Origin of the sequence: Nostoc sp. (assembly GCF_036919555.1) — a bacterium.
GTDB lineage: Bacteria > Cyanobacteriota > Cyanobacteriia > Cyanobacteriales > Nostocaceae > Nostoc.
Genome location: NZ_JBALCS010000006.1, coordinates 115344 through 173014, shown reverse-complemented (window position 1 = coordinate 173014; position 57671 = coordinate 115344). Strand labels below are relative to the sequence as shown.

Below are 57671 nucleotides of genomic sequence, written 5' to 3'. Positions count from 1 at the left end.
CTCTCAAAAATACTTCCAAGGGATAATGAGCGAATCTGCAAATGATCTGCTGTTCATCTCAAACAAAATAGCCTGTTCAGCAACAGCAAGCTATCCTAAGTTATAAGAATAATTAGGAGTATTTGTACTTAATGAGAATCTATCGAGGTGTAAGAGACTCTTGACTCGATGACAAAAAAGTGCAAAATATCAGGAAAAGTAAATGCGGGAGGGATATGGAAAAAAGTCCAAGGATCGGCAGCCGACCTTCGGAAATTCGGGTGAGATTAATTTGAATCCCCCAATCCCATAGGGGAGTTCTCACTTCTGTAATGCCCTGTTAATTTGGGAAATACATTTAGACACCGCTATTTTGCTTAACTACATCCAACCAAGCCAGACTTTTCAGAATTACAAGGTCAGTAAGGATCAATGTCGAAGTCTTATTTTGATACAGATAATAACGGACACAAGCCTTTTGAGTTACCGGGGGCAAGACCACACTACAACCCCGATCGCCCCGGACAGGTAGAGCATATTTTTCTCGATCTCAGCTTGGATATCCCTAAGCAAAGCTATCAGGGCAGTTGTAGCATTCGCCTCTTGCCAATCCGTAATGGCATTGACCGTTTGACTTTGGATGCTGTCAACCTGAATATCGAGTCTGTGCAGGTGGACGAAGTGCCACAAAATTTTGACTACGACGGGGAACAGCTTTCTATCCAACTTTCTGAGGCGACCCAGATTGGTAAACGCTTGCTGATTGCGATCGCCTACTCGGTGACAAAACCGCAACGCGGTATTTATTTTATTCAACCAGACAAGCACTACCCAAACAAGCCCACCCAAGTTTGGACTCAGGGCGAAGACGAAGACTCTCGCTTTTGGTTCCCCTGCTTTGACTATCCAGGACAACTGTCTACTTCGGAAATTCGCGTGCGTGTTCCTAACCCTCTGGTGGCGATTTCCAACGGCGAATTGATCGACACTACAGAAGATAGTGATTACAAAATCTACCATTGGTCACAGCAACAAGTTCATCCTACATACTTGATGACTTTGGCAGTAGGTGATTTTGCTGAAATTCGGGACGAGTGGCAGGGGAAACCTGTTACCTACTACGTAGAAAAGGGACGGGAGGAAGATGCTAAACGCAGCATGGGCAAAACTCCCCGGATGATCGAATTTTTGAGCCAAAAGTATGGCTATCCCTATGCTTTCCCGAAATACGCTCAGGTTTGTGTCGATGACTTCATCTTTGGGGGGATGGAAAACACCTCCACAACCCTGTTAACAGATAGATGCTTGCTGGATGAACGCGCCGCTTTAGATAACCGCAATACTGAAAGTTTAGTCGTCCACGAACTCGCGCACCAGTGGTTTGGTGATTTGGTGGTGATTAAGCATTGGTCTCATGCTTGGATTAAGGAAGGGATGGCTTCCTATTCTGAGGTGATGTGGACAGAACAGGAATATAGTCCAGAAGAAGCAGCTTACTATCGTTTATTGCAAGCTAGTCGTTACTTCAGTGAAGATAGCAGCCGCTACCGCCGCCCAATGGTAACACATATTTACCGGGAAGCTATTGAACTTTACGATCGCCACATCTACGAAAAAGGGTCTTGTGTTTATCACATGATTCGAGGCCAATTGGGAGATGAATTGTTTTGGCAAGCAATTCAAACATTTATTCAAGATAATGCCCACAAAACCGTAGAAACAGTAGACTTACTCAGGGCGATTGAAAAGACTACCGGACGTAATCTTTTGTTCCTCTTTGACCAATACGTTTATCGTGGTGGTCATCCCGATTTTAAACTGGCTTACTCTTGGGATGGGGATGCTAATTTGGCAAAAATTACGGTAACTCAAACCCAAGCTGTTGAAGATAGAAATGGCAGTAAGGATTTGTTTGATCTAAAAATACCTATTGGTTTTGGCTATACCCAACAGGAAGAAGTGAAAAGTGAAGAGTTAGGAGTGAGGAGTGAGGAGTTAGGAGTTAAAAATAATTCTCAAATCATAAATTCTAATTCACAACTAAAAACTTTTTTAGTGAGGGTGAATGAACGTGAACAAAGCTTCTACTTTCCCCTAGAAAATAAGCCCAAATTTATCAGTTTTGATGTAGGGAATAATTACCTGAAAACAGTAACTTTAGAGTATCCAATACCGGAGTTAAAAGCACAGTTAGAATTTGATCCCGACCCGATTTCGCGTATCTATGCAGCAACAGCTTTGGCGAAAAAAGGCGGGTTAGAAGCTACCATTGCACTATCTGCGGCGCTCAAAAATGACCCATTCTGGGGTGTGCGTGTGGAAGTGGCAAAACAACTAGCCCAAATTAATTTAGACCAAACCTTTGATGGCTTAGTTCTTGGGTTAAAAGATAAAAATGCTTACGTGCGACGATCTGTAGTGGAAGCGCTTGGCCAAATCAAAACTGCTGAAAGCTATAAAGTTGTCAAAGGGCTGTTGCAAAAGGGCGATCCCAGCTACTATGTGGAAGCAACAGCCTCTCGTGCGATCGGGGCGATGTCTGCGACGGGCTTCGCCTACGCATCTACAAACTTAGAAGAAAAACCCAAGGAAGACAAGGTATTAAAGCTGCTAAAATCCGTTTTAGAAAAAAAGGCGGGTTGGAATGAAGTTGTACGCAGTGGTGCGATCGCTGGTTTAGCTGAATTTAAAACCTCGGAAGCTGCTTTAAATCTGCTAATCGAATACACCAAACTTGGTGTACCACAACCTCTACGTTTAGCCACAATTCGCGCTTTAGGAAAGATTTCTGTAGGTCAAAGTCCGGTTAATTTGGAACGTATTTTAGAAAAATTAACAGAACTAGCCAAAGAAACCTTCTTTTTAACGCAAGTGGCGGTAGCAGCAGCGTTAGGACAAATGGAAATACCTAGAGCAGTCGGGGTTTTGCGATCGCTAGCTGAACAAACAGCCGATGGGCGTGTACGTCGCTATGCTGAAGAAGAAATTTCCAAAGTGCAAAAGAATATTGGTTCAGAAAAAACTTTGCGTCAATTGCGTGAAGATTTCGACCAACTCAAACAACAAAACCAGGAATTGAGAAGCCGTTTAGAAAACTTGGAGGCTAAATCTAAATAGCACTACATAATAATTAAAAGTAGCTAATTGGTAATTGGTAATTGTGGCAAAACCACTACCACTTACCAAATTTATAGCAGTAGCTGAAAGCCCGGTTTATTAAGGGTATGCCTAACTAATCAAATGCAGCGGAGGTTGCAATCTGCTAGCGCTGTTTTATCAACCTCATTATGGACGAGTGTTTTAGAAGACCATCATCGCAGAACTATTTAGGCAAAGCTAAAGTAAGCGTTCAGGGGGTGTAAAGAAGACGAAAAACACCCCCCAAAATCAAGGAATAAAATTAAGCAGCTTTCAATAACTCAGAATCATCAAAACAAGCAGTAACTTCTGGAAGCAAAGAAGGCGCAGTTTTATGACCACGAGCAGCAATAACAGTCTGAGTCATAAACTCCAAAACATTACGCTTTTGGGACTTGAGGGTTGTTACCACAGTGAGCATCCGAGCCACAAAACGACTACCACCTTGAGTTTGAGAACCAAATACTAGTACGTCGCCAAATAACAGCAGGACGAATAGCCCTTTCCGCAGCATTATTAGTCGGCTCAACACCTGGAGTAGTGACAAACGTAATTGACCACCACTTTAGCGCCTTCCTGCACTATAGGACTAGTATTTGATTTCTGAAAAGATACGTAGGGTGTGTTAGCGACAGCGTAACGCACCATCATCAACGGTTTGGTGCGTTACGAACTGCGTTCTAACACACCCTACAATACCTAATTTTGTTCAAAAATCAAATATGATTCCTATAGTTTCATCGCGATCGCTTTGCCGATCCCACGGCTCGATCCAGTGATGATCGCGACTTTTCCTTCCAGCTTTTTCATGAGTAACTCCTTTTTCCAGTAGTGAATCTTTAGTGGTAGAGAAGATAGTTTTCACTCGGCGGCTTGCGGCTGTGCGGCAAGTTCTTTGAAATAGTCCCGCAGTGTGCGTGGCTCGCGATCGAGAATGGCGCGCAGCGTGAGTGCGTTTCCAACTAACGCATGATGGTCATACCAGTCAAACATGATCTGCATCGGCGACGGTTGCTGCTCGACGTTTTGGGCAGGACTTGCAGGCGGGCTGGGTCGAACCGACTCGATCTTCCGCCCCAGCACTTCGCTCATGAGCGCAACGATCTCCTTACGGTTGAGATTGCCCTCAGCGCAAAGTTGATAGGTTCCATAAAGCAGGCGATCTTCGGTGAGCGCGATCGCGGCAACTTCGGCTACGTCGCGGTAGTCTACTCGGCTAAAGCGGGTCTCTTCTGACCAAGGTTCTCCGTAAGTGCCAGTCTTGAGTACTTCCGACCAACTCTGCGCTAGGTTCTGGAAGAACAGAGTCGGTTGCAGAATGACATACTCCATGTCGGATTCGATGATCGCCTCTTCCACAGGTGATTTAGCAATGTGGTTCTTGAGCACGCTGATCACAGGCTCGATCACAGACGAGAACACAAAGCGGCGCACACCAGCCTGTTTTGCCGCTTCCACCATACTTTTGCCGATTTCAGCTTCGTTAGGGATAAAGGCTGGCGCAATATAGAACACCGAGTCCACGCCTTTGAGTGCTGCATCGATGCTTGCCCGATCGGTTAGGTCGCCGATTGCCACCTCCGCAGCGCCGTTGTTTCGTACTTTGTCAGTCTGCTTGCGATCGCGGATCAGCCCCCGAACTTTCGCACCTCGTTTGGCAAGTTCGGGCACGACCAGACCTGCAAACGGACCAGCAGCACCAACCGCGAGAATCGTGGAATCTGTGTTTATGTTGGGTGTTGACACAAGGTTTACTCCTTTTTTCAGCTTGATCGTTGGCGGCAACAATGACTTCGGTTTCAAGCTACCGCTGATTTGAATAACGCTTCTCTCTATTAATCAGAAATGAGTGGCGTTTGGTGCAGATAGCGATCGCTACTCAGTTGTTGCAGCACAAAGCCTGCGGTATCAGCGCGAGAGATTTTACCTGCGGTCACATCGTTCAGATCAGTGAAGACGTGATAGTTCTCAGTCGCAGATCCGTTCGTGAGTTGAGCAGGCCGAACAATAATCCAATCTAAATTGCTCTTTTGAATTACCGCTTCCTGACGGTCTTTGTCTTTGTAAACTTCTTTGAGTACGTAGCTTGCATAGAGAAAAAGAAAAAGTAGTTAAAATTCAAAGCACTTGTGCAAAAAAGGCAAAGATGAGACTGCGACGATGGACAAGCTCAAAAGCCTGACGATTTTTATGCGCTCCGCTCAATGCGGCAGTTTTTCCGAGGCAGCCCGACAGTTGGGCATGGCTCCGTCTGCCGTGAGTCGGGCTGTATTGCGCTTATCCCTCTTCTGTCACTCTCCGAAAACTTTTGCCATTTCTGAATTCTAGAGCTTTTGTATATGAAGCGATCGCGCGATTATTTTCTAATAACAAATACAAGACCAATTTTTTTCTAATAGTATAGCTTGTATTGATTGCCTCATGAGGCTTCTAGCGATCGCCCTCCCGGAAAGTGACAGAAGAGGGTTATACGAAGTTGCGATAGATAGTATTATTTAGGGGAAGTAAAATCAGTGTGCAGTGATGCCTCGGACTCGGATTGAGATTATTCCTCACCTGGATTATGCAGAGTTAACAAGGGCGCTACCGTCGTTGTCGAGATCTAAAAGAACGCACTCGATGGTTAGTAATTCGCCTATTGAGCCGACCTGGTAATCCCATAAAAGTTGAGCAAGTAGCGGAAATTACAGGCTTAAGTGCTGACTGGGTGCGTAAAATTGCTCGTCGTTACAATGCTACTGGTGCAGAGGGAATTGTAGATGCACATCAAAAAAGTCCCGGAGGCAAACACAAAGCCTTAACAAAAGAACAACTTCAAGAACTTTTTGAAAAATTACAGTCACCCCCAAAAGATGGTGGATTGTGGAGTGGACCAAAAGTTGGAGAATTGATTCAACAACAGTTTGGCATTCGTATACATCGGGCAACGGCATGGCACTATCTCAAACGCTTAGGTTTTAGTTTACAAGCGCCCAGACCTTTACATGAGCGCAGCGCCACCCCAGAACAAAGGGCATTTTTTAAAGCTCAACTGAAGTTTTTCGTCCAATTAATGCGTTGGTTATGCCCTCATAAGCATCTAGAAGTCTGGGCACAGTCCGAGGCGCGTTTAGGACTTAAACCAGTGGTGCGTCGAACTTGGGCGCTCATTGGTAAACGTCCAACTGCTGATCATTATCCGCGCTACAAGTGGTTATACACCTACGGTTTTGTCCATCCTAAAACTGGCAATAGCTGTTTATTCATTTTGCCCCGGGTAAATACAACTGTGATGCAAATTGCACTTGACGCATTTGCAACGCAAGTCAATTCTCAAGGTGACAAGCTAATTATTTTACTTGTAGACCAAGCCGGTTGGCATACAACTCGTCATCTCACTGTCCCAAAAGACATCATTATGTACTCTATTCCTCCATACACCCCTCAACTTAACCCAACTGAGTGTCTCTGGCCATTACTTAGAGAACGATTAGCCAATAAAGTATTTGATACCCTCGATTCTTTAGAAACCGTCTTGATTGAACGGTGTCAGTGGTTGATGAACAATCCAAGCACTGTTAAAGGAGAAGTCGGATTTTCCTGGTTGTGTTCAATATAACAAAATGTAACAATACTATCTTTGGCAACTTCGTATTAGAAGATGAATTGGGGGTGCGCTTGCTCCAACGAACGACTCGCAGCTTAACGCTCACTGAAGCGGGCGATCGCTTCTATCAACGCGCTCAGCAAATTCTCAACGATTTGGAAGAAGCCGAACTCGAAGTCAAGCAATCGCAATCGATGCCGATTGGAACCTTGCGGCTGGATCTGAGCTCTACGTTTGGCAAACTGCATATCGCCCCGGCTCTGCTGCGATTTGCCGTACAATACCCTAAGCTAAACCTGAATGTTTCGTTTAACGATCGCTTGATCGATCTGATTGAGGAAGGCATTGATGCAACTGTGCGGATTGGGTTGAGCAGCGATAGCAGTTTAATCATGCACCACCTGGCAACTGCACACTACACTACTTGTGCCTCGCCGCAGTATCTTGTTCAGTATGGTACGCCAACAACGCCGACAGACCTATTGCAGCATCGCTGTGTCAACTTTATCTTTCCACAGACTGGGCGAGAACCTGAATGGAAGTTTGAGCAAGACGGCAAATTGATCGACTTTTCCGTTGACAGCTATCTGCGATTTAATAACTCAGAAGTCGTCCTAGAGGCGGTGATTCAAGGAGCGGGCGTAGTGCAATTGCCCAAATTTATTGCAGCGAAGGCGATCGCGCGGGGTGATCTCCAACCGATTCTTCAGTCCTATGCAACTCAAGCTGGATTACCGATCGCCGTTTTGTATCCGCAAAAACGCTATCTCTCGGCTAAAGTTCGCGTCTTTGTCGAGTTTATGCAAGAGTTGGCGATTGCATTAAACCACGCTGATATTGTCGATTAAACGCTTGAAGAACAATGCTGTATCACTTATCTACCAGGTAGAAGCAGCTACCTCCAGCCCTGAACAGTTGCAAGCTAAATGGGTGGCTAAGACAGTCTGAATTTTAAAATGATTAAATCCAAGACACTAATAGTACTACTGCTCCATGTAACTGTTAGTAAATTAAAGTTACTTAACTATGGCCGTTTATTCCAATTTGCATACATAGGTAAATATTTATATTTTTATAAACAATGGTTAAGAAAAGATAAAATCATCTGAAACTCAGATAAGTAGTTGTAGTTTTATAAAGTATAATTAAGAAAAAGATAAACAAATCTAGGCAGTAACATAGGCTAAAACCGCCTCGAACAGTACCCCCAAAGGATAAAGTTCTAGTTGTTTTAGATAAAAGACTACCGCTATCCTGAACTTTCAACTAACTTGTGGGTCAGGAGAAAACAATCATTGTAAAATTTTCAGTTGAAGAGGCAAAAAAAGGCGTGGGTCAGTATCAACCTGCTCAGCTACAACTCTATAATCCAGATGCGATCGCTCGCTACTATAGTTACCGTCCCTGGCTAGCCTGGGGGCGAGTTCTGAAAATTATCTCCTCTTTTGGCGGATTTATATTCAGGCTCAAGTGGGACGAATGGCAAGATCAAGTTGAGCAGAACAAGGGTAAACGAGCTATCCAGTTGCGAGAACTGCTCACCGGCCTGGGCCCGACATTTATTAAAGTTGGTCAAGCTCTCTCCACCAGACCAGACCTGATACGCAAAGATTTTTTAGAAGAACTGATCAAGTTACAAGACCAGTTACCACCCTTCGATAATGCGATCGCTTATAAAATTATCGAAACTGAACTAGACCGCCCAATTCATGAAAGTTTTAGCGAACTTTCACCTAACCCAGTAGCTGCTGCTAGCTTGGGTCAAGTATACCGGGGTCGTCTGGTCAGTGGCGAAGAAGTCGCAGTGAAAGTCCAACGCCCCAACTTACACCCGGTAATCACACGCGACCTATATCTGATGCGTTGGGGAGCAGGTTGGCTAGCTCCTTGGTTGCCTTTAAATCTTGGTAACAACCTAACTTTAATTGTGGACGAGTTTGGCACGAAGTTATTTGAGGAAATTGACTATATTAATGAAGGCCGCAACGCCGAAAAATTTGCTAGCAACTTCCGCAACGACCCGCAAGTAAAAGTTCCAGGGATTTACTGGCGTTACACCAATACCCACGTTTTAACCCTGGAATGGATTAATGGTTTCAAGCTGACAGATACTAAACGCATCCGCGAAGCAGGTTTAGACCCAGAGGCAATCATCGAAATTGGCGTTACTTCAGGATTGCAACAGCTTTTAGAATATGGTTTCTTCCATGCTGACCCCCATCCCGGCAATTTGTTTGCGATACCCGATGGTCGTATGGCTTACATTGACTTCGGCATGATGGATCAGTTGGAGGAAACCACCAAAGAAACGTTGGTGGATGCGCTAGTGCATTTAGTGAATAAAGACTACACCGACTTAGCCGAAGATTTTGTAAAATTGGGATTTCTGACTCCAGACACGGATATTTGCCCGATTATACCAGCATTAGAAGCGGTGCTAGGAAACGCTATAGGCAAAAACGTCGGTGATTTTAACTTTAAAACTATTACCGATGAGTTCTCGGAACTGATGTACGAATATCCTTTCCGAGTCCCGGCGAAGTTTGCTTTGATTATTCGTTCCCTGGTGACTCAGGAAGGTATTGCCCTTAGCCTCAACCCGAATTTCAAAATTGTCGAAGTCGGTTATCCCTATATAGCACAACGGTTGCTGACGGGGGAATCGCCGGAATTACGGCGGCGATTATTGAATGTGTTGTTTAAAAATGGTAAATTCCAATGGCAGCGATTAGAGAATTTAATTGCGATCGCTCGTACCGATAGCAACTTTGATGTATTGCCCACGGCCCAAATGGGGTTGCAATATTTAATGTCGCAAGAAGGGAAATTTCTGCGGCGACAGATGGTGCTTGCTCTCACCGAAGATGACCGCCTGCACACCGAAGATGTCCAACGCCTATGGAACCTGGTTAAAGATGACTTAAAACCGGATCGTTTATTTAATATAGCGATCGGCATTTTAACAGATTTATCCAGAGAAGGCGCAGCTGCTATCCTCCCAAAAGCTACATCACTTGGCTCTTTTGCTGGGAACCACTCAACAAATAAAAAGTAAAAAATCTTTAATATAAATCAGGAGTTTTCATGTACTATTTTCCTGTGCAACCGCCTTATTTTCTGTTACTTGTTGGCTTTCTAGCAGCATTAACTTCTGGTTTGGCATTATCTGGTACTTTGAAAGTAATTGTGCAGAAATGGCCAAGCGATGCCTACGGCAACCCCTCCGGTGTACGCACAGAAAATACTAAACCGCGTTCCTCACTGAAACAATTACTTGTGCCATTTATCGGCATAACTGGCGGTACTTCTCTATTTCTGTCTTCAGGCTTAGAGATATTTGGCTTTCCCTCCTCTTTAGCTTTAGGAGTCGGTCTACCAATTAGTCTGCTGACTTGTTTGTTAGTGTGGTTGCAGCTGGGAAGTATGATGACCTTTATAGAACGCGAAGGTATGCAATCTTTAGATTTAGATTCTTTTTCTTAGATTTAAAACAATACGGTTAAATTCTGATTAACTGAACTGTATTGATATCTAGGACACTTTACTAATATACAAATCAACCTAAATGCTCACCAGCGATGGTGAGCATTTGTACTTCTGGTATGAAGATTTGTCAAGGCTTTGTAGAGATGCCATTAATCACTTCTTCACATCTGTTAGGGCTTGGATGGGATTTAGTAATCGGATAAAAATAGGTATTATTACAGTAGTCAGTACCCGCATTATATATGTAAATATAGTGTTTGATTTAAATCGGAACAATCTGCATAATTTTGCTGTCTCTAAACGCATTTTTGATGTTAGTTTCAGTCAAATTTTATTTAAAAAATAAAACCTGCACCACATCCGAAAAGTGCTAAAAATTGTACATCTATTTTTTTTGAAACTAAGTTGCAATCTGCTGTATAAATCGGAGGGGCTAACGAAAAACCCTGTAATTAATACGGAGCAAGAGTTTTAAGCGGGTTTACCATAAAATTTTTCAGGAGTTTGAAGTGACAATTAAAATATTTAAAGTTCTACCAATGCAATATACTCCCTTTGTTTTAAAAGATGAATTAGAATTTCTTAAAAATCAAGGGATTGAAATGACAGAAGATATAGGTTTAGCCGACATCATATTAGCTTCTAATCTGCGTGTTCTCAGACCTTTAAGAATAGCTTATAGAAAAAAGAAAAAGTATCTCGTTTGGACAAGTGAACCTAGATTTGATGTTACATTCAAAAAAATAGATCGAGGATTTTTCTTAATGGGCAATGCCCACATCATGAACATTTATACAGGTGACATATTTATAAATAATTTCACTCTTCCATTTTTTGATGATTTTTATAGAGAATATTGGAAAGAATCCTTAAAGCCACTAGATAAATTTAATTTTACTGGATTAGACAATCGCAAAATTGTCATAGTTGCAGGATATAGAAATAATCAGAAAACTACAAGTCTAAAAAGAGCAGATAAGGAGTTGGATCTATTGTATATTAGAACCCAGATAGCATTGGCAGGATATCAGCTAGGAAAGGTAGATATTTATGGACCAGGCTGGCCTGATAATATATCCTTAGAAAGTTCAAGAAAAGGAGACTATATATCCAGAAAAGTTGAGATTTTAAAACCATATAACTTTAATCTATGCTTTGAAAATACAAACTTTAATTATTACTGCACAGAAAAAATTTGGGATAGTATTCGGTGCTATTGTCTGCCAATTTATTTTGGGCAGAGAAATAAAATATATGAAGATTTTCCGAAAAATAGTTTTATAGATTATAGTGAGTTTCCCAGTCCAAAGGATCTCTTTGATTACGTCGATGCTATGACTGAGCAAGAATTCCTCACTCGCATGAATCTATGTATTAAGACTTACAACACAGTTCATGAAAAGCTTAAATCTGTTAATAGATATGAAGAATTTCTTTTGAGTACTGTTCGTAGAATAAAAGAAATAATAGCATCTTAAAAAAATATTTAACAGATTAATTATTGCAATTCTAGTCAAGTAGCTATAGAGTTGAGTGGCGTTGTTGGGTGAATAGGGAAAAATGGTAAATTTTACTTATCCCCATTTAAACCCTGTCCATTTTGAAACCCGTAGTTTTTCAGCAGAATGCTACGATTCGGTCGTAGCTGGAGTTATGAGCTTTACCTAATCACAAAAAAAACTATGGTTTTCAAGGTAGACGCGGTTTAACACCTGCTTTGACTATTGAGCGGCTAGTAGTCTGTCAAGACAACTTTGCTGGGTAGCCCCTGTTCTTGATAAGCTACTGAAAAACCAGGGAGTAGCATGGTAAAAAAGTACATTGTGCACTTAAATGAGAATGAAGTTTCTCAGTTGCAAACACTAATTAAAAAAGGTAAGCACAAAGCAAGAACCATCACCCGCGCAAACATTCTTCTGATGGCTTCAGATGGAGAGACAGATAAAGCGAATAGCCAAGCGATGCCTACGGCAACCCCTCCGGTGTACGCACAGAAAATACTAAACCACGTTCCTCACTGAAACAATTACTTGTGCCATTTATCGGCATAACTGGCGGTACTTCTCTATTTCTGTCTTCAGGCTTAGAAATATTTGGGTTTCCCTCTTCTTTAGCTTTAGGAGTCGGTCTACCAATTAGTCTGCTGACTTGTTTGCTAGTTTGGTTGCAACTGGGAAGTATGATGACCTTTATAGAACGCGAAGGTATGCAATCTTTAGATTTAGATTCTTTTTCTTAGATATAGGATGCCTCACCAAATCACCGTAAATGATCACCGCTAGCAATGATGTTCTACTAAAAATGAGATCATTAGCTAGTGGTGAATACTTATTCTTTACTGAAACTTCATAACTTTAAGATTTAATTGCGTTAAAATTACGTACAAATACTGAAAGTTGCATCCGCAGCATCTCTGCTAAAGGGATAGCAACTATGACTCAAAATGTACTCGACTTTGTTTATAATTTTATTTACTTATAAGGAGTGTAAAAACCTATGACTCAAGACAAAAAAGGATTTTGTTTTTGTACTTTAGCATGTGGTAAAAACTATCGTGATCTTGCATTGTTATTAGCAAAAGATATCGAAAAATATTCGCCTAACACTTCTTTTATTATTTTAACTGATTGTCCTAGCGACTTTAGCCAACAGCCTAACGTTTTAGCATTTAAGCATAGACAACAAAGTATTAAGTTTTACCATGACAAAAGATTTGCAATAGCTAAGGGTTTATCTCTATTTAATTCATGCATATTCATTGATGCAGATATGCGAATATTAGCGCCAGTTCCACAATATCCGCAATGGATTTCAATGCCAGGAATAACGGCAAGGGGTTGTGAAAATATGCCTAAAAAGTATGCTAAGGTTCTAGCTGGCAATCTTGACGCCAAACTTTTGAAAGAGTTTAAAGTGGCTAAAAAGGCTGCTTCAAAGTTTAATCTAGAACTAGAAAATGAAGATATTAACTTTGTTTACGAATATTTATTTGCAGTTACAAAAGACTCTGGAAAGGAAATAGAATTTCTTAAACAGTGGGAAATTCTCGCATCTTATTGTGAGTTAAATGGACTGTATGACTCCGAAGGAAATGCAATAGGTTTAGCAGCTGCTAAAGCAGGTTTACCTGTTAGATGGAGTGCAATGGAGGGTATCTCTTTCTTTAAGAATAGAATCGAATTCGTCAGAATCAAAAAGGGAGAGTCGAAAATGGAGGACATGGCAATATACTTTGAGCAACAAGCAAAGCTAGAATACCCCAAACGCTTTATTGGGGAGAGAATTATACTTAAAATCAATAAAATTATTAAGTATTTATATAATTTACTGCGTTTAAGAATTAAAACTTTGAAAGACTTTAATTTTTATTACCGATAATTGGGCAATAGATCAGCTACAACTTAAACAACTTTTAATTCTCATTTTGCTTAATTATTTAGTAATTCTATATTTTAAATTACGATAATTGAGCTTAATATTGTTAATTTTTTGATTGAAAAAACTTGTAGTAGTCTTTTGCAGACGCATTAGAGGACTCTGACGCTTAAAGCTTTTGGGCCTTTGTTCTGGCGACTTTAAATACCTATAATGCAAAAACACATCTCGATATGGAATATTAACATCTTCACCAGCGCAAATTTGAGTAAAGTTTGATGAACTTATACTCATATAGTGTAGATATGTCAGCCGCCGTCCTTGGTCGTATAAAATATTATCTACCACATCAAATTTAGAAGCCCAATGGCAACCAGTTGCTGTATCATGATGGGCGTAATTGTAGTAAGAAATTCCACTACGTAAAACCAAATAGTTGAGAACTGTTTGATCTGAATCTGCCCATGCCAGCGCATCAGCTTCACCTGCTTCTAAGTTTTCTAGTAGATTGGCTAAATTAGCATCGTCAAAAACACCCTTTTTAGAAGCAAACCAACCAGAACAAAAAACGTGAGTACTGATATTTTCTATAGGAAAAATCTCTTTTAGCTTATCTTTTGACCAGTTGAAAATATAATTCAAATCGGATTTATATTGAAAGTCATTCGTAATCCAATCATATTCATCCAACTTTTGATAAACATCATCAAGTGGTTTCATCAACAGCGTATCTCCGTCAAAGAAGATAAACTTATCAAATGGCCCATCTAAACAGCAGAGTTTTCGATGCCTTTCTATGCGATAATTATCTGGCAAACCATATTCCTTCCACAGCTTTAAAGCTCTTGGGTGAGCTTTCCAGATACGAGAGCCAAAGTCCTCCCAGTAGGCTATGGAATCAGAATCTTCAAATAAAGTAACATTATCTCTAGATGCAATCTCTACCTTTACTTTGTCTAGCTGCTCATTATATGGAATTATACAAATAGGAATTTTTCTACCAGCATTAGCTTCTATACTATTGAGTAACGCGACTAGTTGGTCATAGACAACATCATTCGCTAAGATATAAATGCCATCGGTCATGGGGATACTCCTAATATTAAGTACGAGCAGCAACAAAGGGAAATAAACGGCGAGTCAGTTTGGGGATGAAAGCGAATTTACCCTGATGGAGATAGCGATAGTGTTCCCACAATTGCCAATAGGGACAACCACTTTTCATCCGTGTACCAGCCCAGTGGAGATATTTTAGTCGTTGTCCTCGGTCATAGAGGGCGTATTCTTGCTGTTGGAAATTTTGCGAACCAGCCCAACTACCAGGCCCTCCCCCAGGAATTTTGACGAGATTTCTACGTTTGGAAATTAGTTTGAGAACAAGATAATTCAGAATGGGTTGGTCTGTAACTCCTTCCGAAAAATCAAAATATTCTCGATGTGCTGCACACTCACGCAAAGCTTCATCCATTTGTTGTTCGGTAATAACTCCTTTTCTCGAAGCCCAAAAGCCACTGTTGAAAACATCTTGAAGTTGGGCATCTGAAAAAATTTGCTGCTCTTTCACAAATGGGGAAAAGATATTTCGTAGTTTATCATTAGCGTGATGGTAATCACAACAGAAGAAATCAACTTCTGAAAGTTTGTCTAAATTGTCGGCGATTTTTTCAAAAACGACAATATCAGTATCAATATAAATAAACTCATCTAAAGGGCCAAACCACGCTACCAGTTTACGCATTTTGTTAGGTAAAGCGAGGAAATCTCGATCAAAAATTTCACCGATGCGTTTGGTAAATTTATCAATCAGCTCCAAATCTGGGAAAATTTGGACTTTGTGTAAAGTAGCAAGCTGTTCGGTTACCTTCTGATAATTTTCATTAAAAGGTATGAGATAAATGGTTACTTCTGGGTCATAGTAACGAATGCTATTGAGTAAAGCGATCGCATTATCAATAACGCGGTCATTGGCAACTATATAAATGCCCTTACTCATAAATTATCCTTGGTTAATTAACTTAAGTTTTCGCAAAGCTCTTGTAAGTAAATTTGGTATTGGAGCGTCATTATAATTCTTAGGAGGATTTTTCAAGACTGGACGCTTCTCTGGTTCATGTAAGTAACGATAATAGAGAAATAAATCTCGATAGGGAAACTCAATATTTTCTCCAGCACAGACTGCTTGATTGATATTAGGAGCAATCCCAATGTAATGGAGATAAGTTAGTCGATTACCTTTATCATAAAGAAGATGTTCTCGTTCCTCGAAATGCTTAGATGTCGCAGAACATCCTGTTGTTTCATTATCTGGCAGTTGGAGAGCAAAGTTATAAATAGAAAGATTAGACCTCATTACCATATAGTTAATCAGTGGTTGTTCACCAGCACCGCTATACAAAATTTCTGCTTCACCATTTTGTAAATGCGATATCAGCCAATCTCTTTGTTCTAAGTTAAATATTCCCCGTTTTGCGCCATAGAAGCCTGAGCAAAATATTTCTGAATCAATACGTTTTTGCTCAAAAAGTTCTAGTAATTTAGGACAATTAGTATTATATATTTTACTAACATCCTTAAATTGGAAATCGTAGACAACAAAATCATAACTATCTAGCTTTTCAAACACTGTGGCTAGTGAGTTCATCACCAAAGTGTCTGCATCTAAATAGATAAACTTATCGAATGGCCCATCAAAAGCGCAAAAACGACGGTGAGCGCCATACAAACGGAATTTACTGCGATTCAATCGTTCTGGTGCTGCTGTCAGCATAAATTTATCCCAGAGGTTGATTGATTCTTGATTATCGTAAAGAAATACATTAGGGCGTTTAGCTATTTCATCAGCAATTCGCTGTGTCTGATCATCGAAAGGATAGATACAAACAGGAGTTTCTGAACCCAAGATAAGATCAATACTGTTGAGCAAAGCCACCAGTTGATCGAAGACATAATCATTGCCAAGGGTACAAATACCATTCATAATTTATGAGTGTTGAGCAACAAAGTTTGACAACCAGTTAAGCAGGTTTAATTTGCGTAAAATGATTTGACGTGCTTCTGCGATCGCATCTTTAGCAGCATACCAAGCATCAGGTGTAGCTGTCACTTCTTGGATGTAAGCAATGCCTTTTTCATCTAAACTTGGCAATCTTAAAAAACTACCCGGTGGTAATAATTTATCAGCAGCTGATCCACCATAATAAATTGGCAGACACCAGGCCAGCAAAGAATCCCACAATTTTTCACTCACATACCAACTATTTTCTGCATAGTTTTCAATTGCCAGATTGTAGTAGTATGGCGCCATTCCATGCCATTTGTGGCCAAGTTCTCCTTTTGTTGGCGACCATGCAGGTAAGTCTCGCCCATACAAATCAAACTTAGTATCGCTGGCTTGCAATGATTTCAAAAAGTCTAAGCGCTGGCGATGGTTAGCTGTTCGGTTAATTCCCGAAGTAATCCAACTACATGGAGCAATCTTTTGCGGTATTGGCATTTCATTTAAATCCTCAAATGATTTGGCATGATACCAAATAGCAGGCATATAATCGGGATTGGGCGCAAAGTCATCGGGGCCGGAAACATGGCCACAATACTTTTGAGCTTCCTGATAATTCCGCTTATTTATTTCTACAATCTCATTTAAGGGCGGTTCGCGGAGAAAATAAATAATCCGCTCTTTCGGTACACCAGATAATAGAGATTCTATATTTATTTCTGGTTCTTGTTGTCGTTTACGAACAATATCTAACCAAGATCGTTGTGAGGATGGTTGGGGAAAATCAAACTGATATAGCAACATAAAGTCTGGCTTTTCCGCTATTTTCAACATTTGGATGTTATCCCAAACACCAAAGGAGTGCGGGGTTTGTTGCCATAACCAATCTCTGGTTTTAGCAAGACCTGAATAGCTGCTAATCATGCCAACAGTTTTGATAGTCATAAATCGTATTTATTCGTAGTTAGTTTTCTATTAATTTTTGCACCGTTACCCCAGAATTGGCGGACGCTGATCTTCTTCTACATAGCTTAATATTTTGGTAATTCTATTCTCCCAAGAAAATTGTTGGGCAAAATCTATACTAGCTGCATAACCCTCTATTTTTCTGGGATAGGCTTCTAAAGTATGTTGAATAGATTGGGCAAGTTTATGCGGGTTATCTGGTGTACACCAACTGGCAATTAAAGGTGATGTCTTGAATTCCATTAAAGGTGGAATCTCAGTTGCAACTATAGGAGTGCCAGCAGCCATGTACTGAAAAAATTTAACTGGATTCGTGAAATCTGCTGATTTTCCAGCGCAGTGAGGATGAACCAAAATATCAGCTGCTTGAAACAAGCTGACTAATCGTTCCCGTGGAAGTATCCAGCCTAAGAATTTAACGTTTTCTACATTTTTATTTCTAGCTAGTTGTTGGTATGCTTCTACTTGTGCTTCTGTACCTCCTGTGATGACAAACTGAATTTCTGGCAATTCTTTAGCAGAATCAATTAAGAGATCAACTCCTTTGAAAGGATACAAAGCGCCTGAATAGATAACTAAATATTTATGTCCATTTCTGAGCAATTCTTGACGCCATGTTTCGGCTTCTTGTGGCTGTCTGACTGAAAATGATTGATTGAATCCGTTATGTAGCCAAACGACTTTTTCCGGTGGCATTCCATATTCTATTAGACTTTGGCGGATGGGTTCCGATTGAGTTATGGCTATTTTAAAATAGGGACTGTGGACAATTTCCGGCTCAAATTTTTGATCTTGAAAGTAGTGACGTTCATAGATAGTAGGAATTTTATTTTGGACTGCGGCTTTGACAAAGTTCCAATCCCGCGTGTGGACAACTTTAGCATTAGGGCGGATATGAATCGGTAAATAATATTTGGTTACTACTGTACTGGAGTTAGTAAATTTACCACCTATTTTATCAATAGGCCAAGGCATTGGCAATGGGGCAATTTTGAGCTTTTCTTGAACATCGTAAAATTCTATAAATTCTCTGCCGGGTCTTTTCGGTTGATCAGGATAAATTAACGATAGTAGATTAACAGAATGTTTTTTATCTGGATAGATTAAAACTGAGGAATAGCCTAAGTTAGCTGCTGCATTGGCACAAAGAACATCATGAATTTCGTGTGCTGTGTCCGGTTGGAGTGATGGCTCTCCGGTGTAAAAAATATATTGATTTTTTTTTGAATAATTTATCATTGTTTTGGATGAGAGGTTTTTCAAGATTGTGGTAAAAATACTTTTGTTAATTGATTGTATTAACTAAAATTAAACTCTATTCTCAAAAAGCTTTAATGTATCTAGTAGGTAAATAGCAGAGTGATAAGACTCTACAATTAATCGATTTTGTTTTTGGGGTTCAGATTCTAATTTATCGACTAGCAAGTGTAGAGAAATAAGGAGGGGATAGAGACGTGCGTGAAACTCATTCGAGATATAACTAAAGTTTTGATACTGGTTATTTCCATTTTGATTTTGGTCTATATCTGACGAAAACTGCTGGTTAATTTTCAGGTTAACCACATCGCCGAAGACATCAATGGCGTTGAGAACTTTTAAGGCTGAATTGTATGATTCTTCAATTAATTCCTGCCGCTCTTCGGAATTGTCTACCAGATCATCAACTAATAGTCCGAGGAAACCAATCATTGAGTTAAGCCTTGTCCGTAGTTCGTGAGAAATTTGGTTAAAGCTGAGATTAGTTCTGGTGGAAATTTCCGGCTGATCAGTAAATTGCATTGAGTAGAGGCGTGAGTAGTAACTACCTTTTTGTAAAAGTTCTTCATGGGTGCCGATTTCTACTACACTTCCTTGGTCTAAGACGGCGATTTGATCGGCTTTTTGGACTGTGGAAAGGCGGTGAGCGATTACTAGGGTGGTGCGATCGCGACTTAGGTTATCAAGTGCAGCTTGTACTAAGCGTTCGGAAACGGTATCTAAAGCGCTGGTAGCTTCATCTAAAATCAGAATTTCGGGATTTTGCAGCAGGGCGCGAGCGATCGCTAATCTTTGCCTTTGTCCACCAGATAACATCACGCCGCGATCGCCAACCTGCGTATCAAATCCTTGGGGTAATTTGCTAATAAACTCATAGGCGTTTGCTCGCTTTGCGGCTGTGAGAATTTCATCATCACTAGCCTCTGGTCGTCCATAAGCAATATTGTTCCGCACCGAATCATTAAAGAGAAACGTATCTTGACTGACAATTCCCATCGCCTTCCGCACCGATTTCAAATCGAAATCTCGCAAATCTATTCCGTCTAGGGTAATACAGCCAGATGTGGGGTCATAAAATCTCGGTAAGAGGTCTGCCATTGTTGATTTACCAGCACCAGAACTACCCACCAAAGCCAGAGTAGTACCGCGTGGTAAATATAAATCTACGTCTTGAAGTACTATATTTTGATGATTAGGGTAGGAAAAACACAGATGCTTAAAATGCACTCCCTCTCTTAATTTCTCATAAGGAATCATCCCGCTGCTCATGAACGGCTTGTTATCTTGTCGTAAAAAATCAGCGACAATATCCACGCTAGAAGCAGTATTAGCAAAGCTACTCCGAAGAGTATTTAACTGAGAAATAAAGGGTAGCAGTCGCAATAGCAACAATAAATATGTAATCAAAACGGCTGAGACTGAACTAATCTGGTCGGCAAATAAGCTGCGACCCAAAAAGACAATCACTATTAAGGCTATAATGCCCGTCACCTCGCTAACTGGTGTAATAGCCTCAGAATTTACCTGGGACTGAAAATCTGCTTTTTCTCGGTCACGAATTAGCTTTTCAATCCGTTTATATTCTCTGTCTTCATTTCCCGTTGCCTTTACTAGGCGAATTCCATTTAGCATTTCTAACACAGAAATCGAATAGGCTTTAGACATTTCCGAAAACTGGGTACCAAAATCTCTTGAGCGGTAAATTGCATACTGATTTACGAACGTCACCAAAGTTAGCAACATTGTAGTAGCAATGGTCAACTGCCAAGAAATTGATAGTAACAAAGCCACAAAAACTAAAATCGTAATTGCCAGTATGATTAACTTAATGACACTGCCTATAGCACTAGCAGCACGAGCAATTTCTCCCCCAAGGCTGTTGATTAAATCACCAACTTTCATTTTGCTGTAATAATCTATGTCAATATCTAGTAATAACTTCAATCCTGCTTCTCGCATATCTGATGTCAATGTCCGCGTTAAAGAACTCGACACCAAACTACCGATATAGCCAGCTAAATTCTTTAAAACAATTGTAAATATAATTGAGCCAGCCATCACCGCTAGGCGGTAACTTTCGGGAACCTTATCAAAGGGAGACACAATAGCTTTAATAATTGGCGGCGCACCTGTTAAATCCACAGGTTGACCCACTATTTGAAGAATTACTGGCACAATCAGTGTCGTACCCACACCGTTAAATAAAGCGCTAGAAAATCCGAACAAGATTGTAAAAAATATCCTAGCTGGATAAGGTTTAGCAAATTTTACTAGTAGTTTGTTGTTAGACATTGGGGATTTAGATTATAAATTTATAATTTGATCGCGACAATAAAAAATCTTATCCATACAACTTCTATCAATCCAGTGTTACGATATTTTCAATTGAGTTAAATCTAGATTAATCATAGATTTATAACCATGCACTATCCTCACAAACGCGAAATTAACTCAGATAAGGTAGATGCCATAGCTTCTAAGCTGTACTTTTCTAAACATCTTTCTCTAGCTTTTCTACCTCGCTCTTTTGCTTGTTCTACATCGGCAAATATCAGTTGAATTTGTGCAGCAATTTGTTGGGGACAACTAGGATCAACTAAATAACCAGTTTCTGCTAAAATTTCGGGAATATCTCCCACTCGTGTGGATAACACAGGTTTAGCCATTGCCATGCCATCTGTTAACTTCAGAGGGAATTGGGCACGAGCAATTACGCTATCTCGCTGGGGAACAACTACAACATGAGCAGCTGCTACAACCTCAGGCATAACCTCTACAGGACATTTTGGCAACTTGATAATCCAGCGTCCCCATTTTTGAATCAGTTGCTGATCATAATCATCATAAGGATTGCCTCCGACAATTACCAATTTTAAATCTTGCTGATTCAACTGATCTAACGCTATTAAGACATCTTCAACTCCCTTGTGAGGTCTTGGCGCACCAGGAAACATGAGAACTCGATACTTTGTCAAACCATAACGCTCTCTGCTGACTTCTGGGTTATATTTCTCAGGGTCAAACATGGCGGTATCTTTGCCATTAGGCAAATAGACACCCCCAAAGCGGTCTTGAAGAAACTGAGTATCTATCGTAATTCCATTGGCACGAGATACTAAACTTTCCATCCACTGGAGATAAAGTGGATGATCGGGAAATCTTAATGCACCATTTTTTTTTAAAATGTCCCTGGCAAATTGCTTAAGACTGGGGCGATACTTCCATTCAAAACCTCCATGCCAGCTAAGTTCCCAGTCATCCATATCTAAAAGCAAAGGACGAGGACTAGCTAATTTATGCAGTAGAGAGACACCAAAACTTGTCGGTTTAGGTTTGACTGCATAAATAATGTCGCCATCTAGTTTTTGCCAAAGTTTTTTAGCTGAAGTAAAAAACTCAGGATAGTTTTTACCATCAATAGCAACTACTGATATCCCTACTGGAGGAATAGCATATAATTCTTTACCAAATAAAAATCCGACAATCTCAACTTGATAGTCGATTTTTTTTAGAACTTGAGCTAGTAAAAACGCTCTAACTGAGCCTCCTCCAGACAAGTCACTCACAACTAACGAAACTTTTCCTTTCATATATTAGTTGCTTTACTCAGTATTGGCATAAGTGCTTTTTGGTTTTTTGAACAAGTTGATGAACTGGGAAAAAATCGAGATGATTTTTTGCGATCGCGGACCCCGGTATCTTTCATATAATACAAAGCTGGGAATAATTAGCCGAGCTTGATAAATTAGCTTGAGTAAATAGCTATGATTAACTTTGATTTTTTTATTTAATAAGTACAAAGGAGGGTAAAATATTTTAATTAGCCGATCAAAATTATCTTGCTCTTTTTCTCTAATTGCTTCTTTAAGCAAAAAATCTATCCCTACTTGGCATAAAGGGATTAAATCATGATGCTTATTGCACACTGTCTCATATAACAAAATGTAATAAGCTTTCATATAAGACCAGTTATTAGTTCTATTAGACTGATGTTTTGTATAATATGCTCCGATCATCGGTGTGTAGACAAAATTAACATTAGCAATTAAAAGGTCTATTGTAAAATCTCTATCTTGCAGAGCTTTTAGGCGCTCATCAAATATTTTTTTTTCCTGCACATCTCTACTCATCAATAGACATTGTTGAAGTAAGGGAAATGGAGAATCAGCTAGGAAATCAGGGATGAGTAATCGCTCAATCAATTGTTCTCTTGATAAAGAACCAACTATATTTTCCTCCCTGTTGATAATTTGCTGTTCTCTGTCTATAAATACCCGTTCATAATCTGTATAAAAAACAGTATTCTCTTGAGCATACAAGGAACTTAAATGATCTAATTGAAATTGAATTTTATCTTCATGAATCCAATCATCTCCATCTAGAAACTGAATCCACTTACCTTGTGCCTGTTTAAAGCCAAAATTCCGACTTGAGGATACTCCGCCATTTTCTTTATAGAAGTAGCTAACTCTTGAATCTAGACTGATCAATTGTTGAGCAACTTCTTGTGTATTATCAGTAGAGCCATCATCTACCATAATACATTCAATGTCAGTAAATGTTTGCAATAGTACGCTTTTAACTGAGCGTTCTAAGTAGCTAGCTTGATTAAAACAGGTAACAACGATTGAAACAAGTGGAGTCATTGATTAAACACTCTTCTTGTTGAAAAGGTATAGTTCAAAATTCACGCCCAAGAAAATTAAGTATTGGGAAATGAAGTAAGTACAACGTTATGTAAAATCGTGGCGAATTGAGGGTTGAAATTTAAACGTATAGGCGCTTCGCCTTCCCGTAGGATAGGGGTGCAGAAGCACGCAAAGAATTCGCTACGAATTAATGAAATGTTGTACTAAGTTGGTATTTTGATTGAGATGTTGGCACGCTGCAAGTAATATTTGAGGAGTGCTATATAGATGCGATCCATTGATGGCAATGTATACTTTTTCTCAGATTCACCATCATGTGAACCCCAGACTACTGGGAAAGGATTTGGTTCCCAGACAATCAGGTTTTTCTGTTCGTCATAGCTGTAATCAAAAGCCATAAAATCAAAACCTAATGCTTTGCGTGCCTGCTGCAAAAGATGATGATTGCGGTCTTCTCCACTGAAATAAGCAATCTCCTCTGCTATTATTGACTCATTAATTACGCGATTATCGTTGTCGCGTACTTCCCAAGATTTGGAAACCATTAAAGGTCCAGGGATACCTTCATCTCCCATAGCGAAGTAGCGATACTTACGATACAAACCATCTTCTTCCCTAACATCCAGAAATTCTACTGCAATGGGGGCAAGCATCTTTTCAAAAGGGATGTTTTCCAAGTCATCCAGATTTTGGACAAAAAAGATTTGGCAGCCATGCACCCAGTCTTCACGGATAAAGAAGGGAGTTGACAATCCTCCTTGTGTCTTTTTGAAAGCTTCTAAATCAGTAATCGGCACTGTTTTGGCGGTGCGAATGCCCTCTACGCTACCAATTCGCTGTGCTGCCAGTGATTTAATTGAATTTGAGAGGTTATCAATGGAATTAATAATAGGAATGTTGCGTTTTTTACATTCTGCTTCTATTGGCTGGGCATATTGATAAATATGCGGAAATCTTTCTTTGAGGGGATCTTGTAGCCAAGGTATAAATAGTGCATAGCGATCCCAGTCTTTTATCTCACAAGGGAGATAATGGAGTTCAAATAGATGTGCTGCCTCAGGTACATTTTGACTGACCCAATAAAGAAAGTAGTCATTGTATGTAGACTGGTGATCTGCCTGTCGCACAACAAGGATGCGCTTGGGATATCGGACGTTATTCACGGCGTCCCGAATTGCTGAAATTACCTGTTGCCGAAATTCTTTGTACATAGAAGGTTTGTGACGTTAATATAGTCCTGGATGAAATTTTGATCAGATGTGAGATATTCGGCGCTAAAAATCTTAGTTGATTTTTGTTGACAAAACTTGATCAGTGTTATTACTCAGTAATTAAGGTTTTATAGAGGAGGAAATGGTTTTAATATAGGCTATCTCTTACTTTTTAAGTTTTTTAGGGTAACGATGAATCAGCCTTTAATTTGCCATCAATTATGGTTAGGACTTACGCATCAAGTACGAAATGTAGGGGCAATTTATCAATTGCCCCTACGGTAAATCAAGGCTTTCACTACCTTTTTGCGTAAGTCCTGATGGTAAAGAGTATATTTTTAGTTAACCCTAGATATCAAGTTTCAATAAAAGCCTAAATAAAGTTAACGCCATATTAGCTAGTTCGTCTACCGAAATTTCACATATAAATGATATTTTTTGATACTAAATATCTACTCATAAGAGAGGCAAAGGTATAGCGGTTCTCAGTTCAGTGAGGTACAAGAACCCCACCCCTAACCCCCTGGCTACGGTGTACACATAAGTCTTTGGTGACGCAATTTACGGTTAAGTCTTATAGCCACTAAGATACCTCACCCTGGTTTTACTACTTAAAACCTGTCCCTCTCCTTATTAAGGAGAGGGATTAAAGATAGGACAGGGTGAGGTTTTGGGTAATCGGATAACTTGTGTGTACACCGTAGGCTTTTCGAGAGGAGGCTATGATGTACTTCATGTGATTAGGAAACGCTATAATGCAGGTAATCCGTCTTGAGGCACTCTCAGACAACTATATATTTTTGCTGTACGATGCAGGGCAGAGTATTGCTGCTGTTGTCGATCCAGCCGAGGCTCAACCAGTATTAGAGAAACTAGCAGAATTAAAAGCTGAGTTAGTAGCAATTTTTAACACGCACCACCATCAAGATCATATAGGTGGTAATAAGCAGTTAATCACAGAATTCCCGCAAGTGATAGTTTACGGGGGAACCGAGGATCGTGGTAGAATTACCGGACAACAAGTGTTTTTGCAAGAAGGCGATCGCGTCCAGTTTGCAGAACGCATAGCTGAAGTTATCTTCGTTCCCGGACATACCCGCGCTCACATCGTTTATTACTTTCCCCCCGAAAAAGTTGGTGAGACAGGCGATTTATTTTGCGGCGATACCTTATTTTCTGGCGGTTGCGGTCGCTTGTTTGAAGGAACACCGACCCAGATGGTTGATTCTTTAAGCAAATTGCGATCGCTACCCGATGATACACGCGTCTGGTGCGCCCACGAATACACCTTAAAAAATCTGCAATTTGCCCTAACTGTGGATAGTGACAACACCGACTTACAAAGGCGCTTCAATGAAGTTAAGGCTTACCGTAGTCGAGGAGAAGCTACCATACCCTCACTGCTGGGAGTTGAGAAGCGCACCAATCCCTTTTTACGTTGGGATCAGCCATCATTACAATTAACTGTTAAGAGTGGCGATGCAGTGCAAACCTTTACGCGGATACGGGAAATGAGAAATAACTTTTAGGCATTGGGGATTGGGGATTGGGGATTGGGCATAGGGCATAGGGCATGGGGCATGGAGCATAGGACAAAACAGTTTCTCTTTTCCGAGTTAAGAGTTCTGAGTAAAGAAGTGAGATTCCCCACTCAGCACTCCCCGCATTCCTTCAATTTTCTAGCGCTAATAGTTGCGATCGCACCCTTCCTTTCGCTACGATCTATAAGCTTTAGGGTATAGGCAAAGAAGTTTGGAATACAGCAGTGACATTGTGAGCTATCCTAGCCAAACCCAAATTAATCAGAATTTACAGGAAAAACGATGGCGAAACGTGTACAGTTAGTTTTAAATCAGGATATCAGCAAGTTGGGGAAATCTGGCGACTTAGTGGAAGTAGCTCCTGGCTATGCTCGTAATTATCTGATTCCCCAGAAATTGGCAACCAATGCCACTCCTGGGATTCTTAAGCAAGTAGAACGCCGTCGTGAGCAAGAGCGTCAACGGCAATTAGAACTCAGACAACAAGCTCTTGAGCAAAAAGAATCTTTAGAAAAAGTTGGCAGCTTGACAATTGCCAAGCCAGTTGGTGAAAACGAAGCAATTTTCGGTACTATCACCACCCAAGATGTTGCAGATGCAATTAAGGCAGCCACCGGACAAGAAGTGGATCGGCGTGGCATTACCATCCCTGATATTAACCACCTTGGTACTTATCAAGCCGAAATTAAGCTGCATTCTGAAGTAGTGGCGCAAGTAGATTTTCAAGTAGTCGCTAGCTAACTCAGGAGGGGGACGCGGGGGACGCGGGGGTGAATAATAATTCCTAACTCTGCCAATTTTAGATTTAGAATTTTGGATTTTGGTGAAGCAGCACGGTCTTGGGGGTTTCCCCCATGAGTGACTGCACCAAGCCGAAGGGATTGAAGGAAAAATCTAAAATCTAAAATCTAAAATCTAAAATTGAATAACTCCCATACTCCCGACTAGCTTTCATCTCAAAACTAAAATCATTTATGGCTGAAGAACTGAGTTTTAAAGGCGATGGCAGCGATCGCCTCCCACCACAAAATATTGAGGCGGAAGAAGCGATTTTGGGTGGTATCTTACTAGATCCAGAAGCCATTAGTCGAGTTAGCGATCGCCTGCTTCCAGAAGCTTTTTACATTAGCGCTCACAAAGATATTTATCAAGCATCTGTGAGGCTCCATGCTCAAGGTAAAGCCACAGACTTGCTCTCAGTTACAAGTTGGCTGACTGACCATGAGATGCTTGCCCGCATTGGTGGCAGAAATAAGTTAGCAACACTAGTAGACCGCACAGTGTCAGCCGTGAACATCGACGCCTTAGCAGGGTTAGTCATGGACAAATACCTGCGGCGGCGCTTAATTAAAGCTGGCAATGAAATTGTACATCTTGGTTACGAGACAGAAACCGAATTACCAATTGTTTTAGATCAGGCAGAACAAAAAGTATTCGCCGTTACTCAAGAGCGTCCGCAATCGGGTTTAGTTCACATTTCTGATACTCTAATTAATAATTTCCAGGATATTGAAGATCGAAATCAAGGCATCGCCTTACCTGGGATTCCCTGCGGATTTTACGATTTAGATGCCATGACCAGCGGCTTTCAGCGTTCTGATTTGATTATTGTCGCTGGCAGACCATCAATGGGGAAATGCCTCAGCTTTGATTCAGAAATAGTTTTGGCAGATGGACAGATTATAAAAATTGAAGAATTATATAACCAACGTCATGGCTCATTATTGACGTTAAACAAAGACTGGAAATTTACCTTTACTCAACCCTGTGCATTTGTAGATGATGGTATCAAACCAGTTTTTCGGGTAACAACTCGCTTAGGTAGGTCTATTGAAACTACAATCACCCACCCATATTTGACTATTAAAGGCTGGCAAAAATTAGAAAATCTGACAGTTGGTGATCAGATTGCTGTTCCGCGAAAAATAAATGTATTTGGCACAGAAACCATCCGTGAGTGCGAAGTAAAGCTATTAGCTTATTTAATTGGCGATGGCGGATTAACTAACTGCAATCCCCGATTTACAAATAGTAATCCATTGCTGCAAGCCGAGTTTTCACAAGCAGTTGCAGATTTTGGTGGTTTAACTGTGGGTTGGCAAAATTCCCAAGGTAGACGCACACCATCACTTTGTGTAAGTGGAGACTTGGAATTTATTGCTATTCAAAGACAGATTTTTGCTGAAAGTTTTAAACTAACGATTCAATCGCAGTCATTGACAGGAAAAGAAATAAGTCAATTAGTTGGAGTCAGCCCTACTTTACTTTGCGCTTGTAAACAAGGAGAGTCTGTACCAAATTTACAAACTTTTGATCTATTATCCGAAATTTTACAATTAGAGTCAGAACACTTTGTATCTCATAGATTTGCCTGCATGAGCAAATCTCGGAAGAATTCGCTGACACTTTGGTTAGAAGAATTAGGTTTGTGGGGGAAAAATGCTCATGGTAAAACTATCCCAAACATCGTTTTTAAATTAGAGCGATCGCAAGTATCTTTATTCCTTAACCGTCTCTTTGCTACTGATGGATGGGCTGCACTACTTACTAGCGGTCAATCACAGTTAGGCTATGCAACAGTCAGTGAGAAACTAGCAAGACAAATCCAACATCTTTTATTAAGATTTGGCATCATTGCCTCTCTTAAAAAGCGTTCTGTAAAATATAATAATACCCGCAGACCAGCGTGGCAATTAGATATTACTGATGCCTTGTCTATCAAAACTTTTATCTCAGAAATAGGTATCTTTGGCAAAGAAGAAGCATTAGCAAAAGTTGCAGATGCAATATCTCAAAAGCGATATCAAACTAATCGTGACTTGATACCTGTAGAAATTTGGCAACAAATAGCAGTAGCAAAAGGTAATGAGACTTGGAGTAGTTTAGCTAGACGTGCAGGTATTCAAGGCTATACAAATATGCATATTGGTAAACGTGCGCTACTGCGAGAAAGACTTTGGATGTTAGGCACAGCTTTAGAGAATTTGCCACTTCAGCAGTTAGCAACCAGCGATGTATATTGGGATGAAATTGTTTCTATTGAGTCCGTAGGTAATAAGCAAGTCTATGACTTGACAATTCCAGAAACACAAAATTTTGTTGCTAATGATATCTGTGTCCACAATACAGCATTTTGCTTGAACCTGGCTCATAATATCGCCGCTTCTTATAAATTACCCGTTGCTATTTTCAGCTTGGAAATGTCCAAAGAGCAACTGACGCAACGGCTATTAGCTAGCGAAGCGCAAATTGAAAGTAGTTATCTGCGGACTGGACGCCTCAGTCAAACACAATGGGAACCTTTAAGCCGTGCTATTGGTATCCTTTCGGAGATGCCGATTTATATTGACGACACGCCGAATATTACAGTTACACAAATTCGTAGTCAGGCGCGGCGACTGCAAGCAGAACAGGGCACAGAACTGGGTTTGATTGTAATAGATTACTTGCAATTGATGGAAGGAGCCGGTGATAATCGCGTACAAGAATTATCAAAAATTACGCGTCAACTCAAAGGTTTAGCGCGTGAATTATCTGTACCAGTTATTGCTTTATCTCAGTTGAGTCGAGGTGTGGAAGCACGCACTAACAAGCGTCCGATGTTGTCAGATTTGAGGGAGTCTGGTTGTTTAGCAGGCGATAGTCTGGTGACATTAGCTCCGGGCGGACTGCAAGTACCAATTAGGGAATTAGTAGGTAAATCTGGTTTTGCAGTTTGGGCGTTGAACGAAGCTACAATGCAGCTAGAAAAGGCAATTGTTAGTAATGCTTTTTCCACAGGTATAAAGCCTCTGTTTACTTTAACAACTCGATTGGGTCGAAAAATCCGTGCTACAGGTAATCACAACTTTTTAACAATTAATGGCTGGAAAAGACTTGATGAATTAACTCCTAAACAACATCTATGTTTACCAAGACATCTCCCCAGTCCTGGTAAACAAACCATGACTTATGCCGAGGTTGCATTATTAGGGCATTTAATTAGCGACGGTTGTACATTGCCGCGTCATGCCATACAGTACACTACCAGGGGGATAGATTTGGCTCAGAATGTTGCTTTTTTAGCAAGAGAAGTTTTTGGAGATTCAATCGTTCCGAGAATTTCATCTGAACGTGCCAATAGCGATGTTTATTGGGATGAAATCGTTTCAGTTGAAAGTAGCAAAGAGGAAGAAGTGTTTGACCTCACCGTTCCTGGTTTGAATAACTTTGTTGCCAATAATATTGTTGTTCACAATTCGATTGAACAAGACGCGGATTTAGTAATAATGTTGTACCGCGATGAATATTACTCTCCCGATACTCCCGATCGCGGGATTGCAGAAGTGATCATAGCTAAACACCGCAACGGACCTACAGGTACTGCGAAACTGTTGTTCAATCCACAATTTACAAAGTTTCAAAATTTAAAAATTTAGCCAGATAAAATAATTATTTAAATCAATACCTTTGCCTTACCTCTGTGCTACCGATTCGGAAGCACAGAGGTAAGTAAAATTGGGACTTAAGTAACTGGGGCGGCTTCCACTTCACCAGTCTGGGCATTATGACTTACTTTCAGGACGGTATCCATTACATCTGCACCCATCCGCGCAGCTATTTCTCGGCAGGGCTTGCTGGCATGGATGTTAACTTATATCATGTCCGCTTGATTGCTTATTAAACCCGAAGAACCCCACCCCGCCAAAGCTGTGCTTTGTCTCCCCTCCCCGCAGGCTCTTAGGGGTTGGGGGTGGGGTTCTTTTATTATGGGTAATTTGGCGGACATGATATTAGATATGATCTTTTTTCTCCAAGCTGACTTCTTGCCGCCCATATTTCAGGACAGTTGACATCCAAATTAACTCGTCCATAAACCTTTCCATGCGGCGAATGTAGGTTGGTTTGTCAATCAAATTGCCCGACTGATCAAATAGTTTCTGAACGTTGCTAAAGTTGAGGTCATAGAAAATAGTCACTAGCCCCAACTCCCACATCACAGGTAAAAGGTTTTGGATTACCCTTGTACCACCAAAGGAGCCTGCGGAAACGCCACACAGACCAACAGCTTTATGAATGTATTCTTTAAGACAGGTGTCCAGTACGTGCTTGAGCAAACCCGGATAACCGTGGTTATACTCTGGTGTAACAATAATTAATCCATCTGCTCGTTCAATGGTTGCAGAAAACTGAGGGTCTTTGAGAGATTCCCCTGCATCGTTTGTAGCGATCGCCATATCTCTAATATCGATGAGTTCGGTTTCTAGGCGATCGCGTGCTGCAATCTGCTCAACAATAAATTTAGCAACGTATTCACTTTGGCGACCTTGACGGGGAGTACCAAGGATAACTGGAATAAATAGAGATGAATTTGGCATAGTTTTTCTCCCTACTGTTCTTGATAGTTCCAAAGTAGTCCACCATCCACAAAGAAAGTGCTACCTGTAATGTAGTCAGCATCAGAAGAACCTAGAAATGCCACTAAAGAAGCAACATCTTGTGGTTGACCCAAGCGACCGAGAGGAATATTTTTTAATAGCGCACCCAACTTTTCTGGGTCATTTAACAGCTTAGTATTAATCGGAGTTTCTATTGCTCCGGGCGCAACGTTATTAATCGTGATCCCCAAAGCACCCAATTCCACAGCTAAGTTACGGGTGAGCATTTTTATCCCGCCTTTGCTAGCACAGTAAGATGTGAAATTGGGAAATGGTAGTTCTTCATGCACCGAACTAATGTTGATAATTTTTCCAGTTCGTTTAGTTTCAATCAGGTGTTGTACAAAGGCTTGAGTGGCAAAGAATACACCTTTTAAATTGACATTCATCACAGCGTCATAATCTGCTTCTGTAACATCCCAAAATGGTGCGTGTTTTTCAATGCCAGCATTATTTACCAAAATATCTAGCTTGCCAAAATGGTTAATACTTTCTGCAATCAGTTGACGCACCTGATCAACACTGCCCAAATCTGCTTGAAGTGTGTAACCATGTGATTTTGGACACTGAGCCATATGACAATTACCACCAATCGCCTCTACCTTTGCTAAAGTATCCTCTGCTCCTTCTGGGTGAGAGCGATAGTTAATCACCACATTTGCCCCTGCTTGAGCAAGACGCAAAACAATTGCCTGTCCAATACCTTGACTACTCCCAGTCACTAGAGCAACTTTACCATCTAATTTCATAAATTTTCTCCTTGTGAATTGTAGTTAGTTTCTGATTAATTTTAACTGCTCAAGTTAGCAACGCCAAAAGTAGCATTAAACTTGCGATACCAGATAGCGACAGAACTCTCGGCTGGAACTTTAAACTGATTGTTGCTTGAATAATTAATCTAAGAATTATGGATATATAAGGATTGATATCTAGAAAGCTGATATTTTGTTTAGAAAGTTTTTCCAGATTTCTCAGCAAAATTTAATTTTTTAGGTTACGAGTGATTAAATGTAAATAAAGATACAGCAGTTTGTTAGATATGCTTTTTCAACTTATTTTGCTAAACTTTGATTTTTTAACTTATTTTGCTAAACCATGCAATAAGCATCTATGAGCAAAGCCAATGATCAAGAAATGTTGTTCCAACAACCTTGGGAGCGTGAGCGGCAAATAATAGCACGTTTGTCGTCTTTGAACTATCGCACTGGCTCTCTAGATAGCTATTTGTATAACATTGCCTGCGGAGTCAGCGAACTGATTGGAGTTGATTGGACGGTTGTTACCTTTTGCCAAGAAGGGTTTGAAACTGTTCTAGCGAGTAGTCTAGAAATGGCCGAAGATGCACCCCGTGTTTATGCATTACATGGCCAATTGATTGCTACAGTTATGCAAATTGGGCGCACATTAGCAGTTGAAGATGCTGTAGCTAATCCAGAGTACGGTAAACCTGCACCGGGTTATCGAGCATATTTGGGGATACCGTTGCAAACTACTGAAGGTCAAGTATTTGGAACTGTTTGCTCTTTTCATCGGCAGGCAAGGGAATTTACAAAAGAAGAAATCCAAATTGTGGAATTGTTTGCAGAACGTGCAGCTACTGCGATTGACCATTATCATCTTTACCAGCAGCAGTGCCAATTTAATCATATCCTGGAGGTCGAGGTAGAAAAACGTACCGCAGAACTACGAGCAGCGCAAGCCAAGCTTTTAGAACAAGAACGGCTGGCGGCTATTGGTGAATTTGCGGCGATGATTGTGCATGAAATTCGTAATCCCCTGACTACAATGATTATGGGATTGAAGTATTTCAAAAAAACTATTCTAACCCAAGCAGCTGTTGAGCGATTATCACTGGCACTTGGCGAAGCCAGTCGTTTAGAAAATCTGCTGAGTGAAATTTTGCTTTATGCCAAGCCCCAGGTGTTGCAACTATCTGAATTGGATCTGAATGAATTCATTTGTGAATTACTTGTACCAATGTGCGAGATGCCAGAAGCGCTCTCACGGCAAATCGAATTTATTCCGGCGTTACCTACAGTCAAAATCCTAGTAGATAAAGATAAGCTAAAACAAGTGTTTATTAATATTGTCCGCAATGCTTGTGAGGCAGTCTCAGCAGGAGATGTGATTAAATGGGAATTAGATAGTTCATCTTTAGATCAAATCTGTATCAATGTCTGCAATGGTGGTGAGCCAATTCCTTCAGAGGTTTTGTCAAAGCTAACGCAGCCGTTCTTTTCCACAAAACCTAGTGGTACTGGGTTGGGGCTTGCCATTACCAAACGCATCGTCAATGCTCATGGAGGGGAATTGTCCATTGAGTCTGACACAGTGACAGGTACTAAAGTGAGTGTTCAATTACCTGTGCTTGCTCTTGGGAGCCTTTAAACAGAAGGCATTTTTAACGGCAATCAATCGGTTATTGACCCCTGATATCATGTCCGCTTGATTGCTCATTAAACCCGAAGAACCCCACCCCGCCAAAGCTGTGCTTTGTCTCCCCTAAGAGCTTGCAGGGAGGGGTTGGGTTCTTTTTTTATGGGTAATTTGGCGGACATGATATGACTTCTATCTCAGCTATAAGACTCAATATTTGAGTAGTGAGTTCTGAAAATTTTATAATGGTGATGCTGACAAAATATACAGGTCTAGGGACTTGTAATCAACGCCCAATCAATGGGAAAGCAATCGCATGAGTTGTGGGGAGTGCGATCACCCTTTGTAATATCTGCGCTTTCACACACGTTACCCTTTTATTAAATATCCAATACCAATTTTGAAATTCTAGGTTGAGAAATACAAATCAACACCGAACCCTCATCAATTGTCGCAGTTGCTTCTTCTTGGTAAGCAACTTCACCTTCGCTGATTTTACACATACAAGTACCGCAAACACCTACACGACAACTAAAAGGAGGATTAATATCATTGGCTTCGGCAAATTCTAGGATAGTGCCATCACTAGGTCGCCATGTCAAAGTTTTGCCGGATTTTGTAAAGACAATTTCTGCAAATTCTTCACCTGTAGTTGCGGTCGGAGTTTGTTTTTCAGAGTCACTTTTCATCGGTTTACCAAAAGATTCAAAGAAGACTCTACTCTCAGGTACTCCCGATTCCTTGAGTCCGTCCCTAATAGACTGTATAAATGGTGGAGAACCACACAGAAAATATTCAGCTTCTTGTCCAAATAATTCTTTAATTAAAGCAGCATCAACATAGCCAACACTGTGGTATTTACCTGTATCTTCAGGTCTGGGACGGCTATAGCGAAAATGTACATTTAGGTTATGATTTTGTTGAGAAATTTCCATCACCTCATCCCGAAAAGCGTGGAATCTGCCATCTCTAGCACCATGTACAAACCAAATAGGACGATTACGATTGAGACGGGTAGAAGCTTTCGCCATACTAATCATCGGCGTAATTCCTACACCATTGCTAATCAACACTGCGGGGATAGACTTCTGCACATCCAAAACAAATTTACCGTTTGGTGGTTTTGCGGGAATTACTGAACCTTCCTGAATGCGATCGTGCATAAAATTAGATGCTATACCAGGCATGACATCTAATGCATTCGGTGCAAGTTCCCGCTTAATTGAGAGACGATAGTATTCACAAGGTTCAGCATAATCAGATAGCGAGTAAGTACGAATTACAGGTTTATCCTGTCCATGAATATCAAGTTTGATTGTTAAAAATTGACCCGGTTGAAAGTTAGGGATTTCACCTTTATCTTCAGGTTGCAAATAAAAAGAGGTAATTTCTTCGCTCTCTTTCACCTTACGAACAACCACAAGATTTCGCCAATCTTTCCAAACATAACTATCTGATGCGTTGATATCTGGAGTGGATTTGTTTCCACTGGCTTTGCTTGGATAAACTAAGCCAAAGACTGCACCACCAACTGTCCCAAATAGTGAGGAATAAACACCAAGCTGATAAGCAGATTTGTCTTTAGCATTAGTTACACCAATTATAACAGCAGTAGATAAGGTCACTACTGAGCAAACTGTAGCTGCTACTGCCACACTTCTGACTAATGGATTCTTAATTCTTCCCAGACTTTCTAGCATTGTTGTTTTTTGTCTAATACTTTTAGTTACGTTAAGCTATACCTATTAAGATGATGAAGAACAATTCTCTATCCGATGCCTTGACTGCTACCAATAACTAGGTCAACTTTATCATCTAGTTTCATAAACTTCCCCTTGTGAATTATGGTTATTATTTGATTAATTTTTAACTGCTTAAATTGGCAGCGCCAAAAGTAGGATTAAACTTACGACACCAGATAGCGGCAGATTTGTAGTCTGCTAAATTGATGTTGTTAGGAATGGGATATGTTTGGGCATCACTATATTTTTTTAAGGGAGCAAGTATGATATAATCGCCTTTTTTTAAGGGATAAGATGGTGGCTTAGTTGATTAATTACATTATCTGAACGATGCAAAATTACTACCAAATCTGGCTAGGATTCAGAGGTCTTAAAGGACTGATCAAGCTCTAGAAATGATTTACCATTTTTGTTAGTAATACGGACTGTTCCTTGAGTTGGATGTTCTCCAGAAACAAAAGTGCCTGACTTGATAACAGTTGAGTCTTGAGATTGTGCTGATGGCTTGGTCTGAGTTGAAGACACGGGAACAGATGCATTCACAGCCGCAGAACTTTCATGAGACTGCTTATTTGATACTTCTCCGACACAGCTAACTATGACAAGAGAAGAAAAACTCAGAAATAATAAATATCTGATTTTCATGAGTTAAATCTTTCAATACATCAACCAGCGATATAGCTTTTGGCTTGAACTTTAAACTTATTTTTACTTGATTAATTAGTCTAAGAATTATAGATATCTAAGGATTAATAGCTAGAAAGCTGATATTTTGTTGAGATAGTTCTTATAGAGTTCTCAGCAAATTTTAAAGTTTTTGTTTATGAGTAATTAAGTATAAATAAAATATAGCGGTTTATTCCTGAAGAATCGCTACATAATTTTGTTTGTAGTTGGCGCTTTAGCGCTAAAGCGCCAACGGGGATTGGGGAGATGAGGGAGACAAGAGAGAAATAACTCCTAACTCCTAACTCAGCATTAGGTGATTACAGTTGGCTGTTCTCGTCCAGTGAATTTACGGATTTGAGCTATTTCTTCAGCAAGAGTAATTAAAGAAGCAAGTGCTTGCTGTGATTCAAGATCATGTTTGGCGGGATCTGGTTCGTAGCTTTCTATATAAACTCTTAGGGTTGCACCTTGAGTACCAGTACCAGAAAGTCGCACCACAATACGGGAGCCATCGGTAAAGCCAATGCGAACACCTTGTTGATCGCTAACGCTACCATCAACAGGGTCGGTATAACTAAAGTCATCACTGTATTCAACTTGATAGTTACCAAACTGCTTGCCTTTGAGGGTTGGCAATAAGGAACGCAGTCTTTCTATTAAGGTGTTTGCTGGCTCTATCTCTATCCCTTCATAGTCATGGCGGGAGTAATAATTGCGTCCATAGGTCTGCCAGTGTTCTTGTACAATTTGCTCAACAGATTGCTGCCGGACTGCCAGGATATTCAGCCAGAACAGCACAGCCCATAGCCCATCTTTTTCGCGGATGTGGTTAGAGCTGGTACCAAAGCTTTCTTCACCGCAGAGAGTCGCTTTACCCGCGTCTAAGAGATTGCCGAAGAACTTCCAACCAGTAGGCGTTTCATAAGATTCAATTCCAATTTGAGCGGCAACTCGATCTACTGCTTGACTAGTAGGCATCGATCGCGCTACCCCGGCTAAACCCGAACTATAACCAGGGACTAGCTTGGCGTTTGCAGCTAACACTGCGAGGCTATCGCTAGGTGTGACAAAGAAGTTACGCCCTAAGATCATATTGCGATCGCCATCTCCATCAAAAGCTGCCCCAAAGTCTGGCGCATTCTCTCCGTACAAAATATCTACCAACTCATGGGCATAGACCAGATTTGGATCAGGGTGTCCGCCCCCAAAGTCTTCTAAGGGTGTACCATTACGCACCGTTCCTACTGGTGCGCCCAAACGTTGCTCGAAAATCGCATGGGCATAGGGGCCAGCCACCGCATGTAAGGCATCAATGCTGATCCGAAAATTTCCAGAGGTCAACAATTGGCGAATCCGTTCAAAATCGAACAGGGACTCCATTAACTCTTCATAATCCTGTACGGAGTCAATTACCTCAACTACCGTCTCTCCCAAATGTGACTCACCCAAGGTTTCTAAATCTACATCTGGTGCTTCCAGAATTTGGTAGCTATCAATCACTTTACTGCGATCGTAGATCGCCTCTGTCACCTTTTCCGGCGCTGGTCCACCGTTGCTAATGTTATATTTCACACCAAAGTCACCATTTGGCCCGCCTGGATTATGACTAGCAGACAAGATGATGCCGCCAATAGCCTGGTACTTACGAATAATAGCGGAAGTCGCAGGAGTAGACAAAATCCCCCGTTGACCAACTTTAATCCGTCCAATGCCGTTGGCCGCAGCCATTTTTAAAATGATTTGAATGGCTGGGCGATTGTAATAACGACCATCACCACCGAGGACTAGGGTTTGAAAGCGCAAGTCCCCTACAGAATCGAAGATGGATTGGGTAAAATTTTCCAGGTAGTGGGGCTGCACAAAAGCCTTAACTGCTTTCCGCAGCCCAGAAGTACCGGGCTTTTGGTCAGGAAAGGGAGTAGTAGAGACTTTACGAATGTTCATAGATAATCTTTAAAAAGGCATTTTTCTCTTACAGCTTTGCATAAGTTTGTGACAAAAAAAATTGCCCCGCAGTCAGACCAATAGAACTACGGAGTTCTGAAGGCTATTCCCGATGAATTGGAAAGCCCCGTCTATGTATAGGTTGGGGTAGTTCACCTCCAGTAGTTGGCGCTGGTGCTGAATTATTTTGCAGAATTCCAATTTCCCTCTGTGCATCTTGATAACTATCTTGTTCTCCTTGCTGTTGAAATAGTTTTGCAGCTTTTTTGAAATCCGCGATCGCACCCTGGTTATTTTTCTGTTTGGTACGAATCACACCCCGGTTATAGTAGGCTGAAGCATTGTTAGCATTAATTGCGATCGCTCGTGAATAATCCTGATTTGCAGCTTTTTTATTTCCGAGTTCGAGGTAGGCGTTACCACGGTTGTTGTAAGCTGCTACATTATTAGGATCTAGTTTCAGTGCTGCGGTATAATCTTCAATAGCGCCTTGATAATCTCCGAAAGAAAAGCGGTGAATCCCTCTGTGAGTATAAGCTGCAATAAATTTAGGATCAATCTGTAAAATAGTGTTGTAATCTTCAGTAGCTTCGAGTTTCTCTCCCAAATCACTGTAAACATCACCACGATTAAGATAGGCTTCTATGTATTTGGGATTGATGCTAATTGCATCCGTATAATCTTTAAGTGCTATATATTTTTGTTTATTAATAGATTGAGTTAAACCCCTTTGATAATAAGCTTTGGCATCACTAGGATTAATCTTAATTACTCTATCAAAATCTTGGATTGCTGCTTGTGTAAGTTTGAGGTGACGGCGGAGAATCCCTCGCTGCAAGTAAGCTTCAGTATACTGAGGTTTGAGAGCGATCACTTTGCTAAAATCTGCCATTGCTCCTTTATTATCCTTCAGTTGAGCAAGGGCTAAACCCCGGCCATAGTAAGCATAAGCATTCTTAGGATTTAACTTAATCGCTTGGGTATAGTCAGCGATCGCTTCTTTATACTTCCCTAATTCTGAAAAAGCAAATCCTCGATCAAAATAGGCATTAGCATCTTGAGGATTAAGCAAAATGGCTTGGCTAGAGTCTGCTTGTGCTTGCTCGTAGTCTCCTAATCGATAATAAGCATCGCCTCGCCTATTATAAGCCGAAGCGTTTTGCGGATCTAATTTAATAGCCTGATTGAAATCTTCAACTGCTCCTTCATAGTTTCCTGCGTCATATTTATTTACTCCCTCTTGATATAATTTCTGTTCAGCATCACTTACAGGTTTTGGCGACCTCAATTGCCATGCTCCAATACCAAGTGCGATACAGCCAGCTAGCCCTATCAGAATTAGTAATAGTTTTTTATGATGCTGTTTTTGTTGATCGTCCTCAACATTTGTTAACTTTTTTAGATCGTCTAAAACTTCAGTTGCATACTGATAGCGCTTACGATAGTCCAAACGCACCATTCTATTAATAATTGTTGCTAATTTTCTGTTAACTTTTATATTTTTATACTGCCAAAGGATTTCACCTGTTAACTTATTTTTCTGACTTCGCAAATTAGATATTTCGTTTGCTGGTAAACCTTTAAGTGCTGCGATCGCAACGATACCTAAAGCATATATATCACTGTTATATTTCCGGTTGCCGTTAGCTTGTTCTATAGGCATATATTCGAGATTGTCAACGGGATTAGTGATGGCTTCATTAAAAGTACCAAAATTAACCAAAACTAACTTTTTATCTGACTCCCGGCGAATAATATTTGCTGGTTTAATATCCCGATGAATCACCCCATAGCTATGTACAAGTACCAAAATTTCTAAGATATCTGATAAAAGACTAATTACTTGTTCTTCTCTCAGAGGTTGTCCCTGGATAATTTCGTCAGTTAAAGGATTCCCAGGTATGAATTCTTGGACTATATAGAATTCTTCCTTTTCTTCAAAACAAGCAATTAGCTTTGGAATTTTATCGTCTTCCTGTCCTAGTTTTTCCAAAGTTGCTGCCTTACTGGTAAACAAGTGGCGTAGGATTGTTAAACTTTGAGGATTGCTACTAGGATGACATAACTGCTTTACTCTAAATTGGCTGCCAGGAAAATTAATATCTTCAACTAGATACGTTTTCCCCTTTTCACAATCATTGAGAGCTTTTAGTATTCGATAATGTCCATCTAGCAAATGACTATTCATTAATATAAATATAGTCTTATAAATTGTTCGATTATAGCTTAGGTGTTCTTATTGGCAATATTAAAATATAAATATTTATTTATTAATCGGACTTAGACAAAAAGCAGCCCAAAAAAGTCTGAAATCTATATACAGAGAGACTATGACATCGTTTTGCTTAAGCTACGGTGTACACACAAATCGAAAAAAGCTCGATTTCCGATTATTCTCTCGTTCCCATGCAGAGTATGGGAACGAGGAAAGGCTTATTCCAGAAGCGATTAAGGAAAGCGTGGACTAATTTTTGCAAGTTGATGCCATTAGCAATGCAAGGAGAAAATAGTCCCCGTATCCACAACAAAGAGGGAGTCAGATTTTACGCTGGCACGACAAATTTCTCGCTACCAGCTAGTTCAAAGGCTGCATGAATGGCTTGCAAAGCTTTAACACCTTGCTCTTGTGCCACAACACAACTAATTTTTATTTCTGAGGTGGCAATCATTTGAATATTAATTTGTTGTTGAGCTAAAGCTTCAAACATTTTAGCGGCAACACCTGGTTGTCCCAGCATACCTGCACCGACAATACTCACCTTAGCGATCGCACTATCTAAAACAACTTCACCCCATCCTAAATCTGCTGCTACTTGGGTAAGCATTTTTTTGGCATTTTCCCCGTCTATCCGCGAGACTGTAAAAGCAATATCTCGCCTGGGAACACCATCAATCACCCGACAGCGCTGAGATTGGATAATCATATCAACGCTGATATTATGTTGCGCTAATAATCCAAACAACTTCGCCGCCATCCCTGGACGATCTGGCAATTGGCGAATGGCAAGACGCGCTTGATTTAAATCGAGGGCGACACCGCGAAGGGGAGGAGTGGGGGAGAAGTGAGGAGTTAGGAGTGAGGAGTTAGGAGTGAGGAGTTCTCCCCTGCTTCTTACTTCCTGATCCTTTGCTTCGATCTCAAAGGCGCTGCGGAGTGCGGCGACAGCGCGATCGCATTCGGCTGCATCTACTACACAACTTACTTTCACTTCACTGGTGGAAATCATCTGGATGTTCACACCAGCTTCGGCTAAGGTGGCAAACATTTTTGCCGCTACACCAGGACGGCCAATCATTCCCGCGCCGGCAATGCTGACTTTGGCAATGTTATGTTCTATCATTACCTCCGCTTCGTCAAATTTGGGGTTAGATTGACTCCTCAGTGCTGGCGCGATCGCTGCTGTTACTGCTTCTGCCCGTTTTAATATTGGTGTGGTTACAGTAAAGGCAATGTCATTACTATTACCTTCATGAATTGACTGAATAATCAAATCTACGTCTACTTTTTGCCGAGAAATTTCACCAAATAACCTTGCTGCTACGCCTGGTTTGTCGGGTACGCGCAACAAAGCTACCTTTGCTTGATTAGTGTCAAATTCTACAGCATCCACTGGACGGGCAATTTCTAGATTGATCAGCGATCGCCCTTGGGGTTTGGCTGATGTTACCCAAGTACCGGGATCATCCGTCCAGCTAGACCTGACTACAAGGGGAACACCATAGTTCCGAGCAATTTCCACAGCACGGGGATGCAATACTTTTGCTCCCAAGCTAGCTAGTTCCAACATTTCATTGCAGGTGATGGCATCGATCAACTGGGCTTCGGCAACTAAGTGGGGGTCTGTAGTTAAAATCCCTGGAACATCTGTATAAATTTCACAAAAATTTGCTCCTAATGCGGCTGCGATCGCCACCGCCGAAGTGTCGGAACCACCACGCCCCAAAGTGGTAATTTCCATCTCTTTGACGCTGGAAGTGCCTTGAAAGCCAGCTACTACAACTACTTTCCCTTCATTTATGTGACGAGTTAGGCGAGTAGTTTCAATATGCAAAATCCGAGCGCGGCTGTGTTCGGCTTCAGTAACAATTCCTACCTGAGCGCCAGTCATCGAAATTGCTGGTTGTCCGAGTTCCTGCAATGCCATACTGAGTAAGGCGATCGTTACTTGTTCGCCAGTGGAAAGCAGCATATCCATTTCCCGGCGGTTAGGATTTGGAGAAATTTCATTAGCTAGTTTGACGAGTCCATCGGTGGTTTTGCCCATTGCGGAAACCACTACGACAAGAGAGTTTCCAGCTTTAACCGTTTTATAAACGCGCTGTGCAACAGCTTGAATCCGTTCGACTGAACCGACAGATGTACCACCGTATTTCTGAACTATGAGCGCCATAACTTTTAGTCAATCAATTGTGTCTGTTTTGCTCAATGCCCCGCCAGGTTAGGAAGCCTTGAAGCCATTACATAGATATTTAGTTTACTAAACATTGTGCAGAATACCGCATCATAATTAATTATTCAAAAACTACATCTTCGTAAAGTGCTGCCATTGTTTCCTCAAAATCCACGCTGTTGAGTCGAAACGATTTATCTTCTGCTGTGTAAGATTGTAAAACCCAGAGCCTCTGCTCATTGCGTCGAAAACACTCGACTCGCTGACGTTTTGTATTAATTAAAACATACTCTTGCAAATTTTCTAGTGTTTGAAAATCTGCGAATTTGTCGCCCCGGTCAAAGGCTTCAGTAGAATTAGATAAAACTTCGACAATTAAACAGGGAAATCTTTTATAAGCTGGCGTTTCTTGATCTCGTTGATCGCAAGTAACCATAACATCGGGATAATAAAAGCGATTCAGAGATTCAATTCGGGCTTTCATATCAACGATGTAAATACGGCAACCAGAGCCGCGCACATGATTACGGAGGAGAGCGAACAGATTTCCAGCAATGGTAACGTGTGGATCAAGCGCTCCAGCCATTGCGTAGATGTAGCCGTCTATATATTCATGCTTAATATTGCTCTGTTCCTCCATTTGGAGGTACTCTTGGGCGGTGAGGTAGTTTTGTTGGGGTGAGGCTATCATAGTTGAAACTTCAATGTTTGAGTAATACTGATTTCTAGGGTAGCGTTTACTGTTGATTGAAGTTGATTTTTGAGAGAGATTTTGGAGAGATAATTTTATGTTAGGTCTAGATAGAATTACATTTGACCTTAGCATTATGGGTGGACAAGCTTGCATTCGCGGGATGCGAATTCCGGTTTCTTTAGTGGTAAATTTGGTAGCTAATGGAAAACCTGTGGAAGAAATTTTAGAAGGATATCCTGATTTAGAACCAGAGGATATTCGTCAATCTCTACTTTATGCAGCGTGATTGACTCAAGAACGGGTTTATCCATTCAAAATTGCTTAACCAGTAAAATGAAGTTTTTGGCAGATATAGGAATTTCCCTACGCACTGGATCTTGCTTGCGTGGTGATGGTTATGATGTCGTGCATTTGCAGGATGAAGATTTGCAAAGACTACCAGATAATCAGATTTTAATTAAAGCCCGTACAGAAGGGAGAATTTTATTAATTAAGAGGTTGTTTGAAAAGTGTTTCGCTGTGACTTTAGGCACTTCTAGATCCCCCCTAGCCTTTTTAAGGGGGGAACCGGAATCAAAGTCCCCCAATTTATCGGGGGATTTAGAGGGATCTAGAACGTTTTGCTACCGACAAGAGGGCTTTTCAAACATCCTCTAAGGTTCGTTGAGGTTATTCTAGGCGGGAAATCACGCTAGAAGAATGGAATAGCCTTTAAGGTTCATCAACAGAGTGGTTAAAAATTAGGTAATAAATTTGCTTTTCATTAGACCTCTTGCAAAAGTCTCTAACACCCCACCCCCAACCCCTCCCGAAGAGCCTACGGTGTATACACAAGTCCTAAAATCCTTGCCTGGTAAGATACAAGCCTTAATGGGCAAGGTTTTGATTTGATCAAGTTGATTATCAATAGTGTCAGATTATTGATAGAGGCATAACGGAAAATCAAGGATTTTAAAAATAATTTTCCGTTCTTTTCTGTCCATTTGATTGCCAACTAGACTTGTGTATACACGGTAGCCCCGCTCTTCGGGAGGGGAGACAAAGCGTAGCTTTGGCGGGGTGGGGTTCTTATTTTTGATTTATGCAAGAGGTCTATTCTAGCGATTGTTTACTATCATCATCTTGATATTCTTTGATTTTGGTATATAAACTGGCAACTGTTTCTTGAGCAAACAGTTTTTCTTTAAGTTGCAAATAGTCGCCTTCACTTAGTTTACAAGCTGCCCAAAATTTCATTACCTTCGATGGTTCTAAGTGAGTGAGTAAAACCTGCATCACTTCTTGTAAATTTTCTTGGTCGTTAATAACTTTAATTTCCATTTTATATCTCCAATATAAAATTAGTTGGGTTGATTACCAAGAGTGATAAATTTTGACAGCGGTTGATTAATCTCCGATCGCAAGTGATAAAATAATTACTTTGGTAAGCCTCAGCACACGCTACATGAAGTGCATCGATAGGTTTAATTCCTTGTTGTTCTAGTTGTTCTGCTCTCTCTCTAATATTTTTATCTACTAATACTCTCAAGGCAGCTATTTGTAAGTATCGCTCCATCGATTGCTGATTGACAAGAAAAGGATTACGGCTATTTTCATATTCTAGAACTGAAGAACTAACTAATTCTATTAATCTTGCTTCCACCATTTGTAAAATTAAGATGATAGCTTGTATTTCTAGAAATATTTTTGGCTGTATTTGGTCGTCAAACGGACGATTATAAATACTGGTATCTAGATAAACCCTGGTCATATATAGCCATTTTTAATCCGGTGAGGTACAGGTATGCAAACAGACCTAACCCCCTAACCCCCTTCCCGAAGCGGGAAGGGGGAAAAATTCAAAGCCTCTCTCCTTTTAGGAGAGAGGAATGGAAGTGAGGTCAAAATTGTACCTCACGCTTGTCGAGAACCGCTATAGCTTTTTTATAACTTTCTCTTTATGACAAGTTGGAAGATGTTACATTTGCAGGTAGAATTCCTGTTTGCAAAGGAGTGATAGCCTTTGCATCGACTTTGCGCGAGTGTGAGGATGAATTACGCTCAACACTGGAAGACTGGATTTTGCTTGGGTTAAAGCTGGGACATTCTCTACCAGTAATTGATAATATTGACCTCAACAAGGAGCCGACTCTTAAGCAGGTCTTTAAGGTTCATCAACAGAGCAGTTAAAAATTAGGTAATAAACCCGCTTGTTTGCAAATTTCACTCTTCAGTAATACGACCTATGGTACGATGCCGTTTTACAGGAAGAGTTTTTATATCATTAGTATAAATAGAATGATTTCCTCCTTCTCTTAATAAATAAAAGCCATTTATTTCTAAATATTTAATTAGCTCTTTTAGTTTGACTGACACACTCAAACCTCTATAGGAATCTGTTCCAGCAGAAAATCACCTGTGGGAATTTATTTATTTTATTGACGATAGGCAAGAATCATTTCTTTTGTTGCGTCTTGCAACATAGCCCTGCATTCTTCTATGGTTTCTCCTTCTGTGATAACTTCTTGCCATTCAATGAGTTGTCCCATATATCCGCTATTAGTTTTTGTATATTTTGCAGTGTATGTAATTAACATTGCCGTGTTTGTGAAGATAATTATATGATTAATCGTAGCTGATTTTTTGTTGGGCGACACCGAACAGCCCGTCGTAGACATCGCTCCCCATTATTCACAACCACATAAGTGCGTAGGCGTAGCCCGTCGTAGACATCGCTTTCTGGATTAGTCAATAGACGTTATCCTTAAGCAAGGAACTGATGTAAGGAAGGCACGTATGGCTAGTGCGACCATCACCAACAAAGGACAAGTAACTATTCCTCAAGAAATTAGGGATTATCTTAACCTTGATCCAGGTAGTAAGGTTGATTTTGTCATTGATGAAAATGGAACAGTTAAACTGATTCCCCTGAATATCCCCATCCAAAGCTTATCGGGAATTTTACACCGTCCGGGGATGAAAAGTGCAACTTTAGAAGAAATGGAAGCAGCAATCCAAGAAGGTTCAAGTGATTGGACTTGATACAAATATTTTAGTGCGTTACCTGACAAAAGATGATGAAAAGCAGTGGAAACAAGCTGCTGAAATTATCGAAGGGGGAGAGCAATGTTTTGTTGCTAATATAGTTCTCTGTGAATTAGTCTGGGTTTTGCGCGGGAACCCTTATCAATTTAGTAGGGAAGAAATTAGTAACACCATAGATTTGATGCTGCAATGTTCTGTATTTGAGTTAGAAAATCGCTCTGTAGTTTATCAAGCATTACAGCGATTTCAGCAGGGAAGTGCAGATTTTTCTGATTATTTAATTGGTGTAATTACTCAAAATTCTGGTTGTAGTTCAACAGCAACTTTTGACAAAAAGTTGAGAAGCGAAAAGGGATTTGATTTATTTGAGTAATATTCATCTCTAAACTAGGCGATCGCTTGTCGATTTACACTATAAAATAGGGCGATGTCTCCGACGGGCTACGCCTACGCAAGCTTTCGGCTCAATGATATACCAAAATGAATACGTGAATTACTCAAATGAGAAAGCAAAAGCTGCTTTTGAGTAAGTCAAAGCAGCTTTTGCTTGCGGAAAACACTAAAATGAGAAAGTAAAAGCTCCTTTTGAGTAAGTCAAAGCTTCTTTTGCTTGCGGAAAACACTAAAATGAGAAAGTAAAAGCTCCTTTTGAGTAAGTCAAAGCTTCTTTTGCTTGCGGAAAACACTAAAATGAGAAAGTAAAAGCTTATTTTGAGAAAGTAAAAGCTCCTTTTGAGTAAGTAAAATGGCATTTTTACTTAGTTCAATATGAATTTTAGTCTAGGCGATCGCACTTTTCAGTTTTATCACGGTATGCTTTGCACAAAACTTGTAAATTCTTAGCCCTATGTAGTCTATTATTGATTTGGGGGGAGGCGATCGCGCAAATCTGCTAAATTCTCACGAACAGTAATAGTATTATGATGATTCAACCCCAACCGTTGCTCAAAAATATCTAAGGCTTGTTGGTAGAGGGGTTTGGCTTCGCTGTATCTGCCTTGGGAACGATAGAGTTCTGCCAGGTTGTTGAGGCTATTGGCAACATCAGGATGTGATTCTCCCAAAAGGTGTCGCCTTAGTTCCAAAGCTTGGAGACACAGGGGTTCGGCTTCGCTGTATCTGCCTTGGAATTTGTAGAGTGACGCCAGATTATTGAGGCTAAATGCAACATCAGGATGTGATTCTCCCAGAAGGTGTCGCCTTAGTTCCAAAGCTTGAAGGAACAAAGGTTCGGCATCGCTGTATCTGCCTTGGGATTTGTAGACTGACGCCAGATTGTTGAGGCTAAATGCAACATTAGGATGTGACTCTCCCAGCAGGCGTCGCATTAGTTCCAAAGTTTGAAGGAACAGGGGTTCGGCTTCGCTGTATCTGCCTTGGGAGTAATAGAGTGACGCCAGATTGTTGAGGCTTTCTACAACATCTGGATGTTCTTCTCCCAATAGGCGTCGCCTTAGTTCTAAAGCTTGCTCTAACACGGGTTTGGCGTCGCTGTATCTTTCTTGGGAACGGTAAAGTTCTGCCAGGTTGTTAAGGTTTAGTGCAATATAAGGATGTTCCTCTCCTAGCAGGTGTCGTGTTATTTCCAAAGCTTGAAGGAACAGGGGTTCGGCTTCGCTGTATCTTCCTTGCAAACTGTAGAGTTGTGCCAGGTTGTTGAGGCTAAGTGCAACATCTGGATGTTCTTCTCCCAGCAGGCGTTGCAATAGTTCCAAAGCTTGCAGACACAGGGGTTCTGCTTCGCTGTATCTGCCTTGGGAACGGTAGAGTTCTGCTAGATTGCTGAGGCTAAATGCAACATGAGGATGTTCTTCTCCCAGTAAGCGTTGCAATAGTTCCAAAGCTTGAAGGAACAGGGGTTCGGCTTCGCTGTATCTTCCTTGTAAACGGTAGAGTTCTGCCAAATTGCTGAGGCTAAATGCAAGATTAGGACGTGACTCTCCCAGTAGGCGTTGCCATAGTTCCAAAGCTTGAAGGAACAGGGGTTCGGCTTCGCTGTATTTTCCTTGGGAGTAGTAGAGTATCGCTAGGTTGTTGAGGCTTTCTGCAATATCAGGATGTGACTCTCCCAGCAGGCATTGCCTTAGTTCTAAAGCTTGCAGGTACAAGGGTTCGGCTTCGCTGTATCTTCCTTGCAAACGGTAGAGTTCTGCGAGATTGTTGAGGCTTTGTGCAACATTAAGATGTTCTTCTCCCAGACGTTTTTTGGTGACTTCTAGACACTGCTCATACCAAGGTGCTGCTTTGTCATACAATCCCTGACCTTCGTAAAATCGAGCGTTACCGATGAATCCCCCAATTAAATCTTCATCGCTAATGTATTGGATGAGATTGTTTGCTACTTCTGCTAGATGAAGTATGTCAGGGGTGACATCAGTGATTTGCTGAAGCGTTGGGGTTTCAGGAATTTCTTTGGCAACTGCTACCATTACCTTGCAAAGACTTCGCTTTAATTCCTCTGCCTGTTCTAAACCTGTAAGCTTATATTGGAAAAACTCCCTTAGCATCTGATGTAGTTGGTAAATTCCCTCACCTTTGCGCTGAAGTAAATGCAAATTCAACAACTTATCATCTCTAATTTCCTCTATTTTTTCCTCGTCCTCCTTTGGTAAACACTGTTCCACCAACTTCCAAGATATAGGTGCGGCGGCAAATAAACTCAATAAACAGCCCAACTGCTTGTCATCGTCGTTTAATTCTTGCCAACTCAACTCAAAGGCTGCTAACACACCCAGTTGTGCTGTCATATCGCCTTCTGCTTTATCAAAGGCGGGTTGTTCTAGTCGCTTTTTCTCCAACCGTCGCAACATTTCTGTTAAAGAAAGGTCTTTTTTTCGCGCCAGAGACCGTCCGACTAATTCCAAACCCAAAGGCAAATATCCCAACCACTCACACAACTGATTTGCAACAGCTAATTCTTGCTCAATTCGCTGTGGTGTTTCTTTAAAAAATGACTTTAATAACTCTAGTGCTGCTTCTGGTTGCAATACATCTAGAGATAATTGCTTAATAGATGCTCCTAAGTGTTGGCGGGTGGTAATCAACACTTTAAATCGGGAAGATGACGAGGGTAAGTAAGACTTAACCTGCTGATATTCCCCAACATCGTCTAACACTAGCAGCACATCACCCTCATGCCAATGCCGAAAGCAGTATTGCACTTGTGTGAGGACATCCAAACCTTCTGGTGGGTTTAAGTCAAGCTGCGTTCTGGCAAACTGCACAATTTGAATACCCACATCTCCAGCCTTTGCCAGCAACCAGCAAATTCCACCCTTGTAGATTTCGCAGTGAGCCTTTGCGTATTGTAAGGCCAGTTCTGTTTTACCCAGTCCACCCATGCCAGCGATCGCAGCGATCGCGACTTGTTTATTATCCTGCAAAAGTTGGTGCAGGTTTTGTAATTCTTCCTCACGCCCGACAAATTCCACCACCCCACTTAAAGGTAGATTTTCAGGAATACCTATCAATATAGGTGTTTCGCCAGATGAACCAACAATGAGTGTTCCAATGTTGGTTTTACCGTAGTTAACAACCCCAATTTTTTCTGCCATTTTCTAGAATCTTGTATAGGTTACTTAATGACTAATCAAAATTGAATTGACAGGGGATTACAACCTAGTTAAAGACTCAACTTTTCAATATTCACCGTACCACCCTGTACAACAATGCCAATTTTTTCTGCTAGCTTGCTGAAATTCTGGATGAGAGAGGCTTGAGATTTAACAGTATCCGCCAAAGCCTCAACAGCTTGAGCAATTTCAGGGTCTTTCTTTGCCGCTTGTTCTACTTGCTCAACCAGAGAAGCTTGACCATAATCTAGCGGTTGTGTTTGGGCCAGTTCTATAGCACTCGCCGTCTTAGGTTCTTTGCGCTTCAGTAGTAATAATAATTTACCGCCTTGCTCTGAAGCCTTTGTGCCTAGAATTTCACCAGTTTTTTCAAAGGCTTTGGTGATGACCAAGGTTGCGATCGCAGCTGCTGTTAGTGATACTGGCTCCATAAGTTTGCCAAAATACACAAGATTTTACTTATGATTCTCAGTCTAACGTCTCTAAATAGGTAATGAAGAATAAATTATAAAACAATTTAAGGGACGACTCCTACAGGTGAAATCGTCCCTTTAAACTTATAAAAGTTGAAATATTCCCTACCTGCTTACCCTGGAAGGTTCAACCCACTCATCCCAAGAGCGATCGTAGCCATCATAAGTAATTTTATAAAGATTGTTACTAACTTCTAAAATCTGTCCTTGATACCATTTCCCCTTCCACAGAATTTTTACTGAATCTCCAACTTGAAATGATGCCCGAAAGCGTGCAGTGCTAACCCATTCATTCCAGGAACTATCATAACCATCGTAGGTAATATAGCACTTATCATCATTAACCTTAAGTACTGTTGCCGGATACCATGCTTGCTTCCAAAGAACCTTAGCCTTTTGTCCCACAGAACAGGGTGAGGCAGCAAAAGCACTGGGAATCAACGTTCCTACCCAAGTTGCCGTAAAGATGGCACCAAACAATACTTTGTTTTGCATCGTTTTTTCTCTCCTCAAACAGTAAAACTGAATTTTGATGATGATTTATGGAAATCTAATTCAAAATTTGCAACTAACTGTTACTATTTTTATAGAATTAATTTAGCGATCGCCTCCGCAAAAATTATGATTTTCCGCCGCCACTTGTGAAGATATCACCGAAGGATTCCGCATTTAAATTAACAGCAGTTACCGATTTTACTTAATTGAAAGTCTCAGATCCCCGACTTCTCGAAGAAGTCGGGGATCTTGTTGTTCGTGTTAATACTGAAACTAGACTTTACAATTTATTGATATTTTTTAAATTAGCGGATCTCAATCTAATTTCATAAAATCCTAGCAAACCCGCTGCTACTAGCAAAGGTAAGAAATAGTAGACTCCCCGATAAGCCAGCAATGAACTCAAAATTGCTGCGCCAGAAACTTTTGAGGAGAGAATCAGCAAAATTATAGTTTCAAATACTCCCAAACCACCGGGGACATTACTAACAACACCTGCAAACATCGCTAGTAAGTAGATTCCCAAAAAATCCAGATAGGACAAAGAGATATTAGTAGGAAGCACAGCATAAAGAACTGCCGCTGCCAAAATCCAGTCAAAGCTTGAAATTGCGATTTGAGCCAGGGATATTTTAAAAGAAGGAAATCGAAATTCTTGTCCACGAATTATTAACGGTTGTTTAATAAAAATACTTCCTAGCAAATAAATAGCTACCAATACCAGAAAAATCACGCCGATGGGACGCGCAGTGGCAAAAGGTAAATGTAGTTGAGTGGGAATTTTGAGGGGGTTGACAAGGAACAAGTAACCTGCAACAGCAAACATCCCCAACCAAAAAGTAAAATTGGCGAAAGCAATTACTTGAGCGATCGCTACTGCTGACACTCCCCAACTAGAGTAAAATCGATAACGGATAGCACTGCCAGTCAGCAAGGCAAAACCTATGGTATTACTAAACGCAGAGCTAATAAAGCTGGTTAGAGCAATCTTGTTCCAACTTAGGGAACGATTAATGTAGCTAAAACCTAAGATATCGTACCCAATCATCACTAGATAGCCCAAGGCTGTCAGCCAAATTGCCCAGCTTAAGCGACTTTTGGGAATAGCAGCTAGAGAGTTGAGGATATCACGATAATTATACTCATGCAATTCGTTAGCGATCGCCCACAGAGAAAGCACCAACAGCGATAAGCCGAACAGCGTGCTAAATTTGAGTCGAAACTTTTTAAGCATTTTAAAAGTCTTGAGTACTAAGTGAAGAAACGTTATTCTAAGTCTTGACTTTTAACTTCCTAGCAGTCGCCAAATTTCCATCGGTTTGACACAGCATTGACATATCATTTGCATAAGCTTTTGAAGATAAACACCAGCTACCAAAGTTGTTTTTATAGTGATAACTGATTAATGAACTACAAAAAATCTCAAATTATCTTGCTAGTTTCAGTATTAACTCTAGTTGGCTGTAATTACCGTCAAAGTGTAGCAGCAAAATTATCTCAACAGCAGGATTTACAAACAACGCCTTCTCTTTTTTCAAGCCAGCCCAATAGTAGCGATTTAGCTACTCCTCTAACTTACAAGATTGAAACCTACGATAGTCAGGTAATGGGTGCAAGTCGTACCTACGGCGTTTCTTTACCACCGGGCTATAAACAAAACCTAAAACAAAGTTATCCTGTAATCTTTCTCCTGCACGGTGGACATGGTTATCCTACTGATTGGTTTATTCAGAACAAGGGACAAGCTCTCAAAACTGTGGAACAACTTTATACTACAGGTAAGTTGCCACCCAGCATCATCATCACACCAGATGGCAACGACAAACGTGGCTCTAGTCCCTACCGAGATCCCGCATATATTGATGGCCCTTACGGTAAAGTCTCTACAGCCGTGGGGGATGAGTTAGTAAAAGTTGTGCAAAGCCGTTATCGTACACTAACTAATCCAGATTTTTGGGCGATAGGTGGTTTATCTTCAGGTGGTTGGGGAGCAATCAATGTGGGATTACACAATCTGGATCATTTCTCGATTTTATTTAGTCATAGTGGTTATTTTCATGATAAAAGTGGCCCGATAAATAGTCCAATATCTTATATCGAAACCATTCCTTTACAAGCTAAAAAAAGATTGCGTATTTACCTAGATTCAGGTAAATCAGATATTGAAGAAATCGGCGAAGCCGAACGATTTACTAAAGTACTAAACGAACTCAAAATTTATAATTCGTTTCGTCAGTTTCCAGGGAGTCACACTTGGCAATACTGGCGTGAACATTTAGCGGATTCTTTGAGATTTGTGGGAAAACAATTTAGAGCTTCTGAGATAGCTCGTAGAGATGAGAATTTAGGTTTTAATCGGGCTAAAAATACTCGAAGTTATTAGAACTTTCAGTGAAAATAATGCGATTTTGCCAAAACGTTGACATCCAAAAGTGAACGTGGAAAAATTTGGTGCAATTTTTCAGCAGATTAACTATAGTAAGTTCTAATTGAGGTGATTTTTTTTAACAGCCAAAAGAATATGAAGATTTATAAATTTTTAATCAGCTTCGTAGGAGCGATCGCACTCCTGACTACCGCCGGTTATTATTATGTATTCATCTTGGGTGCGCCACAACTAGACCCGCCCCCAGAAGAGGCAGATACTGGGCTAAAGTTTCAATTAGCAACCTTCAACTCCCAAGCAATGGGTGCAGTCCGTAACTACGGTGTGATTTTGCCCCCTAGCTATAACAAAAATCAGCAAAAGCGCTACCCTGTGATATTCTTATTGCACGGTGGTCATGATGATGCTCGTGCTTACGCTGATAAATACGGACTCTTAGACGTACTGCATGAACTTTATCAAAGTGGAAAATTACTGCCATCCATTGTGATTACACCTGATGGTAATGATAATCGCGGTTCGAGTCCTTTGTTTGATCCTGATTATTTTGATGGGCCGAATGGCAAAGTGGGGACTTTGATTGGATCAGAATTAGTACAAGTTGTCAAGTCGCGCTACCGCACTTTAGAAAAACCCCAGTTTTGGGCGCTGGGAGGTCTATCTTCTGGGGGATGGGGGGCTTTTAATATTGGGTTACGCTATCTCAACAACTTCCAGATTTTGTTTAGCCATAGTGGTTATTTTACGGATAATAGTGGTTCACAAAATAGTCCCCAACAAATCGTGCAACAGCTATCAGTTGAAGATAGGAAGCAATTGCGTGTTTACCTGGATGCGGGTCTGAATGATAGTAATTTACTGGCTTCTACCAAAACCTTCAACGAAACCTTAAATAAATTAGGCATTGCTCACGTATTTTATGCATTTCCTGGAGGTCATGGTTTGTCTGGTGCAGATATAGGCTGGAACTACTTTCACAAACATCTCAAAGATTCGCTCTCGTATGTAGGTGAACAGTTTAAAAAAGTTAAGAATTAGGAGTTAAAATTTGAAAAATCAGGTTCTACCGCTTCCCTTGTGCTAGGGCATTAAAATTAAGGTGTTATGGAGAAAAGTTCAAAACATTAAAGCTTAATCTGTATAATTAACACAGCCGATAAAACTGGTTTGTTTATTATTTTAGTCAAGAAAGAAAGTGCTAGAGCCAAAACTTCTAATTCCTAACTTGTAACTCCTAATTAATACTTTTAGACTAATGACCAATAATTTAAAAACTCAGATTGCACTTTGGAGTGCAGCTTTCCTTACAGGTTTAGTCGGAGTAGTAAATTTGTTGTCAGCAGTGACACCTAACCTGTCTGTGCGGAATCAGTGGTTAAAGGAACTTTTACCATTTGATATTCGTGCCAGTGGTCATATATTTGCAGCGTTGACTGGGTTTGTTTTACTAGCACTTGCTACTAATTTATTACGCCGAAAAAGAATCGCCTGGTTACTGACGATTACTTTACTAGTGATTTCCATTTTCAGCCACTTGCTGAAGGGACTGGACTATGAAGAAAGTCTACTCTCTGGAGTTTTACTGGTGCAATTAATTTTGATGCGCCATTTTTTCACGGCGCAATCAGACCGTCCTTCCATTGCACGGGGAGTTCGAGCGCTGATAGGTGCTTTACTATTTACCCTGGCATACGGAACTATTGGATTTTACTTGTTAGACGGCAAGTTTTCAGAGAATTTTAATTGGCGTGAAGCGATAGTTCAGACTTTGGCGATGTTCTTCACCGAGGATAATTGGGGACTACAACCAAAGAGCCGATTTGGAGAATTTTTTGCTAATTCTATCTATATTATTGCCGCAGTTACTATTACATATGCAATAGTAATGCTATTGCAACCTGTGTTTTGGCGGAATCTGGCAACTACACATGAGCGGCAAAAAGCTAAACAAATTGTTGAGCAATATGGATGTTCTTCTTTAGCAGCGTTCACACTCTTAAATGATAAAAGTTATTATTTCAGTCCTTCGGGTAATAGTGTAATTGCTTATGTTCCTAAAGGACGGGGCGCGATCGCCTTAGGAGATCCCATCGGCCCCATTGAAGACCGGAAAGAGACAATTATTGCTTTCCAGCAGTTTTGCCAGCGCAACGACTGGTATCCTGGATTTTACCAAACTATGCCCGATGATGTTGAGCTTTACAAGTCATTGGGGTTTAAGGTACTCAAGATTGGAGAAGAAGCGATCGTTGACCTGAAAAGTTTTACGTTACAAGGTAAAGCCGGTAAAAACTTTAGACCATCAATCAATCGTTTAACTAAGCTAGGATACCAAATCGACTTTTACCAACCACCCATCGCCGATGCTTTGTTGCACCGACTCAAACCTGTGAGTGATGAATGGCTGAAAATGGTACAAGGTTCGGAAAAACACTTTTCTTTGGGTTGGTTTGAGGAAGCTTACCTGCGAGAGTGCGAGATTGCTGTGGTGCATAATCCCGAAGGTCAAATCAGCGCCTTTGCCAACATTCTTCGGGAGTACCAACTCAACGAAGCCACTATTGACATGATGCGACACTGCTCGTCGATTGAAAATGGCACAATGGACTTTCTATTTATTTCCCTGCTCCAACATTTTAAAGAGTCTGGCTACGACAGCTTTAATTTCGGTCTTTCTGCCCTTGCTGGAGTTGGAGACAACCCAGAATCACGCCGCTTGGAGAAAGTATTGCACTATCTTTATGGGCATTTGAATCGCTTCTACAATTTCAAGGGACTGCACGCTTACAGAGAGAAGTTCCGCCCCCGTTGGGAACCACGTTATTTGGTTTACCCCAGTTTAGCCGCCTTACCCGATGTAGTTGTGGCATTGATTCGCGCAGATTCAGGCGATCGCCTTTTTGATTATTTCAAACCCGGAGCGTAAATAACAAATTTATACAAAATCACTCAGGGAAGCCAAAGTTAGAAAGAAAGCATCTATTTTGGCGATAAGATCCCCGACTTCTCAAAAAATTCGGGGATCTGTCGGCTTAAACTATCACAAATCAAATAAGATTACTACAGCAGATTGCAAGTCAGGAAGGTACAAAATGCAAGACTTAAAATCAGATAGATATAAAAAGTTTCTATCTCCTGCCGACGCTCGCAGACTCGTTCAGCAGTTAGTGCCGCTAATAACCTTAATCGCATCAGCCCACTTGCAATCTGATCTCATTTAGTCATCATCATTTTGATCTCTCCAATCTGGTTCAATATAATCAAAATCAATCCTTATTTTTGTGGTTATTATTTCAACTTCATCTACTTGTATATCTTTTGAATTTCCTGTTTTTCAATTAGTTGTTTTATTTTATCAAATTCCATTTTTTTGCTCCTATGAAAACTATGTTAACAAGTGTGTAACTTTTCGATTGCGCTACCTGCCTCCTGCCTCTAAACCCGTAGCTTCGTACTTTATACAAAGGAAAACTGCTGTAAATAACCTATTTTTGCTTAAAAAGCTGGTCATTATCCTCCAAGCGCCGACTGAATAACCAAATGAGCAATGCCACTAAGTCCCGTTCCAAATTCTGGAATTATAAATATAAGCATCATTGCAAAAATTCCGAATTGATTATATTGCAGTGGCTTTAGCTGAGGAAAAATTTCACTGAAAACATGAAAACCATCCAGTGGTGGAATTGGCAGCAGATTAAATAGAAATAAGGTCAAATTGATTCGAGCCGCTAAGTAAAGAAATTCCCCGCTCAAAAGTCCTGAAAGACTCGGATTAGACAAAAATTTCAGTATTAAAATAAATAGAATTCCTAAAGCCAGATTTGATAATGGGCCAGCTGCTGATACCAAAATATTGCCTAGCTTCCCAGAGCGAAACTTAGATGGGTTGACGGGCATTTGTCCCCAAGCTATACCCATGAGACAGAGAAAGATCAGGGATTCTTTCCCCATGTGAACTACAGGATTAAGCGTGAGATGACCAGTTTGTTGTGGAGTGTTATCTCCCTGACTCATAGCAGCCCAACCGTGAGCAAGTTCATGCAAAGTGATGGATAATATCACAATTACAACGATTCTGAAAAAATAAATCGGCTCTGTGATGAGTGTTTGGATAAACATAATTTACTAAATTTTGGTGATGCCCTATCTATGTATTAGCAAGTTATTGATATAAATATCACTAAAGCATTTACTGACACCACCACAGTAATTATTGGTATATTTTATAAATCAAAATTTACTACTTTTATTAATCTCAGTTGATTTGATAGCTTAAAAAAACATTTCATAAGACTTGAAGGATTT

At 40.6% G+C, this 57671-nt stretch carries 47 protein-coding genes and 5 pseudogenes; 21 read left to right on the top strand and 31 right to left on the bottom strand.

Annotated elements, in window-relative coordinates; translation table 11 throughout:
* Window positions 1-411 precede the first annotated feature (411 nt).
* The gene (locus tag V7K36_RS01870; RefSeq protein WP_335112714.1) at window positions 412-3096 is read left to right on the top strand and encodes a M1 family metallopeptidase; all 2685 of its coding nucleotides are present in this window, start codon (window positions 412-414) and stop codon (window positions 3094-3096) included.
* Between the two features lie 283 nt (window positions 3097-3379).
* Here V7K36_RS01870 and V7K36_RS01865 read toward each other — a convergent pair.
* From V7K36_RS01865 to V7K36_RS01850, 4 genes and pseudogenes are all read right to left on the bottom strand, one after another.
* Window positions 3380-3668 (bottom strand): annotated as a pseudogene (locus tag V7K36_RS01865) (IS66 family transposase); the annotation flags it as partial.
* 158 nt (window positions 3669-3826) lie between these two features.
* Window positions 3827-3982, bottom strand: coding sequence for a hypothetical protein (locus V7K36_RS01860; protein WP_335112712.1), 156 nt, complete (start codon window positions 3980-3982; stop codon window positions 3827-3829).
* Entirely contained in the window at window positions 3979-4863 is an 885-nt protein-coding gene (locus V7K36_RS01855) for an NmrA family NAD(P)-binding protein (protein WP_335112710.1), read from the bottom strand. The genes V7K36_RS01860 and V7K36_RS01855 overlap by 4 nt, the downstream gene beginning before the upstream one ends.
* A gap of 89 nt (window positions 4864-4952) precedes the next feature.
* Window positions 4953-5192: pseudogene (locus V7K36_RS01850) on the bottom strand (NAD(P)-dependent oxidoreductase); the annotation flags it as partial.
* A gap of 85 nt (window positions 5193-5277) precedes the next feature.
* Here V7K36_RS01850 and V7K36_RS33925 point away from each other — a divergent pair.
* From V7K36_RS33925 to V7K36_RS01815, 8 genes and pseudogenes are all read left to right on the top strand, one after another.
* Entirely contained in the window at window positions 5278-5445 is a 168-nt protein-coding gene (locus tag V7K36_RS33925; protein ID WP_442948422.1) for a LysR family transcriptional regulator, read from the top strand.
* A 195-nt stretch (window positions 5446-5640) separates the two neighbouring features.
* Window positions 5641-6715 (top strand): annotated as a pseudogene (locus tag V7K36_RS01845) (IS630 family transposase).
* Complete coding sequence (locus V7K36_RS01840; protein WP_335112708.1) at window positions 6703-7551, top strand: LysR family transcriptional regulator; 849 nt, start codon at window positions 6703-6705, stop codon at window positions 7549-7551. Before V7K36_RS01845 ends, V7K36_RS01840 begins: the two are co-directional and overlap by 13 nt.
* 482 nt (window positions 7552-8033) lie before the next feature.
* Complete coding sequence (locus V7K36_RS01835; protein ID WP_335112706.1) at window positions 8034-9758, top strand: ABC1 kinase family protein; 1725 nt, start codon at window positions 8034-8036, stop codon at window positions 9756-9758.
* A 29-nt stretch (window positions 9759-9787) separates the two neighbouring features.
* Window positions 9788-10186, top strand: a complete 399-nt coding sequence (locus V7K36_RS01830) for a hypothetical protein (protein ID WP_335112704.1) — start codon at window positions 9788-9790, stop codon at window positions 10184-10186.
* 512 nt (window positions 10187-10698) lie between these two features.
* Window positions 10699-11667 (top strand): glycosyltransferase family 10 domain-containing protein, encoded by a 969-nt coding sequence (locus tag V7K36_RS01825; protein WP_335112702.1) that lies wholly within the window; start codon window positions 10699-10701, stop codon window positions 11665-11667.
* Window positions 11668-12182: 515 nt separating this feature from the next.
* Window positions 12183-12428, top strand: a pseudogene (locus tag V7K36_RS01820) (hypothetical protein); the annotation flags it as partial.
* 257 nt (window positions 12429-12685) lie between these two features.
* The gene (locus V7K36_RS01815; RefSeq protein WP_335112700.1) at window positions 12686-13567 is read left to right on the top strand and encodes a hypothetical protein; all 882 of its coding nucleotides are present in this window, start codon (window positions 12686-12688) and stop codon (window positions 13565-13567) included.
* A gap of 54 nt (window positions 13568-13621) precedes the next feature.
* Here the strand turns inward: V7K36_RS01815 and V7K36_RS01810 are convergent, their stop codons facing one another.
* From V7K36_RS01810 to V7K36_RS01770, 9 genes are all read right to left on the bottom strand, one after another.
* On the bottom strand, window positions 13622-14650 hold the full coding sequence (locus V7K36_RS01810) for an Npun_R2821/Npun_R2822 family protein (protein ID WP_335112698.1): 1029 nt from the start codon (window positions 14648-14650) through the stop codon (window positions 13622-13624).
* A 16-nt stretch (window positions 14651-14666) separates the two neighbouring features.
* Window positions 14667-15557: an Npun_R2821/Npun_R2822 family protein gene (locus tag V7K36_RS01805; protein WP_335112696.1), complete on the bottom strand. Its 891-nt coding sequence runs from the start codon at window positions 15555-15557 to the stop codon at window positions 14667-14669.
* Between the two features lie 3 nt (window positions 15558-15560).
* Window positions 15561-16541: an Npun_R2821/Npun_R2822 family protein gene (locus tag V7K36_RS01800; RefSeq protein ID WP_335112694.1), complete on the bottom strand. Its 981-nt coding sequence runs from the start codon at window positions 16539-16541 to the stop codon at window positions 15561-15563.
* A 3-nt stretch (window positions 16542-16544) separates the two neighbouring features.
* Window positions 16545-17504, bottom strand: coding sequence for a glycosyltransferase family 10 domain-containing protein (locus tag V7K36_RS01795; RefSeq protein ID WP_335112692.1), 960 nt, complete (start codon window positions 17502-17504; stop codon window positions 16545-16547).
* 45 nt (window positions 17505-17549) lie between these two features.
* Window positions 17550-18764 carry a glycosyltransferase family 4 protein gene (locus V7K36_RS01790; RefSeq protein ID WP_335112690.1) on the bottom strand — a complete coding sequence of 405 codons (1215 nt, stop codon included), beginning with the start codon at window positions 18762-18764 and terminating at the stop codon, window positions 17550-17552.
* A 69-nt stretch (window positions 18765-18833) separates the two neighbouring features.
* On the bottom strand, window positions 18834-21074 hold the full coding sequence (locus V7K36_RS01785; protein WP_335112688.1) for an ATP-binding cassette domain-containing protein: 2241 nt from the start codon (window positions 21072-21074) through the stop codon (window positions 18834-18836).
* A 140-nt stretch (window positions 21075-21214) separates the two neighbouring features.
* Entirely contained in the window at window positions 21215-22372 is a 1158-nt protein-coding gene (locus V7K36_RS01780) for a glycosyltransferase family 4 protein (protein ID WP_335112686.1), read from the bottom strand.
* Between the two features lie 12 nt (window positions 22373-22384).
* A complete protein-coding gene (locus V7K36_RS01775) occupies window positions 22385-23428 on the bottom strand; it encodes a glycosyltransferase family 2 protein (protein ID WP_335112684.1) in 1044 nt (347 codons plus the stop codon).
* 206 nt (window positions 23429-23634) lie between these two features.
* Entirely contained in the window at window positions 23635-24642 is a 1008-nt protein-coding gene (locus tag V7K36_RS01770; RefSeq protein WP_335112682.1) for a hypothetical protein, read from the bottom strand.
* 755 nt (window positions 24643-25397) lie between these two features.
* Here V7K36_RS01770 and gloB point away from each other — a divergent pair.
* From gloB to dnaB, 3 genes are all read left to right on the top strand, one after another.
* A complete protein-coding gene (gloB, locus tag V7K36_RS01765) occupies window positions 25398-26171 on the top strand; it encodes a hydroxyacylglutathione hydrolase (RefSeq protein ID WP_335112680.1) in 774 nt (257 codons plus the stop codon).
* Window positions 26172-26465: 294 nt separating this feature from the next.
* Window positions 26466-26924: a 50S ribosomal protein L9 gene (gene rplI, locus V7K36_RS01760; protein WP_334827290.1), complete on the top strand. Its 459-nt coding sequence runs from the start codon at window positions 26466-26468 to the stop codon at window positions 26922-26924.
* A gap of 233 nt (window positions 26925-27157) precedes the next feature.
* Window positions 27158-30601, top strand: a complete 3444-nt coding sequence (gene dnaB / locus V7K36_RS01755) for a replicative DNA helicase (protein ID WP_335112678.1) — start codon at window positions 27158-27160, stop codon at window positions 30599-30601.
* 354 nt (window positions 30602-30955) lie between these two features.
* Here dnaB and V7K36_RS01750 read toward each other — a convergent pair whose 3' ends face one another.
* Both V7K36_RS01750 and V7K36_RS01745 read right to left on the bottom strand, forming a co-directional pair.
* Window positions 30956-31540, bottom strand: coding sequence for an NADPH-dependent FMN reductase (locus V7K36_RS01750; protein WP_335112676.1), 585 nt, complete (start codon window positions 31538-31540; stop codon window positions 30956-30958).
* Between the two features lie 11 nt (window positions 31541-31551).
* Window positions 31552-32349, bottom strand: a complete 798-nt coding sequence (locus V7K36_RS01745) for an SDR family NAD(P)-dependent oxidoreductase (protein ID WP_335112674.1) — start codon at window positions 32347-32349, stop codon at window positions 31552-31554.
* A 361-nt stretch (window positions 32350-32710) separates the two neighbouring features.
* On the opposite strand from V7K36_RS01745, the gene V7K36_RS01740 reads away from it, so the two are divergent.
* A complete protein-coding gene (locus V7K36_RS01740) occupies window positions 32711-33988 on the top strand; it encodes an ATP-binding protein (protein ID WP_335112672.1) in 1278 nt (425 codons plus the stop codon).
* Window positions 33989-34356: 368 nt separating this feature from the next.
* Here V7K36_RS01740 and V7K36_RS01735 read toward each other — a convergent pair whose 3' ends face one another.
* The 6 genes and pseudogenes from V7K36_RS01735 to V7K36_RS01705 all read right to left on the bottom strand — a co-directional run bounded on the left by V7K36_RS01735 (window position 34357) and on the right by V7K36_RS01705 (window position 43413).
* The gene (locus tag V7K36_RS01735) at window positions 34357-35676 is read right to left on the bottom strand and encodes a 2Fe-2S iron-sulfur cluster-binding protein (RefSeq protein WP_335112670.1); all 1320 of its coding nucleotides are present in this window, start codon (window positions 35674-35676) and stop codon (window positions 34357-34359) included.
* Between the two features lie 166 nt (window positions 35677-35842).
* Window positions 35843-36363, bottom strand: a pseudogene (locus V7K36_RS33920) (DM13 domain-containing protein).
* 333 nt (window positions 36364-36696) lie between these two features.
* Window positions 36697-38331 (bottom strand): alpha-D-glucose phosphate-specific phosphoglucomutase, encoded by a 1635-nt coding sequence (locus V7K36_RS01720; protein WP_335112666.1) that lies wholly within the window; start codon window positions 38329-38331, stop codon window positions 36697-36699.
* 103 nt (window positions 38332-38434) lie between these two features.
* Window positions 38435-40519 (bottom strand): tetratricopeptide repeat protein, encoded by a 2085-nt coding sequence (locus V7K36_RS01715; RefSeq protein ID WP_335112664.1) that lies wholly within the window; start codon window positions 40517-40519, stop codon window positions 38435-38437.
* Between the two features lie 355 nt (window positions 40520-40874).
* Window positions 40875-42722, bottom strand: a complete 1848-nt coding sequence (locus V7K36_RS01710) for an aspartate kinase (protein WP_335112662.1) — start codon at window positions 42720-42722, stop codon at window positions 40875-40877.
* A 121-nt stretch (window positions 42723-42843) separates the two neighbouring features.
* On the bottom strand, window positions 42844-43413 hold the full coding sequence (locus V7K36_RS01705) for a Uma2 family endonuclease (RefSeq protein ID WP_335112660.1): 570 nt from the start codon (window positions 43411-43413) through the stop codon (window positions 42844-42846).
* 97 nt (window positions 43414-43510) lie between these two features.
* Here V7K36_RS01705 and V7K36_RS01700 point away from each other — a divergent pair, with 97 nt between their 5' ends.
* Both V7K36_RS01700 and V7K36_RS01695 read left to right on the top strand, forming a co-directional pair.
* Window positions 43511-43702: a DUF433 domain-containing protein gene (locus V7K36_RS01700; RefSeq protein WP_335112658.1), complete on the top strand. Its 192-nt coding sequence runs from the start codon at window positions 43511-43513 to the stop codon at window positions 43700-43702.
* Window positions 43699-44073: a DUF5615 family PIN-like protein gene (locus V7K36_RS01695; protein WP_335112656.1), complete on the top strand. Its 375-nt coding sequence runs from the start codon at window positions 43699-43701 to the stop codon at window positions 44071-44073. The genes V7K36_RS01700 and V7K36_RS01695 overlap by 4 nt, the downstream gene beginning before the upstream one ends.
* A 435-nt stretch (window positions 44074-44508) precedes the next feature.
* Here V7K36_RS01695 and V7K36_RS01690 read toward each other — a convergent pair whose 3' ends face one another.
* Together V7K36_RS01690 and V7K36_RS01685 are read right to left on the bottom strand one after the other, a co-directional pair.
* Window positions 44509-44736, bottom strand: a complete 228-nt coding sequence (locus tag V7K36_RS01690; RefSeq protein WP_335112654.1) for a hypothetical protein — start codon at window positions 44734-44736, stop codon at window positions 44509-44511.
* A 1-nt stretch (window position 44737) separates the two neighbouring features.
* Entirely contained in the window at window positions 44738-45166 is a 429-nt protein-coding gene (locus V7K36_RS01685) for a PIN domain-containing protein (RefSeq protein WP_335112652.1), read from the bottom strand.
* Window positions 45167-45363: 197 nt separating this feature from the next.
* Here V7K36_RS01685 and V7K36_RS01680 point away from each other — a divergent pair, with 197 nt between their 5' ends.
* Window positions 45364-45585: a type II toxin-antitoxin system HicB family antitoxin gene (locus V7K36_RS01680; protein ID WP_335112650.1), complete on the top strand. Its 222-nt coding sequence runs from the start codon at window positions 45364-45366 to the stop codon at window positions 45583-45585.
* Window positions 45586-45618: 33 nt separating this feature from the next.
* Here the strand turns inward: V7K36_RS01680 and V7K36_RS01675 are convergent, their stop codons facing one another.
* Genes V7K36_RS01675 through V7K36_RS01665 form a run of 3 tightly spaced genes read right to left on the bottom strand, consistent with a single transcriptional unit; the run spans window position 45619 to window position 46147 of the window.
* Window positions 45619-45771, bottom strand: a complete 153-nt coding sequence (locus V7K36_RS01675) for a type II toxin-antitoxin system HicA family toxin (RefSeq protein WP_335112648.1) — start codon at window positions 45769-45771, stop codon at window positions 45619-45621.
* A gap of 59 nt (window positions 45772-45830) precedes the next feature.
* A complete protein-coding gene (locus V7K36_RS01670; protein ID WP_163519201.1) occupies window positions 45831-45992 on the bottom strand; it encodes a type II toxin-antitoxin system HicB family antitoxin in 162 nt (53 codons plus the stop codon).
* 20 nt (window positions 45993-46012) lie between these two features.
* Complete coding sequence (locus tag V7K36_RS01665; protein WP_335112640.1) at window positions 46013-46147, bottom strand: hypothetical protein; 135 nt, start codon at window positions 46145-46147, stop codon at window positions 46013-46015.
* A gap of 44 nt (window positions 46148-46191) precedes the next feature.
* Between V7K36_RS01665 and V7K36_RS01660 the strand changes: the two genes are divergently transcribed.
* Together V7K36_RS01660 and V7K36_RS01655 are read left to right on the top strand one after the other, a co-directional pair.
* Window positions 46192-46437: an AbrB/MazE/SpoVT family DNA-binding domain-containing protein gene (locus V7K36_RS01660; RefSeq protein ID WP_335112638.1), complete on the top strand. Its 246-nt coding sequence runs from the start codon at window positions 46192-46194 to the stop codon at window positions 46435-46437.
* Entirely contained in the window at window positions 46424-46813 is a 390-nt protein-coding gene (locus V7K36_RS01655) for a PIN domain-containing protein (protein ID WP_335112636.1), read from the top strand. The genes V7K36_RS01660 and V7K36_RS01655 overlap by 14 nt, the downstream gene beginning before the upstream one ends.
* A 484-nt stretch (window positions 46814-47297) precedes the next feature.
* On the opposite strand, the gene V7K36_RS01650 is transcribed toward V7K36_RS01655, so the two are convergent.
* The 4 genes from V7K36_RS01650 to V7K36_RS01635 form a co-directional block, all read right to left on the bottom strand.
* Window positions 47298-49994, bottom strand: coding sequence for a tetratricopeptide repeat protein (locus V7K36_RS01650; protein WP_335112634.1), 2697 nt, complete (start codon window positions 49992-49994; stop codon window positions 47298-47300).
* Window positions 49995-50062: 68 nt separating this feature from the next.
* Window positions 50063-50443, bottom strand: coding sequence for a hypothetical protein (locus tag V7K36_RS01645; RefSeq protein WP_335112632.1), 381 nt, complete (start codon window positions 50441-50443; stop codon window positions 50063-50065).
* A 147-nt stretch (window positions 50444-50590) separates the two neighbouring features.
* Window positions 50591-50980, bottom strand: coding sequence for an agenet domain-containing protein (locus V7K36_RS01640; protein WP_335112631.1), 390 nt, complete (start codon window positions 50978-50980; stop codon window positions 50591-50593).
* 280 nt (window positions 50981-51260) lie between these two features.
* Window positions 51261-52214 (bottom strand): lysylphosphatidylglycerol synthase domain-containing protein, encoded by a 954-nt coding sequence (locus tag V7K36_RS01635; protein WP_335112629.1) that lies wholly within the window; start codon window positions 52212-52214, stop codon window positions 51261-51263.
* A 171-nt stretch (window positions 52215-52385) separates the two neighbouring features.
* On the opposite strand from V7K36_RS01635, the gene V7K36_RS01630 reads away from it, so the two are divergent.
* The 3 genes from V7K36_RS01630 to V7K36_RS01620 all read left to right on the top strand — a co-directional run bounded on the left by V7K36_RS01630 (window position 52386) and on the right by V7K36_RS01620 (window position 56292).
* Window positions 52386-53363, top strand: coding sequence for an alpha/beta hydrolase (locus V7K36_RS01630; RefSeq protein WP_335112627.1), 978 nt, complete (start codon window positions 52386-52388; stop codon window positions 53361-53363).
* 138 nt (window positions 53364-53501) lie between these two features.
* Complete coding sequence (locus V7K36_RS01625) at window positions 53502-54404, top strand: alpha/beta hydrolase (RefSeq protein WP_335112625.1); 903 nt, start codon at window positions 53502-53504, stop codon at window positions 54402-54404.
* Between the two features lie 217 nt (window positions 54405-54621).
* Window positions 54622-56292, top strand: a complete 1671-nt coding sequence (locus V7K36_RS01620) for a phosphatidylglycerol lysyltransferase domain-containing protein (protein WP_335112623.1) — start codon at window positions 54622-54624, stop codon at window positions 56290-56292.
* 584 nt (window positions 56293-56876) lie between these two features.
* Here the strand turns inward: V7K36_RS01620 and V7K36_RS01615 are convergent.
* Window positions 56877-57485, bottom strand: coding sequence for a site-2 protease family protein (locus V7K36_RS01615; RefSeq protein WP_334827327.1), 609 nt, complete (start codon window positions 57483-57485; stop codon window positions 56877-56879).
* Between the last annotated feature and the right edge of the window lie 186 nt (window positions 57486-57671).

Bases quoted from the DNA above. Each gene is read 5' to 3' on its own strand.
- V7K36_RS01870 (WP_335112714.1), top strand. From the start codon at position 412: ATGTCGAAGTCTTATTTTGATACAGATAATAACGGACACAAGCCTTTT.
- V7K36_RS33925 (WP_442948422.1), top strand. From the start codon at position 5,278: ATGGACAAGCTCAAAAGCCTGACGATTTTTATGCGCTCCGCTCAATGC.
- V7K36_RS01830 (WP_335112704.1), top strand. From the start codon at position 9,788: ATGTACTATTTTCCTGTGCAACCGCCTTATTTTCTGTTACTTGTTGGC.
- V7K36_RS01815 (WP_335112700.1), top strand. From the start codon at position 12,686: ATGACTCAAGACAAAAAAGGATTTTGTTTTTGTACTTTAGCATGTGGT.
- V7K36_RS01810 (WP_335112698.1), bottom strand. From the start codon at position 14,650: ATGACCGATGGCATTTATATCTTAGCGAATGATGTTGTCTATGACCAA.
- V7K36_RS01805 (WP_335112696.1), bottom strand. From the start codon at position 15,557: ATGAGTAAGGGCATTTATATAGTTGCCAATGACCGCGTTATTGATAAT.
- V7K36_RS01800 (WP_335112694.1), bottom strand. From the start codon at position 16,541: ATGAATGGTATTTGTACCCTTGGCAATGATTATGTCTTCGATCAACTG.
- V7K36_RS01795 (WP_335112692.1), bottom strand. From the start codon at position 17,504: ATGACTATCAAAACTGTTGGCATGATTAGCAGCTATTCAGGTCTTGCT.
- V7K36_RS01790 (WP_335112690.1), bottom strand. From the start codon at position 18,764: ATGATAAATTATTCAAAAAAAAATCAATATATTTTTTACACCGGAGAG.
- V7K36_RS01785 (WP_335112688.1), bottom strand. From the start codon at position 21,074: ATGTCTAACAACAAACTACTAGTAAAATTTGCTAAACCTTATCCAGCT.
- V7K36_RS01780 (WP_335112686.1), bottom strand. From the start codon at position 22,372: ATGAAAGGAAAAGTTTCGTTAGTTGTGAGTGACTTGTCTGGAGGAGGC.
- V7K36_RS01775 (WP_335112684.1), bottom strand. From the start codon at position 23,428: ATGACTCCACTTGTTTCAATCGTTGTTACCTGTTTTAATCAAGCTAGC.
- V7K36_RS01770 (WP_335112682.1), bottom strand. From the start codon at position 24,642: ATGTACAAAGAATTTCGGCAACAGGTAATTTCAGCAATTCGGGACGCC.
- gloB (WP_335112680.1), top strand. From the start codon at position 25,398: ATGCAGGTAATCCGTCTTGAGGCACTCTCAGACAACTATATATTTTTG.
- rplI (WP_334827290.1), top strand. From the start codon at position 26,466: ATGGCGAAACGTGTACAGTTAGTTTTAAATCAGGATATCAGCAAGTTG.
- dnaB (WP_335112678.1), top strand. From the start codon at position 27,158: ATGGCTGAAGAACTGAGTTTTAAAGGCGATGGCAGCGATCGCCTCCCA.
- V7K36_RS01750 (WP_335112676.1), bottom strand. From the start codon at position 31,540: ATGCCAAATTCATCTCTATTTATTCCAGTTATCCTTGGTACTCCCCGT.
- V7K36_RS01745 (WP_335112674.1), bottom strand. From the start codon at position 32,349: ATGAAATTAGATGGTAAAGTTGCTCTAGTGACTGGGAGTAGTCAAGGT.
- V7K36_RS01740 (WP_335112672.1), top strand. From the start codon at position 32,711: ATGAGCAAAGCCAATGATCAAGAAATGTTGTTCCAACAACCTTGGGAG.
- V7K36_RS01735 (WP_335112670.1), bottom strand. From the start codon at position 35,676: ATGCTAGAAAGTCTGGGAAGAATTAAGAATCCATTAGTCAGAAGTGTG.
- V7K36_RS01720 (WP_335112666.1), bottom strand. From the start codon at position 38,331: ATGAACATTCGTAAAGTCTCTACTACTCCCTTTCCTGACCAAAAGCCC.
- V7K36_RS01715 (WP_335112664.1), bottom strand. From the start codon at position 40,519: ATGAATAGTCATTTGCTAGATGGACATTATCGAATACTAAAAGCTCTC.
- V7K36_RS01710 (WP_335112662.1), bottom strand. From the start codon at position 42,722: ATGGCGCTCATAGTTCAGAAATACGGTGGTACATCTGTCGGTTCAGTC.
- V7K36_RS01705 (WP_335112660.1), bottom strand. From the start codon at position 43,413: ATGATAGCCTCACCCCAACAAAACTACCTCACCGCCCAAGAGTACCTC.
- V7K36_RS01700 (WP_335112658.1), top strand. From the start codon at position 43,511: ATGTTAGGTCTAGATAGAATTACATTTGACCTTAGCATTATGGGTGGA.
- V7K36_RS01690 (WP_335112654.1), bottom strand. From the start codon at position 44,736: ATGGAAATTAAAGTTATTAACGACCAAGAAAATTTACAAGAAGTGATG.
- V7K36_RS01685 (WP_335112652.1), bottom strand. From the start codon at position 45,166: ATGACCAGGGTTTATCTAGATACCAGTATTTATAATCGTCCGTTTGAC.
- V7K36_RS01670 (WP_163519201.1), bottom strand. From the start codon at position 45,992: ATGTTAATTACATACACTGCAAAATATACAAAAACTAATAGCGGATAT.
- V7K36_RS01660 (WP_335112638.1), top strand. From the start codon at position 46,192: ATGGCTAGTGCGACCATCACCAACAAAGGACAAGTAACTATTCCTCAA.
- V7K36_RS01650 (WP_335112634.1), bottom strand. From the start codon at position 49,994: ATGGCAGAAAAAATTGGGGTTGTTAACTACGGTAAAACCAACATTGGA.
- V7K36_RS01645 (WP_335112632.1), bottom strand. From the start codon at position 50,443: ATGGAGCCAGTATCACTAACAGCAGCTGCGATCGCAACCTTGGTCATC.
- V7K36_RS01640 (WP_335112631.1), bottom strand. From the start codon at position 50,980: ATGCAAAACAAAGTATTGTTTGGTGCCATCTTTACGGCAACTTGGGTA.
- V7K36_RS01635 (WP_335112629.1), bottom strand. From the start codon at position 52,214: ATGCTTAAAAAGTTTCGACTCAAATTTAGCACGCTGTTCGGCTTATCG.
- V7K36_RS01630 (WP_335112627.1), top strand. From the start codon at position 52,386: ATGAACTACAAAAAATCTCAAATTATCTTGCTAGTTTCAGTATTAACT.
- V7K36_RS01625 (WP_335112625.1), top strand. From the start codon at position 53,502: ATGAAGATTTATAAATTTTTAATCAGCTTCGTAGGAGCGATCGCACTC.
- V7K36_RS01620 (WP_335112623.1), top strand. From the start codon at position 54,622: ATGACCAATAATTTAAAAACTCAGATTGCACTTTGGAGTGCAGCTTTC.
- V7K36_RS01615 (WP_334827327.1), bottom strand. From the start codon at position 57,485: ATGTTTATCCAAACACTCATCACAGAGCCGATTTATTTTTTCAGAATC.